Consider the following 57,671-nt stretch of genomic DNA (forward strand, 5'->3'; position numbering starts at 1 on the left):
CCGGTCACCGCGATCGCGGGGTTGTTCGTCATGCGGAGGACAGTGCCGCCGCACCGGATCACGACGGTTTCACCGCGGTTTCAGCGCCTCCCGGGCAGTCGTCGTATTCCCCCGGATCGAGGTCGCAAGAGTTTCGTGAAGCGAAATGGGACGTCGTCGACTCCCCCTCGACCATGCGGCCGATCCGGCTACTCCGACATTGGCACATCGACCGATATCGCGACTCCCGGAAGGGAGTTCGCCCGCGTTTCACCCCTCCGGTCGCGGCAGTGTTTACCGCTACGGTTGGCGACCAGGAGTGGCTCCCTGTGGTTATGTTGGAGGGTGATCGTGCACCGCTGGCGTGAGCGGGCCGATTGCCGCAGGTCGGAGGACGAGGGGTGTGGTGATCCGATGTCGGCGGTCGAATGCGCGGCGGACGCCATTCCCCGTCCGGTGGAATGGTGCGGTCCAAGTGGGCGCCGCGAGTGCGATCGGAATCCGCGACAACGCGCAATCCTCCCCGTGGCCCGGCCCGCCGGCCGCAGCGGGCGGAAGCGGTGACGGCTGCCCCCGTGCCCGTCCGGGTGGAACTGCTGGGCGCGGTCCGGGCCTGGCGCAACGGGGTCGAGGTCGAACTGGGCACCGCACGGCAGCGCGCGGTGTTCGCCCTGCTCGCCCTCCGGGCCGGGCAGGCCGTGTCCAAGGACGAGCTGATCGACGGTGTGTGGGGCGACTCGCCGCCCGCGACGGCCGGCGCCGGCCTCTACACCTACATCTCCGGCCTGCGCCGGGCCTTGGAGCCGGAGCGGCCCAAGCGGTCCGCCGGGGTGGTGCTCACCTCCGCCGGGTCCGGGTACTGCCTGCGCGTGCCGGTGGACGGCGTGGACGTCCACCGGTTCGAACGCCACCGCGAACGGGCCAGGGAGCTGGCCGACCGCGAACCGGCGCTGGCGTTGGCCGAGTTGGAGCAGGCGCACGCGTTGTGGCGGGGTGAGGCGCTGTCCGGGGTGCCCGGCCCGTTCGCCGAGTCGCAGCGGTCGCGGCTGCACGAGCTGCGGTTGGCCACCGCGGAACGGCGGGCCGAGCTGGCGCTGGTCGTCGGGCGGCACGAGGACGTGATCGCGGACCTCGCGGCGCTGACCCGCGAGCACCCGGTGCGGGAGGGCCTGCGCGCCCTGCTCATGACCGCGCTGCACCGGGCCGGGCGGCAGGCGGAGGCGTTGGAGGTCTACCACGACGCACGGCGGGTGCTCGTGGAGGAACTGGGCATCGAGCCGGGCTCCGCGCTGCGGCAGGCGCACCGAATCGTGTTGGAGGACAAGGCCGACGACGTCCCCGCGCCGCGGGTCGGCGCCTCGCCGATGATCGAGCCCGCCGTGTTCGTCGGGCGCGAGGAGGAGGCGGACGTGCTGCGCGCGGCCGTCTCCGCCCTGGCCGCCGGTCGGGGCGGCGCGGTCTGGGTCGGTGGCGAACCGGGGATCGGCAAGTCAACCCTGCTGGCCACCGGCCTGTCCCGGGCGGCCGAGGCCGGGTGCCGGGTGGCGTGGGCGGCCGGCGACGAGTTCGGGCCGCGCACCCCGCTGCGGGTGCTGCTCGACTGCCTCGACGTCACCGAGTCCTCCGGTGATCCGCGCCGCGCCGCGTTGGCGCAGGCGCTTCGCCGCCCCGCCGACGCGTCCGACGACCCCGTGCCGCTGGTGATCGAGCGGATGCTCGGCCTGGTCGACGAGCTGTGCGACGAGGCTCCGCTGGTGATCGTGGTCGACGACCTCCAGTGGGTGGACGAGGCCAGCGTCCTGCTGTGGCACCGACTCCTGCGGGTGGTGCGCCAGTGGCCCCTGCTGCTGGTCGCCGCCGGTCGGCCGGTGCCGCGGCGCGCCGACGTGGACCAGGTGCGCCGCGCGGTCGTCGGTTCCGGCGGCCGGGTCGTCGAACTCGGCAGGCTGTCGGACGAGTCGGTCACCGCGTTGCTCACCGCGCGCTTCGGCGCGCCTCCCGGCCGGAGCCTGCGCGCGCTCGCCGACCTGGCCGCCGGGAACCCGCTCTACGCCAAGGACCTCGTCGACGTCGTGCTGCGCGAGCGCGCGGTCCGGGTGGTCGGCGGCCTGGCCGAAGCGGTCGCGGGCGCCGATCAGGAGTTACCCCGCCCGCTGGTGTCGGTGATGGCCCGCAGGCTCGGCTTCCTGTCCGCGAGCACGACGGACGTGCTGCGCTCGGCGGCGTTGTTGGGCGACGAGTTCGCCCTCGGCGACGTCGCGACCGTGACGGGTCGCGGGCTGGGGAGCCTCGTCGCCGCGGTGGAGGAGGCGACGGCCGCCGGCGTGCTGGACGACGGCGGGTCGAAGCTGGCGTTCCGCCACCGGCTGGTCCGGCAGGCGCTCTACCTCTCCGTGCCCGCCGGCGTCCGGACCGCGCTGCACCGCCAGGCCGCCGACGCGCTGGCCGAGGCAGGCGCCCCGGTCGAACTGGTCGTCGGACAGCTGGCCGCCGCGCCGGGCACCGTGGACGAGTGGGCCGCGGACTGGCTGGTCGCGCACGCGGTCGTGCTCGTGAGCAGGGCGCCGGGCCCGGCCGTCGAGTTGCTCCGCGCGGTGATCTCTGAGTCCACTGTGGACGGTGAACGCCGCGAGCGGCTGGCCGCCCTGTTGGCCACCTTGATGTTCTGGCTCGGCCGATCGCCCCAGGCGGCGGCGCGGTACGTGCTGGCCCGCACCAGGGACGCCGACCGGGCCGCCGGGATGCGCTGGATCCTCGCCTACACCCGGTACCGGGACGGGCAGGTGGCGGAAGCCGTCGACGCGTTGCGGGCGGCGGTGGCGGACGACGCGGTGCCGCCGTTGTGGCGCGCGCGGCTCGAGTCGTTGCTGGCGGTCGTGCAGCGGGAAGGCCTCAACGACGTCGCCGCCGCCGAGGAGACGGCGAACCGCGCGTTGCGACGCGGCGAGGACGTGGGCGACGACCTGGCCGCGGCCCACGCGCTGCAAGGGCTGTGGCAGGTCAGCACGGTCCGCCGCGACCACGCGCAGGCGCTGGAGCGGGTCGACCGCGCGCTGGCCCTGACCGACGGTCACCGGGACCTCGGCACGCTGCGGCTCGGCTTGCTGGACGACAAGGCGTTCACGCTGCAGAGCCTGGACCGGCTCGACGAGGCCGACGACGTGCTGCGCGCGGCCCGCGACCTGGCCCGGTCCGGTGGGATGGGCCCGCACGTCACCACCGCCGTGCAGGACTACTGGCGTGGCCGGTGGGACCGGGCGCTGGCCGAGGCGGACGCCCTGCGCGACGAACCGGGCGGCACGGCCGGCGGGCTGGGCGAACGCGGGCCGCACCTGCTCGTGCACGGTGTCGCCGCCCTGATCGCCGCCCGACGCGGCCGGACCCCGGTGGCGGAGAACCACCTCCGTGCCGCCGCCGGCCTGCCACCCGTCACCCCGTCCGAACGGGAGAACGGCGACTTCCTGCTGGTCGCACGGGCGGTGCTGGCCGAGCGCGCGGAACGGCTCGACGAGGCCTTCGCCGCCGTGGAGCCACTGCTGACCTCCAACCCCGCGCACCTGCCCCGGCGGCACCAGTGGCTGCCCGACGTGGCGCGGCTCGCCGTCCGGACCGGGCGGTCGGACATCGCCGAGCGCGCGCTGGCCGCGTGCGTCGAAGAAGCAGCGCTGGAACGGGCTCCCGGTCGGGCGTCCACCGCCGAAGCCCGCTGTCGAGGGCTGGTGGAGGGCGATCCGGAGCCGGTGCTCGCCGCGGCGGCGCGGTACCGGGCCGTGGGACGCCCGGTGGAGCTGGCGGAAGCGTTGGAGGACGCGGCGGTGCTGCTCGCGGCACGGGGTGACCGCGCGGCGGCCGAAGCGGCGTTCCGCGAGGCGCTGGCGGGCTACGAAAGGCTGGGCGCGGTGCACGACGTGCGACGGGCGCGGGTCCGGATGCGTGGTGAGGAACAGGAGTCCGGATGGGTCGGTGCCGGCTGAGGGACTGCGGTCGGGCGGGGCGGTCGGTGGGGTGAAGGTCGACGTGCGGCGGTGCGCGGGCGGGGTGTCGGACGAGAGGTGGTCTGCGGGATGACGGGCGCGTTGCGGGTCGAACTGCTGGGTACGGTGCGCGCCTGGTGGGGTGAGCGGGAGGTCGACCTGGGCTCCTCGCGGCCACGTGCGCTGTTCGCGATGTTGGCGCTGCGCTCCGGTGGCGTGGGCCGTGACGAGCTGGTGGCGGGCGTCTGGGGCGCCGACGCGCCGCCGACGGCCGAAGGCAGCGTCCACACCTACGTGTCGACGCTGCGCAAGGCGCTGGAACCGGACCGGCCGCGTGGCGTCCCGGCGCGGTCGCTGCTGTCGGTCGGCTCCGGCTACCGGCTGCTGGTGGACGGCGGGCTGGACGTGGCGGCGTTCGAGTCGTCGCGGGACCAGGCCCGGCGGCAGCTCGCCGACGGCGACCCCGGCGCCGCCCGGCGTTCGCTGGACGAGGCGTTGGCGTTGTGGCGCGGCGAGGCCCTGGCGGGGCTGACCGGTCCGTTCGCCGAGGCGCAGCGGCGCAGACTCGGCGAGGCGCGGACCACCGCGCGGGAACTTCGCGCCGAGGCCGCGCTCGCCTCCGGCGCGCACGCCGAGGTCGTCGCCGAGCTGGTCGACCTCGTGGCCGAGGAACCGTTGCGGGAACGGGCGCGTGAGCTGCTGATGCTCGCCCTGCACCGGTCCGGGCGCAGCGCGGAGGCGCTCGAGGTGTTCCGGGACGCGCGCCGGGTCCTCGTGGCGGAGCTGGAGGTCGAGCCGGGACGGCGGCTGCGCGCCGCCCACGAGCACATCCTCAGCGGCACGGACCGGGAGCCGGTGACCGCCGTGCGACGACCGTCCTTCGTGGAGCCCGTCGACCCGCCGCCCGACGCGGGCCTCGTGGGCCGGGACGTGGAGCTGGCGGCGGTGCGCCGGGTGGTCGACGACGTCACCACCGGCGCGGGCCGACTGCTGTGGATCGAAGGCGAGATGGGCATCGGCAAGTCGGCGCTGCTGGCCGCGGTGCTGGCGCAGGCCACCCGCTCCGGGCACCAGGTCGCCCACGCCGTGGCCGACGAGCTGGGCAGCCGGTTCCCGCTGCGGCTCGCGCTGGACTGCCTGCGCGTCGAGACGCGTTCGCCCGACCCCAGGCGGGCGGCGACCGCGCGGGCGTTGCGCCAGGAGCGGCCCGCCGGGTCGATCTTCGCCGACTCCGACCCGGTGTTCGGCGCGGTCGACCGGCTGGTGGCCCTGGTGGAACAGCTGTGCGCGGACGGCCCGCTGGTGTTCGCGCTCGACGACCTCCAGTGGTCGGACGAGACCAGCACCCAGGTGTGGCACCGGCTGACGACCGTGGCCCGCCGGCTGCCGCTGCTGCTCGTCGGCGCGGCCAGGCCGGTGCCGTACCGGGCCGAGGTCGCGCGACTGCGCCGGGACGTCGAGTCGGGTGGTGGCGCGGTGCTCGACCTGGCGCCGTTGGCCGACACCGAGGTGGCCGGTCTCGTCGGACGCCTGGTCGGCGCGTCGCCCGGACCGGGACTGCGCCGGATCGCCGCCCGTGCCGGCGGCAACCCGCTGTACCTGCGTGAGGTCGCCGACGCGCTCGTCCGCGAACGGGTCGTCGAGGTCGACACCGGGGTGGCGGACGTCGCCGCGCACGCGTTGGACCGGGTGCCGGTGTCGTTGGTGTCCGCCGTGACCGGCCGGCTCGACTTCCTGTCCGATCCGACCCGCGAGGTGCTGCGGTGGTCCGCGCTGCTCGGCGGTGAGTTCGCGGTCGGCGACCTGTCGGTGGTGCTCGGCACGCCCGTGTTCGACCTCGCCGGCCGGCTGGAGGAGGCCGTCGCGGCGGGCGTGCTGCGTGACGCCGGTCCGCGGATGGCGTTCCGGCACCCGCTCATCCGGCAGGCCCTGTACGAGGGGACGCCCGCCGCCCTGCGCACGGCGTTGCACCAGCAGGCCGCGCAAGCGCTCGCGGCGTCCGGCGCGCCCGTGGACCACGTGGCCGAGCAGCTGCTGGCCGCGTCCGGCGACGTCGGTTCGTGGGTGGTGGACTGGCTGGTCGCGCAGGCGCCCGCGCTGGTCTACCGCGCGCCGTTGGTGGCGGTCGAGCTCTTGCAGCGCTGCCTCGGGTCGTCGGTCGCGCGGGACGAGCGTGACGCGACGTTGATGGCGCACCTCAGCAGCGCGTTGTTCAGGATCGGGCGGGACGCGGAGGCGGAGGAGCACGCGCGCCGGGCGTTGCCGCGGTTGCGGTCGCCGGACCTGATCGCGGAGGTGCGCTGGACGTTGGCGTACATGCCCTACCGGGGTGCGCGGGCGGAGGAGGCGGTGACGGCGTCGCGGGAGGCGTTGGCCGATCCCGTGCTGTCGGACATGTGGCGCGCGCGGCTGTTGTCGTTGCTGGCCTTGGTGCAGCGGGCGGGCGTCGGTGAGCTGGACGGCGCCGAGACCAGCGCGCGGGCGGCCATCGAGGCGGGTGAGCGTGCCGCCGACCCGTTCGCCATCGGTCAGGCGCTGGAGGTGTTGTGGCAGGTCGAGGCGGTGCGCCGGGACTACCCGCGGGCCGTCGCGTACCTGGACCAGGCGCTGGACGTGGTCGGCACCGACGTCAGCCTCACCGACCTGCGGTTGTTGTTGCTGGACAACCGCATCTTCACGCTGCAGTGCCTGGACCGGTTGGACGAGGCGACGTCGAGTCTGCGGACGGCGTTCGAGCTGGCCGGTCGCGGGACGCCGGTGGCGGGGCTGCACCTGGCCGCCGCCGTTCACCAGTTCTGGCTCGGTGGCTGGGACGAGGCGGTGGGGCGGCTGGAGGCGGTCGTCGGCGATCCCGAGTTCACCGGGTTCGGCCTGCGCGAGGGTGGGCCGGTGCTGCTGCACGGCGTGGTCGCGCTGATCGCCGCGCACCGGGACGACGGCGCGCGGCTCGACACCCACCTGACCACGGGGCTGACGTTGCCCCTGGTGACGGAGGCGTATCGGGAGAACTGCGACTTCCTCGTCGCCGCGCAGGCGATGGCGGCGGCGCGCGAGGGTGATCACGCGGGTGCGGTCGCGGTGCTCGGCACGATCCTCGACACCCGGTACGCCGACATGATGCTGCGGCACCAGTGGCTGCCCGAGCTGGTGCGCGAGGCGTTGGCGTGCGGTGATCACGCGACGGCCCGGGCGGCCGTCGACGCGTGCGAGGCCGAGGCCGGTCGGGAGACCAAGGCGGCCCGTGCCGCTGCGGCGGCACGGCGGTGTCGGAGCGTGCTGGCGTCTGACCCGGAGGGCCTGGTGCCCGTCATCGGTCACTACCGCGCGGTGGGCCGGACGTTCGAGCTGGCGCAGACCCTGGAGGACCAGGCCGTGCTGCTTGCCCGGCGCGGTGAGGCCGCGGAGGCTGCGGGCGTCGTCGGCGAGGCGATCGACCTCTACCGCGGTTTCGGCGCGCGGTGGGACGTGAGGCGGGCCGCCGCACGGGTGGCGGAGGCAGGCTGAGCAGGCGGGTCGGGTAGGGCTGGCTCGAGTCGGCGGACGGGCTCGGTCGGCGAGATCGGCTGTATCGCGGAAGCGGGCTGACAGGAGGGCTGGCGGCGCGCAGGGCAGCGCTGGCGGCGAGTCGCAGGGCGCGGTCGCAGGGCACGGCTGGCGGGTCGTCGGGCGCTGGGGCAGCGGCTGGGTGTGGGTCGTTGGGCGAGGGCCGGTAAGTCGCGGCGAGGGCTGGTCGGGCGCGGACGTGGGCTGGTGGGTCGTTGGGTGGGGGTTGGTCGGTCGCGGGGTTGGGCTGAGGAGGCGCGGCGGTGGGCTGGGCAGATCGTTCCGGGCCTTCGCGCCACACCTTCTTTTCCCGGCAACAAATCTACCGTTTCCATTCATCCCCGAGGCCTGTGCCACTTTTGGGTGATCTCGGAAGCGAGCGAGATGGGGGCGAACGAGTGGGATGGGCGAGGGGGGATGGGTTAGGTCTCGGTGGTGGTGGGCTCGTCGGGTGACGTGTTGTTCTCCTCGTGCGAGGGTGCGTTGATGACGCCGTCCGACGACATCACCCACCGCGCCTCGCCATGCGGTCGGACCGGGTGGGGAGTGCGGGCCTTCGACCGGATGCCCCGCAGCGCCAGGTCCACCACGTGCCGAAGCGCGGCCGGGTCCTTCCTCGTCACGTCCTTCCTCACCGCGGGCTGAGCCTCCGACATGTCAGATCATCCCCTTCCGAAGGGCGTAGGCGACCGCGTGCGGCCGGTTGCGCAGGTTGAGCCGGGTGGTGATCCCGTAGAACACGTTCTTGATGGTCCGCTCCGAGTACGACAGCCGGCCCGCGATCTCGGCCGTGTCCAACCCGTCGGCCATCAACCGCAGCACGTCCGTCTCCCGCGCGGACAGCCGGTCGCGCCCCCCTTCCGGCTCCAGCACCTGTCGCTGCAACCGCTGCACGTGCCGCAGCAGCTCGGCCACCATGTTCGGCGGCATCGCACCGCCACCGGCCGCCGCGGTCAGGACGCTGCGCAGCACCAGCTGGTCGGTCACCGCGGCACGCGGCAGGATCGCCACGATCCGGCACTCCACGGCCGTGAGCACGTCGGACTCACCGACCTCGTCGACGATCAGCACCACCGGCGCACCGACGTGCGCGGCGGCCCGGCGCAGCCGCGCCACCACCTCGGGCCCCAACCGGTCGACCGCCATGACGACCACGTCCGGCTTCACGTGGACGCTGCTGTCCAGCACTTCCAGGTCGGGCCTCGAACCGAGGTAGGTGATGAGGCCCGTCATGCTCAGGTGATCCGCCGCTTGGACGACGACCCGGATTCGCTCCACCGCTGCCTCCCGCAGTCTCGGATTGCACCACCGAGTCTGCGAGCCGCAGCTTCACGCGGTCTCAAGCGCGTCTAAAAGGATTCTTCACGCCCGCTGGACGACGTCTGGACGGTGTGAAGAGACGCGCCCCGAACTGTGAAGAGACGCGCTCCGAACTCAACACCGGCGGACGTCCGCCGGTCAAGAGGTGACCGATGAACCGCTCAACCCGATCGGATCGACCTCGACCCAGTGCTCGTGCACGGACCGCAGGATGTCGGCCAGGTCGTGCGCCGGCCGCCAGCCCGGGTAGTCACGGCGGAACTTGCGGGTGTCGGTGATCCAGCACCGCACGTCCGCGAACCGGTGCTCGGGCACGTACTCGAACCGCACCTCCTGCCCGGTCAGGTACTCGTACCGCGCGATCAGCTCCAGGATCGACGTGCTCCGCTCCCGCCCGCCACCCGCGTGGTAGACCTCGCCGGGACGGGGGTCCAGGTAGAAGTGCCAGAACATCTCCACCAGGTCACGCGCGTCCAGCACGTCGCGCACCTGCTTGCCGCCGTGCCCGATCACCGGGAACGTCGCACCGCGCACGGCGCTGCGCACCAGGTGCGACAGGAAGCCGCTCTGCTCGACCCCCGCCTGCCGGGCGCCGGTCACGCTGCCGCACCGGAACACGCCGACCCGCAGCCCCAGCAGGCCCGCGTACGACTGCGCGGCGAGGTCGGCGGCCAGCTTCGACACCGCGGAGAACGTCCGGTTCCCGCCCAGCCGGATCGACTCGTCGACGCCGTGCTCGTGGTAGGGGTGCGCCGGGTCGATCTCCCACCTCGTGTCGGTCTCCACCAACGGCAGGGAGTCCGACAGGTCGCCGTACACCTTCGTGGTGGACGTCAGCACGACCACCGCCGAGGGGCAGTGCCGCCGCACCGCTTCCAGCACGGTCATCGTGCCGACCGCGTTGACCTCCAGGTCCGCCACGGGCCGGTCGGCCGCCCACACGTCGCTCGGCTGCCCGGCCGTGTGCACGACCAGCCGCACGTCCGTGCCGTACTCGCCGAACAACGTGCCGAGCGCGCTCCCGTCGCGCACGTCCACCCGGTGGTGCCGGTAGTTCGGGATGCGCTCGACGTCGGCCAGGTTGTCCGCGACGGAGCCGGCCGGGCCGAACAGCTGCCGCCGCATCCCGTTGTCCACGCCCACGACCACGTCGAACCTCGACGCGAGCGCCCGCACGGCCTCACCACCGACCAGGCCCGCCGATCCGGTGACCACTACCACGTCCACGTGCCGCTCCTTTCCTGAAGTCTGCATTGGACACTCAGGGCCGGCGGAAGAACTCCACCTCGCCCAACGCGATGTGGCGCCCCTGCGCCTGACCCGCCGCGGCCCGCACCACCAGCCGGATCCGCACGACGCCGCTCACCGCCGTGTCGACGCGCTGCGGACCGACCCGGTCGGCCAACGGCAGCGGGACGGTGCGGCTGCCCCCGTCCGCCGTGATGACCACCATGTCCATCGCGGCGACCCTCGCCTGCCCGGTGAACGCGCGTTCCTCCACGCCGGCGCCCGTGTGCACGACCACCGACAACAGCCGGTACGGGGTCGCGAAGCCGAACTCCACCGCGTCGCCCACGGCCGTCGCGCCCCAGTACCGGTTCGACAGGCCGTCCACGGCCGCCGCCGCGGGGTGACCGGGAACCTCGGCGGTGGCGGTGGTGCTGGTCGGCCCGATCGCGACCGGGGCGGACGTCTTGTCGCGCACGTCCTCGATCAGCGCCAATGCCGTCGGGTAGAACACGATCGCGGCCAGGAGCAGCACCGCGCCCGCGGCGAACGCGACGAGCCGGCGCAACCACCGCGAGGTGTCGCCGCGCCACCGCCACCGCCGTCGTGCCTGCCGCCCCCGCGCCTCGCCCACGCCGGGCCGCAACGGGGTGGCGCACCGACGGCAGAACCGGCGTCCCGGTGGGTTCGCGACCCCGCACGCCGGGCACGGCGGTCCGACGACCACCTCGTCGTCCAGCGCGCTGGGCAGCGGACGTCGCGCTTCCGGCCTGCCCGGCAGCACCGGCCCAGGACGCTCCTCGGCCTCGTCCTGCGACGCCTGCGGCGCCTGCGGTTCCGCGGCCCAACCGAGGTAGGTGCCGCAGTTGCCGCAGAAGTCGTCCGCGTCGCGCACCGGCGCGCCGCACTGCGTGCACAGGCGCATGTCAGTCCCCGTTCCCGCTCAGCACTTCGACGGCGCAGGTCACGTGCAGCGGGCACACCGCGTCGACCAGCGCCACCACCCGCTCCCGGTCGACCGCGCCGGACCGGCCCGGCCGCACCCGCACCCGCACGACGTCCGACCCGCGGGGCAGGGCGGTGCCGGGCCGGGTGGACCACGTCGCGCCGGGGCCGTCGACCACCTCCGCCCGCACGCCGAGGCACAGCTCCAACCGCGCGACGAGACCACGTGCGGTGCCGCGCAGGCGGTGCAGTTCGACGGCGCGCCGCACCGCCTCCCGGCGCAGCGGCTCCGGCCACGCCGGGTCGAGGTCCGCCGCCACCCAGGACGACAGCCACGCCACGAAGTCCGCGGGCGCGAGGTCCGGGTCGAAGTGCTCCGCCAGGTTGTCGAGGGTCGACAGGATCGCGGACAGCACCGCGTCCAGGCCCGAGGTGAACCGCTGGGCGAAGTCGTCGGCCGCGTACAGCGAGGGCAGCATCGCGCCCAGCGGGTACCGGCTGGGCAGTTCCGGGAGCGCGACGCGGCTCACGACCCCACCACCACGATCTGGTGCTGGTAGGAGAACACCAGCGCGTTCGGCGCGACCTCGACCCGGTCCACCGGCGCGCCACGCGCACCGGTGATCGGATCGGCCGGGAACAGCCGGATCTCCTCCACCAGCCGCACCCCGCCGACGCCTTGGAGCACCGCGAAGACCTCGCCGTACTGCACCGGCCTGCCGAACTCCCACCCCGCGCCCCCCGTGCCGCCGCGCAGCGGGTTGAGGTAGCGGTAGAGCGCGTCCAGCGCGTCCTCACGCACCCGGTTGCCCTCCGCCGCCACCACCCGCGCGACCACCGTGATGCCCTGGTAGCGGGGCGGTTCCACGACCAGCCGGGTGCCGAGCAGCCGCCGTTCGTCCAACCGCCGCGCCACCGCCGACACCACGTCCTCGGTCGGCACCAGCTGCTCGAACCGCAGCCGGTCGCCCTCGTCGGCCACGGCGTCGGGCACCACCAGCACCCGCGCCGCGCCCGGACCGTCGGGCAGGCACCGCACCCTGGCCAGCGACGGCGCGGCCAGCTTGGCGATGTGCTCGTGGTCGGCGGCCGTCACCGCGCGTTCCTGCACCCGGAGCTGGTGCGGCGCGCGCACCTTCGCCTCGGCCACGGTCTCGCCGTCGACGCCCCCACGCGCGGCCTCGCGGTTCTCCACCGCCGCCACGTACGGCACCGAGCTGCGCAGCGCGGAGATCGCGCCGCGCGCCACGTTGCCCGCCCGTCCGCCACCCGTGCGGTAACGGGGCACCTGCACCACCGAACCCTTCGGCGGCACGGCCCCGTAGCGGCGCAACGTCCCGTCCGCCTCGCGGACCGCGGGCGGGAACCGGAACTCGCCGCGCACGGCGTCCAGCACCACGTGCCGGTCCTCCGGCGTCGACTCGCCGAAGTGGTCCACCGCGGTCCAGTCCTGCCAGCCGTCACCCGCCGACACCCGCACCACCACCGGGTCGCCGTCGAGCAGCACGGGCGCGCGCGGCACGGTGAACCGCTGCCCCGGCACGCCCGCCGTCTCGCCCAGCAGCACGTCGGTCTCGGTCTCGGCGTGCTCGGCCGCGGTGGTGCCGCCGATGGTGAACGCCTCGGCCTCGCGCACGGTCGGCGACTCCGAGTAGAACGGCTGCTCCCGCACCGGCTCGGTGACGCGGCAGCGCAGCCACCCCGCGCGATGGCCCGCCACCACGGACTCGGTGTGCCCGGCGGGCACGTGCAGCACGACCTCACCGGGCCGGTTCAGGCCGCCGGTGCTGTCCTCGTCCACCTCGCACGGCTGCCAGTCCTGCCCGTTCCACGCCTCCCACACCAGGGGCGGCTGCCGAGGGTCGACGCCGATGCCCTCGACCCGGCTGTCCAGCCGCAGCACCACCACGCAGCGCGGCACGGCGGCCGACAGCCCGAACAGCGTCGCGTCGCCGGGCGTCGGCGTGGCCTGGAAGCACCGCACGTCCTGGCCGGCCTCCAGGTCCTTGGTCCGGTCGGTGTGCTCACCCGACGCCGCCCTGGTCACCAGCCGCCGGACCGAGCACGGCACCACGGCCAACTCGTCGGTGGTGGCGAACACGACCGCCTCGGAGCTCTCCGATCGCGCCGTGGCGACCTCGGTGCCGACCGGCAGCACGACGGGTTGCGGCTGCGGCGCGGACAGCCAGAACGTGACGTCGGCGCGCGCGGCGGTCGGCGGGAACAGCGTGACGCCGAGCAGGTCCAGGAACGCCAGGTGGTTGCGCTCGGGCACCCGGTTGAGCCGGTAGACGAGCTGGTCGACCATCTGCGCGAAGGTCTCGATGAGGGTGACGCCCGGGTCGGACACGTTGTGGTCCGTCCACTCCGGACAGCTCTGCTGGACGTACCGCTTGGCCTCGTCCACGAGCTGCTGGAAGCGCCGGTCGTCCAGGTTGGGTGCGGGCAGCGCCATCTACTCCGCGCTCCCTTCGGCCGGGATGGTGTAGAAGGGGAAGACCAGGTTGCGCTGGTCGTTGGTGGACCGGATGGTGTAGCGCACGTCGATGTAGAGCGTGCCGACCTCGACGGCGTCGAACGCGACCACCACGTCGTCGACCTCGATGCGCGGTTCCCAGCGGTCCAGCGCGGCGCGCACCTCGCGGGCGACGTGGCCCGCCGTGGCGCCGTCCGCCGAGGCGAACACGTGCTCGTGGATGCCGCAGCCGAACTCCGGGCGCATGGGCCGCTCGCCCGGCGCCGTGCCGAGCACGAGCCGGATGGCCTCGGTGATCTCCTGCTCGCGCTCGACCATCCCGATGCCGCCGGTCGGCCCGGTCCGCAGCGGGAAGCCCCAGCCGCGTCCGATGAAGCTCTCGCTCATCACCTGCCCCCGATGAGCACGGTCGGCGCGCCGGTGAGGACGTTCGCCTGGCAGGTGGTGCTGTCGCCGACCCGTGCCGCGACCACGCCGCCGATGAGCACCTGGCCGCCGACGCGGGGTTTGACGACGTTCGCGGGCCCCAGGACAGCGTCCTTCGGGATGACGCAGACGTGCAGGCTGCCGCCGACGGCGGCGGGCTTGCCCTCGATCAGGACGGTGGCCACCTCGGCGGCCACCGCGGGCGGCGGGGTGCCGACGGCGCCGCCGTGCGACGTCTTGTCGCCCAGCCGGGCGGCGGGGAACATGGTGATCTCCTTCGGGTCAGTTGATCCGGACGATCGCGCCCTTGAGCACGGCCTGGACGCGGCCTTCGACGGAGGCGTCGGCGCCGCCCCGCACGGACGCCGAGGTGGTCGCCTCGACGGACACCGTCTTGCCCTTCAGCACCAGGTCGCCGAGCCCGGCGTCGACGGTGATCCCACGGGCGTCCATGCTGATCGAGCCGAGCACCCGGAGACCTCGCGGCGTGCTCACCCGGATGTCGATGCTGCCGGTCTTCTCGTCCAGCGTGATGTCGAGCCGCTTGTCGCCGGTCCGGAGCCGGACGCCGGCGGCGGTGAGGCCGTCCAGCAGCTCCAGCCGGTTGCCCGTGCGGGACACCAGGGACCGCCTGTTCACCCGGCCGCTCGTGCGGTCCACCAGCGGCACGTCGTGCGGCGAGGGCTGGTCGACGCCGTTGTAGAGCCCGCCGAGCACGTACGGCCGGTCCAGGCTGCCCTGCTCGAATCCGACCAGCACCTCGTCGTTGACCTCGGGGCTGAACACGCCGCCGCCGCGGACACCGCCCCACTGCACGGTGCGGACCCAGTCGGTGACGTAGTTGTCGTCCAGCCAGGGGAACTTCAGCCGAACCCAGCCCCGCTGGTCCCGGCCGACCTCCTTGATGTCGGTGACGATCCCGGTGGCCAGACCGGGCATCCGCGGCGAGCGGCCGGGCGCGTTGCCGCCCAGCGCCAACCCGGCCAGCGACCGGTCCGGCGAACTGCTGACCGTGACGATGCTGCGGTAGCCGTGCTCGGGCTCCAGCACGTGCCGCACCGAAGTGGCTGTGTAGCGCCCGCTGAACGCCGGCCCCGCGTCGGCCAACGCGATCGGCACGCCCGCGCGCAGCTGCGGATGGCCCTTGGCGACCGCCTCGATCTCCGCGTGCCCGGCGCTGACCGACTCGGCGAGCGACCGTGCCGCGGTGTCCGTCTCGGCCTGCGTGCTGTACGGCGTGTCCGCCACCAGCGTGGTGGTCCTCCTGCCGGCCACGGACTCGCCGAAGCCGGGCAGCACGGTCTTGCTCCGGATGGCCGGCTCGACCGACACGAACGCCTTCTTCGTGGCCACGTCCCAGGCGCGCACCTCGACCTTCTCCACCTGGTCGGCGCCGGTCAGGGAGGCGCGCAGGGCCAGCAGGTCGCCGTGCCGGAGCACGAGCGGGCTGTTGTCGGTGAGCGCGGGCGCGCCGGACGCGGGTTTGGGCTTGAGCAGCTCCAGCGTGCCCTTGTCGTCCACCTGGACGGTCACGCCGTGCTCGTGGGCGAGCTGCTGGAGGAACTCCCAGTCCGACACGTTCGCCTGGCTGAGCTGCGTGTACCTGACGGGGGAGAGCTCGACGCGGCCGACGGTGAGCCCGGCGTTGCGGGCGACCTGCCGCACCACGGTGGCGGCCGGGACGTTGTGGAACGCCTCCACCCGGCGACCCCGGAACAGCCGGTGGGCCTTGCTCATCGCGCGGATGACCGTGAACGAGCCGGTCGAGTCGCCGTCGGTCTCCAGCCCGGTGACCTCGCCGCCGAACAGCTGGACCCGCGCCTTGCTCTCGACCGTCATGACGGACACCGTCAGCGGTGTGCCGATCTTGATCTTGCTGTCGGTCAGCAGCTCGTGGTTGCCGTCGCGGTAGGTCAGGACGGCGAGGTCCGGCAGGCCGACGTTCTCGTCGACCACGCAGCTGACCAGCCTCTTGTCCCACGTGCTCGACAGCGAGGCCGCCGTCACGATCGGGTCGGCGGCGAACGAGCGGAACGACTTGCCCGCGGGCGGTGTCATCGGGCCTCCTCCATCGCCGGCACCAGCAGTTCCGCGCCCGGCACGAGCAGCATCGGGTCGTCGACGTCGTTCGCCTCGGCGATGACCCGCCAAGCGGTCGCGTCGCCGTACTCGCGCCAGGCGAGCTGCGGCAGGCTGTCGCCGGCCACCACGCGGTGCGTGCGGCGGGCCTCGCGCGACCCGGACGTCGGGTTCTGGCCGGGCGTGTCGCTGCCGGCCTCCTCGATCGACAGCGAGCACTTCGCGCGCAGCGGCCGGCCGTCGACGTCGAACAGCGAGTAGTCCACCGACAGGTTCGACAGCACGCCGTCGAACGACGTGGTCTTGGACGTGCCCCACTCGAAGCGGACCCACGGGCTCGCGGGCTTCTTGGTGGCCAGGCTCTTCTTGGTCGGCACGCAGGCGGTGAGCAGCTGCTCCACCCTCGTCTCGACCGAGTTGTCGTGCGTGGCGGTGGCATCGAGGAACACGTCGACCGACAGGTTCCGCGGTCCGCTGCCGACGAACTCCGGCATCGACGTCTCGTCCGCCAGTCGGGACGGGTTGCGGCGCCACTCGGTGTTCTTGCTCAGCGCCAGCGTGTTCGGGTTGAACTGGAACTTCACCGTGGCCAGCTTGGCGCCCGGCTTCGCGCCGGCCCGCACGGGCGGCTCCATGATCACGAGCTGGGCGCGGGTGAGGCTCGCTCCCGGTTTGCCTGCCATGTCAACCTCTCAGGAAGCGTCGATGCCTTCGTGGGCGAACTCCAAGGTCTCCACGGCGGCCTGGGAGCTCGACGGGTCGAACGACGGGCCCTGCCAGCGGACCGGGACGATGCCCTGCACCTGCCAGCCCGCGATCCGGGTGCCGTCCGGGGTGAGGGCGACGATCTCGCCGTCCTTGCGCTCGACCTTCTTGATGACCTCGTTGAGCCACTTGACGACCTTGGCGGTGTCGGAGGTGACCGGGCGGGTCATGGTGATGTTGGACCAGGTGATGCGGGTGGGCAGCTGCCAGGCGAAGCCGTTGTTGCCGCCCTCGGCGAACTGCTCCACCTCCATCTGCGCGCCCATGCCGTCGCAGGTGTGGAAGGCGCCGAGGTCGTTGCCCGCTATGGAGAGCCGGAAGAAGACGCTGGTGGCGAAGAGGGTGTCGGACATCGGTGCCTCCTGGTTGGTGGACCCGGGTCGGCTTGGTCAGCGGCGGCGGTCGTGCAGCAGGCCGGCGCGCTCGCGACCGTGGCGCAGCTCGGCGCGCAGGAGCCTGCCGACCGGTTCGAGCAGCCGGCGGGCCAGGTCGTCGAGGTCGGGGTGGGTCGGTCCGGGCCGTTCGGCCGCGAATTTCGGGTTCGTGGTGCGTTCGGGGGCGCGTTGGACGGGTGCGGGCGTCGTGGTGGCGCGGATCGTCGGCGCCGCTTGGACCGGCTTCGGCGGTGTCGGCGGCTTCGGCGTGGTGACGGGCGGGTGGGTGATCGGCTGGTGCGCGGCGGCGGCCAGGTCGGCCGGTGGCGTCGGGCGGACGACGGCGCGCCGGCCGTCCTCAGCCGGTTCCGCACCGGGTGGCACCGGGTCCGGATGCCTGCGCGCGTCCCCCTTGATCAGCGCGCGTTGGACATCGGGCCCGGTTCTCCCGTTGCCGGAGAGCCGGCGTGCCGCCGAACCCCCGGACGTCCACCGGAGCGGGACCGCCCGGTTCGCCGTAGTCGGCGGGAGGTCGGGGGTGGCGGGGGAGATCAGTGGCCGGTGGGGGAGCAAGGGCGTGGTGGTGATGTGGCGCTGCACGGTCGGACGGGTCAGCGGGACGACCGGCAGCGGTGCCCGATCGGGTGGCCGTGATGTGCTGGTCGGGACCGTGCGGTCGGGTTGGTGGTCCGGGTTGCCGGCGGTTCGTCGGTGCGGTGCGGCAGCCGGCCGGTCCGAGGTGGGCGCGGTGGGTGTCGTTCGGCGCTGCACCACGTCGCCGGTCGCCGGTCGCGCTGGTTCGCGGGTCGGCTGGGCGGCGGTGTCGTGAGGTAGGACGGCGTCGGCGGGTATCCGCGCCAGTGGCTCACCCAGGGCCGGTCCTGTTCTCGTGTTGGTGCGGGCGGCCGGGCCGTGTGGGCGCCCCGGTCCGGTTTCCGGCTTGCGCTGCACCACGGCACCGGCCGGTATCCGGGCGATCGGCTCGCCCAACGTCGCCGCCGTCCGTGACGCACGCTGCGACGCGGGTGCGGAGGCGATCGGTCCGGTTGGCAGTGGTGAGGTGGTCGACCTGCGTGCCACCGGGGTGACCGGCTGGCCTGGCGCCGGTGGTGCGATCGGTGACTCGGCGGTGGGTCGCGGTCCGAGCGGTGGCAGCGGTTCGGCCCGTGGCACGGTTCGACCGAGCAGCGGCTTCGGTTCGGCCGGCGGGCCGGGAGTCGGCCCGGCGGTGTGTGGCGTGGTCGGCCCGGGTGTTGCGGGTGCCGCTCCGGTGGCGACCCGGCGCTGCACCGCCGGTGTGCTCGTCGTCCGGGCGACCGGGATCGGCCGCAGCGGCGTCACCTCCCGACGTGCCAGGGTCAGCGGGGTGCCGAGCGGGCGCGGGGAGACCGGGCCGGCTGGTGATCGCTGCGCGCTGGTTGGCTCCGAGGCTGCTTGGGCGACCGGTGACCGCCGCGCGATCGTCGGCCGCTGGGCCACCGGGGCCGTGGAGGCACCCTGGGTCGTCTGGACCGCTTGGCTGGTTTGGTCGGTTCGGACCGGTTGGGCAGCTTCGCGGGCTTGGGCGGCCGGAGTGGCTGTGGCGACCGGGGACACCGGGGTGACCGGTGATCGCTGCGCGACGGTTGGTTCCCGGGCGGGTCGGGCGGCGGGTGTGGTTGGTGCGACTTGGGCGGCAGGGTCAGAGGCCGGGGTGGTAGGGGCGATCGGGGTGGCGAGTGATCGCTGCACGATCGTTCGCTCCGGGGCGACCGGGGCGACCGGGGCGACCGGGGCGACCGGAGTGGCCGGGGCGACCGGAGTGGCCGGGGCGACCCGAGCAGTCGGGGCCGCCGGGCCTGCCGGAGCGACTCGAGCGGTTGGTGCGGTCGGGGTGGCCCGAGCGGCCGGGGTGCCGGTTGATCGCTGCGCGACTGTTGGCTCCGGAGCCATCGGAGCCATCGGAGCCATCGGGGTCGGAGGGCTCGGAGGGCTCGGAGGGTTCGGAGGAGCGAGCTGGGCGACTGGGGTGGTCGGTGGGTTCTGCGTGACCGTTGTCTTCGAGGTGGCCGGTGACCGCTGTGCCACCGTCGGCTTCTGGTCGACCTGACCGACCTGGTCGACCTGACCGACCTGACCGACCTGACCGGCCGGGGCGGTAGGGCTGGCGGCCGGGGCGATGATCGCGTCGGCGGTGCTGGTGGTGGGGGAGTGGGAAGCCTGGGCGGTAAGAGCGTCGCGTGGGGCGACTGTGAGCTGGTCCGTCCCGGCGTAACCGCCGGCCTCGCCGGTAGGTCGCGCCAAGCCGTGCATGACACCGACCGGAGCGCCGGGCAGGACCGCGTGGCCGAGGTCGCCGCTGAACGTGTGGTCCTGCCAAGCCGCCAGGCCGTCCCGGAACCGCAGCCCGTCACCCACCGCGATGCCCTTGCGCTGGATCACCCCCTCCACCGGTCGGGTCGCACGCCAGCCGCCGTCCGAATCGGGCCCCGGAGCCGAAACCCCAGCCGATACCGGAGCCGAAACCGCAGCCGGCGCCACGGCCTTGCGGCGGAACCTGTCCCAGAAGCCCATCAGGTCACCCCCCTTCGTTCACCCTCGTGTTGATCCGTGCGATCTCCCGGACCCACCGCCTGCGCTCGTGGTGCTCCAGGTCGAGGATCCGGTCTCGTTCCCAGTGGAAGTGGTAGGCCACGTACGCGACCTCCTCGTGCAGCCGGTCGGCCGCGTACGTCACGATTCCCCCAGGCGACCACCGGCCAGGTCGACCTCGAACCCGCTGCCGCACGACGGGCACGTCACCCCGGCGCGCGTGTGCCCCTCGCTGTTGATCCGCCGGTAGAAGTCCTGGAGGAACGCGATGTCGGTGGCGTACATCCGTTCCACCACACCGACGTTCACCTCGTCCACCGTGCCCAGTTCGGTGATCACCATGCTGAGCAGCAGCACGCTGAGGTAGCCCGGGTTCTCCTTGACCCGCAGGTCGATCTGCGGACGCAGCTCGTCGCGGGCCGTCGCCAGCCGCATCCGCCCGTTGCGGTGCACCGAACCCTCCGCGTCCACGTAGCCGCGCGGCAGCTCGAACTCGAACTCGGTGCGCAGCGCCGGTTCCCGCGCCACGACGGGGTGCGCGACGTCCGCTGGCTCGGCCAGCTCGTCCAGCGAGTCCAGCCCGATCACCCGACGCCTCATCAGTCCTCCAGGGTGATGTCCTCGAAGGTGATGGTCACCTTCTCCAACGCGGCACTGGACTCGCCCGCCTTGAGCGACGGGCCCTCCCAGCGGCTGACCCACCCGTTGACCAGGTTCAGCCGCCGCTCGGTCTCGCCCTTGCTGTTCATGATCTCGATGGTGATGTTCTGGCGCGCCGTCTCGACGTCACCCTTGTTCACCGTCTCCTTGAGCCACTTGGTGAACTCCTTGCTCTTGTCCATCCCCCTGGTGACCGTGATCTCGCCGCCCTTGCGGGCGCCGGGCTGCTTGCGCAGCAACGGCTTGCCCTGCGGGGTCACCTGCGAGATCTCGACCACGTCCTCCTCGATCGTCACCCCGCTGACCTCCTGCAAGGACTCGACCATGTACGCGCCGAGCTGGAGGCCGAAGATGTGGGTGGAGAGTGCGTCGCCGTCTGCCATGACTGGTGCTGCCTTTCGGGATCCGCGCGGGGCTATTCGCTGACGAGGCTGGTGTTGTCGGAGAACTGGGCGAGGCGGAAGACCACGAACTCGGCGGGCTTGACCGGCGCCACGCCGATCTCGCACACCACCTGGCCGAGGTCGACCGACTCCGGCGGGTTGTTGTCGCGGTCGCACTTGACGTAGAACGCCTCGTCCGGCGTGCGGCCGAACAGCGCGCCCTGACGCCACTGCTCGGTGAGGAACGCGGTGATGTTGCGCCGGATACCGGCCCACAGCCGGTCGTCGTTGGGCTCGAACACCACCCACTGCGTGCCCAGGAGGATGGACTCCTCCAAGTAGTTGAACAGCCGCCGCACGTTCAGGTAGCGCCAAGCCGGGTCGGACGACAGCGTGCGGGCTCCCCAGATGCGGATGCCGCGGCCGGGGAACGTGCGCACGCAGTTCACGCCGACCGGGTTGAGCAGGTCCTGCTCGCCCTTGCTGAGCGAGACCTCCAGGTCGACCGCGCCGCGGATGACCTCGTTGGCCGGCGCCTTGTGCACACCGCGTTCGGCGTCGCTGCGCGCCCACACGCCGGCGACGTGACCGGACGGCGGCACGAACGTGTTGCGGCCGCTCGCCGGGTCGAAGACCTTGATCCACGGGTAGTACAGGGTCGCGTAACGGGAGTCGTGGTTCGCCTCCTCCATCCGCCACTTGTGCACCCGCTGCGGCGACATCCCGGGCGGCGCGTCCAGCACCGCGACCCGGTCGCCCATCTGCTCGCAGTGCGAGATGACCGCCGCCTGCACGGTCTGCACGCCCTCCAGGTCGATCAGGCCACGCCGGTAGGCGCTCATCAGGTCGGGCACCGCCACCATCGTGACCTCGTCGACGTTCTCCAGGCCGCCGAACCCGGTGCGCGCCGCGGCGTCGCCGACGTACTCCTGCGCGTCGAGCTTCACGGGCGCGGCGGCCTTCGCGGCGGGCAGCGGGACCGACTGCTTGTCCGGCCTGGTCAGCGCCGTGCCGGACTGCTCGGTGACCTCGATCAGCTTCGAGCGCTCGGCGACCTGGGTCACCACGTAGTTCTTGAGGTTCTTGCGGGTCGACACGTCGAAGGTCTCCACGACCTTGTCGCCCTGGCGGACCAGCAGCTTGAAGCGGTCCTCCGGCGGGTTCTCGCCGTCGGCGTCGGAGACCTCGACGGAGACGTCCGGGCCGGCGGCGGGCAGGGCGGAGATCCGCAGCCCGCCCAGCGTCACGGGCACCGGCGCGGCGGGCACGTCCTCGCCGTTGGCGGCGGCACCGCCCACCCGCACCACGTACGCCGCTCCACCCCCGTTGGCGAAGTAGCCGTAGACGGCGTGCGGGAGGTAGGCGTCCTCGGTGAAGCCGCCGAAGTCGCGCACGTACTGGTTCCAGTTGGTGACCAGGGTCGGCTGGTGGAAGGGGCCCTGTTCGGCGAAGCCGACGAAGGCGGCCACCGCGGTGCCGACTCCCTCGATCGGGCGGGCACCGGTCTGGACCTCCTCCACGTACACGCCGGGCGAGAGGTACTGCGGCATGGTCGCTCCTTGTCTGCTCTTCCGCTCTGGCACCACAAGCCTCGCCCGCGCCCGACCGCGGCGGCAGGACCGGCGGGCCCCGGTCGGGGGCACTCCCGGTGCACCAACAGGCAACCGGCCCTCCGGGACGCGCAGGAGGACAGCCGCAGTCCGGGCACGCCGAAGAACACCGGCCACGCGGGCACGCCGAAGAACACCGGTCGTCCGGGCAGGCCGGAGAACGCCCGCGGCGCGCGGGCGTTCTCCGGCGTGGTCATCCGTGCTGGTCGGTCTCCGGCCACGAGCCGAACTCGCCGGGCAGCACGAGCCGGCCGAGCTTGCGGTACTCCTGCCGCACGGCGGCCAGCACGTCGGTCATCCGCACCGGCCGCTCGGCGGCGGCGGCCAGGTAGGCGGCGGTCACCGCGCACGCCCGGATCGACCCGCCGGCCAGCTCGAACCGCTCGGCGCAGAACGCCAGGTCGAGGTCGTCCGCCCGGGGCAGCCGCGAGCCGAGGCAGCGGTCCCACAACGCGAGCCGCTGCGTCGCGTCGGGCACCGGGAAGTCGGCGATCACGTCGATCCGCCGCGTGAACGCCTCGTCCACGTTGGACCGCAGGTTGGTGGTGAGCACCGCGATGCCGTCGAAGGACTCCATCCGCTGCAACAGGTACGCCGACTCCGTGTTGGCGTGCTTGTCGTGCGCGTCCTTGACCTCCGAACGCTTGGCGAACACGGCGTCCGCCTCGTCGAACAGCAGCACGCCGTGCACGCCCGCGGCCTCGGTGAAGATCCGCTCCAGGTTCTTCTCCGTCTCGCCGACGTACTTGTCCACCACCGACGACAGGTCGACCACGTAGAGGTCCATGCCGACCGCGCCGGCCACGACCTCGGCCGACATCGTCTTGCCCGTGCCCGACTCGCCCGCGAACAACGCCACCACCCCGCGCCCACGACCGCCGCCGGGCCGCATGCGCCACTGGCCGAGCACCCGTTCCCGGTGCCGTGCGCGCAGCACCAGCTCGTCCAGCTGCCGCCGGGTCGGTTCCGGCAGGACCAGGTCGTCCCAGTCGACGCCGGGGGTGATCCGCCTGGCCAACCGCTCCAACCCGGCGCCGTTCTGCGCCCGCACACCGGCCCGGACGTGCGCCAGGTCGACCGGCTGGTCCTCCAGCAGCGCCAGGCGTGCGGCGACGGTCACCGCGCGGTCCACCTCGTCGGTGCCCAGCCGGTACCCGGCCAGGTCGGCCACCAGCGCCGGATCGGCCGCCGTGCCGGTGACGTCGGCCAGCGCCCGCGCCCACCGCTCGGCCCGCCGGTCCGCGGGCGACGGCGGCACGGGCACCGACACCACCGGGTGCGCCGTCCAGCGCGGATCCCAGTGCCGCCTGCTGTGCAGGAACAGCGGCACGTCGCCGACCAGCGCGGTGAGGTCGCGGATCAGCCGGACGCGTTCCGGCAGCAGCGGTTCCAGCGGGCCGAGCACCAGCCCCGCGCCACGCAACCGGGCCTCCCGGACGACCTCCGCGAGCGGCGGGTGCGGCCGGTCGGCCAACGCCGCGACGTCCAGCACCACGGCGTCACGACCCGCGGCGGCCAGGGCGTCCACCGCGAGCCGGCCCGCGTCGCCGTCGGTGTCACGCAGGTGGACCGCCCGGATGCCGGCCAGCAGCCCGGCGGCGAGCCGGCCGGCCGACGGCTCCGGGTCGCGGCCCGCGGGCGCCACCCGGGCCGTGCCGCCGATCGCCGGGTCGGGCTCGTCGTCGCCGAGCAGGTGCGCGACCACCCGGTCGGGCACGCGCAACGACCGGGACAACGCGGGCAGCCCCTCGTCCCGCACGTCGACCAGACCGGTGGCGACCAGCGGCGCGGACGCGGCGAACCGGAACCGTCCCGCGCCGGCCGCCGGCAGCCCGCAGAGCTCGAGCGCCAGCCCCACGGTCGCGCGGCGGCGGGTGAGGTCGTCGTTGAGGTAGCCGTAGAGGCGTTCGAACCGGGCGTCCACGTCCGGCGCCAGGGCCACCAGCAGGAACTCGACGTCCACCGGTTCGAGGCCGAACCGCCGAGCCAGGGTCAGCAGCCGGGGGCCGGGCTCGGGCACCAGCGAGGCGAGCACGTCGAGGTCCGGGTCCGCCTCCGGCGGCGGCAGCGGGTCCGGGCGCCCGTCGAGGATGCGCCGGACCGCGTCGGCGGTCAGGTAGAGGCCGCGTTGCGGGTCGTCGGGCGAAGGGTCGTCCGCCGCCCGCAGGGCGACCGCCCGGCGCACCCGCCACTCGACGGCGCCCAGCCTCGCCCACAGGTAGGCCAGGTCCTGCGCCTCGGACGTCGTCGCCGTCCTGGTCGTCACGGTCATCGGTTCGCACCACCCTGTCGGTCGCGGCGTCGGGTTGCGGGCCTGCCGGGCGCCACGGCGGTCCGCGCGCGTGGGGGAGCCGCCGTCGTCATCGGATCGGGCCGCCGCGTCGCCGCCGGTCGGCGGGGCGGGCACGGGCGGGCGCGAAACCGCTGTCGCCGGCGACGTCGTCGTAACGCAGCCTGCGGGCGCCCTCGTCGGGGCCGTCGACCAGCACCAGGCCGCCGGCGGCCGGCGGGGCGAGCGGGGTCAGGACGCCGGCCACCGGCGCGGTCACCACCAGGTTGACGGCCGGTTTGAGGCGCCCGCCGAGCGCCGACCACACGTCCGTCGCCGCACGGCCCTCCGACACCGGGCCGCCCGACTCCAGCAGCACGCTCAGGTCGAGCTCGGCCAACGACCCGGTCAGCCACTCGGACGCCAGCCTGCTGTGGCCCGCCAGGCAGACCAACGCGCCCGACAGCAGCCGGTGCTCGTCCTGCGGCCGGTTCGTCCACGCCGTCACCAGGTAGGACAGCCGGAACCAGCGCGGTGGCCTGCGGTGCCCGACCAGCTCGTCGCCCTCGAACACCTCCAGGTCGCCCGCGCTGCGCCTGCTCTCGTCCTCGCGGATGTCGTAGAGGAACACGTTCACGGTCGGCGCGTTGCGCCGTGCCGTCCAGTCGGTGGTCGGCGCCTCGAACGCGAGCTCACCACCGCCACCGGGCACGCCGCCGGCCTGGAGCAGCCGGCGGATCCCTTCGTCGACCTCGTGGATCACGGCAACCTCCTCGTCGTCACCTGCGCCGCACCTCGTCGGGCGGCCCCACGGAGCCGGGCACGACGAGGAACTCGGTGGTGGCGGGCTCGAAACCGGCCCCGGCGGCGGTGATCGTCCGCCGCCCGGTCTGGTCCTTGGCGAGGACGAGCAGCTGCGCGGTGAACCCGCCGTCCGGGCGCGGGACGGTCGGCGTCGCCGCCGCGGTGATGCCGGGCGACCAGGACAGCCGCACCGGCACGCCCGGCGGGAAGTCCACGCCGCGCACCGACGTGACGAATCCGGGTTCGCCGATCGGCGGCACGGCCACGATCCGGGGCCGCAGCACGCGCATCGGCGCGGCGGCCACGTTGTCCGCCGGGTCGGCGTCGGTGCCGGTCGTGCGCAACGTCCCGCGCACGGTGGTCCGGAGCGGCGCGTTCGGCGCGAGGACGACCTGCACCACCTGCGACGCGCCCGGCGGCAGGTCCGGCAGCGCGCACCCGGTGTTCGCGCACCCCGGCGGCAGGGTCGCCACCGGCACCTGCGCGGGCAGCGCGAAGTCCAGCCGCAGCCCGGTGGCCAGGGCTCCGCCGCCGTTGCGCACCGTGTAGCTCACCGTCGCCCGTCCGCCCACATAGGACGGATCCGGCTGCACCACCACGGCCAGCGAAGGACCGGCCGGCGGCACGACGGGAGGCGGCGCGGGCGGCGGCGGTCCGGTCACCGGGTCGCGCACCGGGATCGCCGTCGCCGCGGCGTTGTCGGACGGCAGCACGTCGACCACGGCGCCCGCCACCGACCAGGTGACGCTCCGCCGTCCGGGCACCACGCCCACCACGTCGGCGACGACGTCCACGGACGCCCCGGGCTCCACCACACCGAGGTCGCACCTCAACCCGGCCAGGTCACACGTGCCGCGCGCGGGGCGCAGGGCCTCCAACCGCACGCCATCCGGGACGGCGGCGGTCAGCGCGGTGCCGGGCGACGTGGCCGGACCGCGGTTGACGACGGTCACCGTCACCGGCGTGGTCGTGCCGGTGTCCGCGTCCGGCGTGCTGTCCGGCGCCTGCACGGCCAGGTCGACCGTCTGCTGCCAGGTCGGCTCCTTCTGCCTGCCCGGCAGGTCGGCCGTGATCCGCCGCACCTCGCCCGTGCCGAGGTCGACCACGGCCAGCTCCTCCGGCGACCGGAGATCACCCACGCGGCGCGCGGTCAGCACCACGCGGTCGCCGTCGGGCGAGAACGACACGTCCCTGGGCTGGAACGGCCCCGACGGCGGCGCGGTCAGCGGTGTGGCGCACGTGGTCGCCCCCGACGGCAGCACCACGCGGCACCCGTCGTCCGCCAGCGACACCAGCAGCACGCCGTCGGCCTCGCGGTTGAACGCCAACGCGCGCCCGTCCGGGCTGAACACCGAGCTGTCGTCGGTCACCTCGCAGTCGAACCCGCAGACCGCCGCCGACACGTCCCGCTGTCGGTCCAGCGTCCCGGCACGGGCGGTCCACACGTGGTTGTCACGCACCTCGCCGGTGGGGCCGTCGAAGACCCGACCGCGCGTGAACGCCAGCGTCGTGCCGTCCGGCGACCACGAGGGCTGGGTGTCCTCCTGATCGGCGGCGGACGGCGGTGGCGTCAGCCGCCCCACCACGGCGCCGGTGGCGGCCTCGACCACCACGATCCGGCTCGCACCGCCGTCCGGCCGCACCCCGCCGGGCGTGCGGCGGGCGAACGCCAGGAACCGGCCGTCCGGCGACCAGACCGCGTCGAACTCCCAGTCCGCCGGCTGCCGGTCGGCGACCGGCAGCCGGCGCGGGTTGCCGCCGTCGGCGTCCACCAGCCACAGCCGCTGCACCCGCCGGCCGTCGGCGTCCTCGAACCGGCTCAGCGCGATGGTGCGGCCGTCGGGGGAGTAGGACTGCCGCTGCGTCCACGGGTCGTAGCCGGCACGCGGGCGGAACAGCAGGTTGGGGTCGTCGGCGACCCCGGGGTCCTCGCGCAGCACCGGCACGCCCAGGTCGCGCGGGTCCGAGCCGTCCGGTCGGACGTCCTGGAGCGTCGCGGTGAAGTGGGTCTCGGCGGTCGTGCGGGCCACGACCAGGTGCTCGCCGCGCGCGTCCACCAGCCACGTCGGCGAGGTGACCGCGCGGTTCTCCGCCAACAGCAGGCCGGGCGCGGTCGTGACGGGCAGGCCCGGGCCCGTGTCGACCTGGTACACCTTCTCCACGTTCGGGTCGGCCGGGCACGAGCAGACCTGGTCGGTGCTGAGGAACAGCAGCCCGGCGCCGTCCGGCTTCCACACGGGCCAGCGGCCACGCCACCCGGCCTGGTCGCCGCCCAGCACCGGCGCGCCGACCCGGCCACCGCCGAGCACTCGCGGCTGCGGGACGCCGCCGACGTCCAGGGTGTAGGCGATGCGGCCGTCACGCGGGTTCCAGTCCGGCTCGCCCGCGTCGCCGTCCGGCTCGTCGGTGAGCCGGGTGACCCGGCCGCCGCCCACCGGGACGCGGTAGATCTCCCGCTCGCCGTCGCGGTCGCCGGAGAACGCGACGCTCGCGCCGTCCGGTGCGAACGTCGGCCACGTCTCGTCGGACGGCGTGTCGGTCAGCCTGCGCAGCCCCGTGCCGTCCACGCCGACCAGCCACAGGTCGCGCTCGCCGTCCTCGCGCGAGTCGAACACCACCGTGCGCAGGTCGGGGGACAGCCGGGGGTGGCCGGCGTCGAGGCCCTCGGTGAGCCTGCGCACCGAGCCGTCGGCCGCGCGCAGGTACACCTGCGGCTCCGGCCCGTCGCGCAGGCTGGTGAACACCACCAGCCCGCCGCGCGCCGAGACGTGGTCGTCGTGGTGCGCGGGTCCGGCGCCGAACAGCGGCGCGGTCGGCCGCAGCTGATCGGGCACCGGACCGGTGACCGCGCCGAGGCTGCGGTGCCCGGTGCCCGCGTAGGCGATCCGGCCGGACACGGGGTCGTCCTGGAGCACCGCCGCCGACACCGACGTGGCGACGTCGTGCACCGCGACGACCGCGGCGCTCAGCGCCACCGCCGCGCCGATCGTGGCGAGGGGTCGGGTCGGCAACCAGCTCGACAAGGTCCCACCTCCGTCTGGGGCATGTTCCGGAATCGTCGGCCGGCGGACCGCGCGGCGCGGAGGTCCCGGCGGGCACGGTCGGGGCACGGCGCCGGGCCGTTCGGGCAACTCAGATCAGGCCGTGCCGCATCGCGTAGCCGACGGCGTGCGCGCGGTTGCGCAGCTGCAGCCGGGTGGTGACCTCGTGCAGGACGTTCTTCACCGTCCGCTCGGAGAACGACGTCTTGGAGGCGATCTCGGCGGTGTCGAAGCCCTCGGACACCAGCCGCAGCATGTCCGCCTCACGGGCGGTGAGCGTGGACAGCGACGGGCCGTTGGGGTCCAGCACGCTGCGCTGCAACCGGCCCACGTGGTCGAGCAGCGTGCCGAGCAGGTCGCCTGGCAGCACCGCTTCCCCCTTGACCAGCGCGGAAATCGTGCTCACGAGCCGGTCCTGGTGCGCCTCGGAGCGGCGGACCACCGCCGTCACGCCGCAGTCGATGGTGATCTGGAGGGCGTCCTGGTCGAAGCGCCCCACCACCAGGCCGACGCGCGTGGTGGCGGACTGCCTCAACCGGCGCAGCAACCGCGCCGTCTCCTCGTCCACCCCGTCCACCACCACGAGCGACACCACGGCGCGCGCTTCCTCGTCCGGCCGCACCACCTCGACCTCGGGCCGCGGCCGCAGCTGGTGCGTGATGCCCGCCTTCAGCACGGGGTCCTCGGCGTACACGGCCACCGGAATCCTGGTCATGGCAACCCTCCTGCGGAACAGCCGACCGCACGGTGTCGGCCCGTCGGGACCATCGTGTGCCGGGGGAGGGCTCCGGGGCACCGGCGCGGGCCCTTCGGTGCACGGGTTTGCCCGCACAGTGCCCTTTTCTCCCTGTCCGGGCGGGTGCGGCGTCCCTACCGTTCGTCGGGTGACCACAACGACCGAGTTCGGTCTCCCCACCGTGGTTGTCACGCCCGGTCAGGAGACCAGCACGACGATGACGGTGCGCAACGACAGCGACATAGTCGAGGCGTACGAGTTCGAGGTGGTGGGCGGGTGCGCCCCCTGGACCACCGTCGAACCGGCACGGCTGTCGCTGTACCCGGGGACCTCGGAGCAGGTCGCCATCGTGCTGCGCCCACCGCGATCACCCGAGGTGCGCGCGGGCGAGGTGCCGCTCGGTGTGCGGGTGCTGCCCGCCGAACGGCCGGAGTCGGCGGTCGTGACCGAGACGACCGTCATCATCGAACCGTTCGCGCAACAGCGGGCCCGGCTGATCCCCAAGCGCCGTCGAGCGTGGCGCAGCGCGCGCTACCGCGTCGAGGTGCAGAACAACGGCAACACGCCGACCGTCGTGACGCTCTCGCTGCCGGAAGCCGACGACCACCTGAAGATCGCCGTGTCCACCACGCCGTCCACTGTGGACCCCGGCGCGAAGGCCGAGCTGGAACTGCGCGCGCGGGTGGCGAAGCTGCTGTGGTTCGGCAAACCCGCGGTGTGGCCGGTGCGGCTGGACGCGGTGGCGCTGGCGGCGGACGAGCGGCACGAGCACGAGCTGGCCGGCGAACTGGTGCAACTGCCGATCCTGTCCAGGTGGCTGCTGTCGCTGCTGGGCGCCTTGTTGGCGCTGCTGCTGGCGTGGCTGCTGCTGGTGCGCCCGGCGGTGCTCAGCGCCGCACGGGAAGCGGCCGACGGGCGTGCCCAGGAGATCGCGCAGGCCGTCGAGCCGCAGGCGCCGGCCGAACAGCCCGGCGGCGCGCCGGAACAGCAGCCCGCCGGCGAGCAGGGGCAGGGGCAGGGGCAAGGCCAGGGACAAGGCCAGGGGCAGGGCCGCGGCACGAGCGGTGGCGCCGAGCAGAGCTCGGGCACCATCGAGGTCCGCGCGAACGCCGGTCAGCGCGCGACCGGCACCTACGTCGTGCCGGCGGGCAAGGTCTTCCACATCACCGACATCGTGCTGGCCAACCACCAGGGTGACGAGGGCGTGCTGACGATCGCGTTCGGGGAGCGCACGATCACCGTGATCGCGCTGGAGACGTTCCGCAACCAGGACTACCACTGGGTGACGCCGATCGACATCCCGGAGAACGGCACGGTGACCGCGACGGTCGACTGCGCCCGGCCCGGCACGCCGGCGAGCGGCCGGCAGGCCCCGAACTGCGCGCAGCTGCTCAACGTCAGCGGCGAGCTGGGCGACATCGCCGGCTGAACCCGACCTCGCGCCGCCGCGCCTGTGACCGCCGCGCACCCGTTGTGGTGCGCGGCGGACTCGTGCGCGGAGCACCCTTCCGCGCGGTTCACCGGGCGCGGCGGTTCCACTCGTCGAGCAGCGCGTCGATCCAGGCGAGCATCAGCCCGACCGCGGCGTGGTCGCCGTGGTCGCGGTAGTGGCGGAGGTCCTCGATGGCCGCGGCCAGCTCGAACCGCAGGTCGCACGACGAGATGTCGCTCTGCGTGGGGTTCACGGCTCACGCCGCGGCGCGTTGCGGGCGGCCATCCGGAACGCCTCGATGTACTTCGGCAGCTCGACCAGCGCGCGCTCCCACGTGCCCGCCATGATCTGCTCGGCGAACACCGTGTCGACCACGAGCCGGTCGACCTCCGGGTCGATGTCGTCGCCCGCCGCGCTGCGCAGCCGCCTCGACACCTCGGTCCGGTGCGCACGCGACCGGACGACCTCCAGGGTCCGCTCCAGGCTCGCGATGACCCGCGCGGCCTCCGCCGGCTCCACCACCAGCCACCCCTTGGCCGCCAGGTCGAGGAACAGGTCGCCCGCGAACCTCTCGGGCGTGGAACCGTCCGCCACGCGACCTCCGTCCTCGTGGGACCACATCGCCTCGCACCTCCGCACCGGCACCGGGGCCGGTACCGGTCCTCCGGAACCCCCGTCCGCCCGGCGGCAGGGAGCCGGCTTGAGCCCACCACGGGAAACCGGTGCGCCGGAAGTCCGCCGGGGCAGGTCTGCCCGTCCGTACCCGGGACGTGCCTCGCGATGGTCGACTCGGCGGCCCGCGTGCTCGGCCGAACGGGTGACAGGTCTGGACCTGAACCGACACAGCACGTCGGGACTCCACTGTGCACGTACGACGCGGTCCTGCTCGCGCGGCCCTCGGCTTGTCGCTGTGCGCCGAGATCGCGAGGTTCTGTGACGAAGTCGTCCACGCCGCCGACGAGCTTCGACCGGTCCAGTTCGCGGAGGTGGCCGTTGTCGACGACCCGGCGGCGAACGTGCCGTCCCTCCTTCGCACGTACGCCGCTCCGCAGGCGGACATCGGCTGCTGACGTCGGCCTGGTCGGACACCGCCTCCCGGGATCGTCAGGTGATCGGCAGGTCGGTCCGCGGCGCCATGGGGCATGATGGCGGTACGGTGCCGGGACCGCTCGGCGCACCCGGTTCCACCCCGACGTCGCCGCGCGGTGCGGCCCGATCGTGCCGCGATGACGAGCCGCTGTGCACTGAGGACAGCGCTCGTCGGACGAGGGGGTTGCCTTATCCGTCCTGTGTGGACCGATGTCGTCGTGGCCGGTGAACCGGAGGCCACGACGTGAGCTTCTGGGAGTTCGTCCTCGACCGGTGGAACCGACTGCTGGTCGAGGCCTTGCTGCACGTCAGCGCCGTGGTGCAGTGCGCGCTGCTGGCCGCGGTGATCGGTGTGGGCATCGGTGTCGCGGTGTACCGCAGCCCGCTCGGTTCGACCGCCGCGACGGCGTTGACCAGCGCGATCCTCACCATTCCGTCGTTCGCCCTGCTCGGCCTGCTGATCCCGGTGCTGGGGCTGGGCGTGCCGCCGACCGTGGTCGCGCTCGTGCTGTACGGGCTGCTGCCGGTCGTGCGCAACACGATCGTGGGACTCGGCGGCGTCGACCCGGCCGTGCGCGACGCGGCACGCGGCGTCGGGATGAGCAGGGTGGGCGTGCTGACCAGGGTCGAGCTGAGACTGGCCTGGCCCGCGATCCTGACCGGGACGCGGATCGCCACCCAGATGCTGATGGGCATCGCCGCGATCGCCGCCTACGTCCGCGGGCCCGGCCTCGGCGTGGAGATCTTCGCCGGCCTGACCAGGGCGGGCAGCGCGAACGCGACCAACCAGGCGGTGGCGGGCACGCTCGGCATCGTCGTCCTCGCGCTGGTCCTGGACGGGATCTTCGCGCTGATCGGCCGCTACACCGTTTCCAGGGGGATCCGTGGCCAGTGAGATCCGACTCGTCGACGTGACCAAGCGCTACGCCGGCGTGGAGGCGCCCGCGGTGGAGTCGGTCAGCATGACCATCCCGGCGGGGGAGACCGTGGTGCTGGTCGGTCCGTCCGGGTGCGGCAAGACCACCACGATGCGGATGATCAACCGGTTGATCGAGCCCACGTCGGGCCGGATCACCATCGACGGCGAGGACACCCTGTCGTTGAACCCCGACGAGCTGCGCCGCGGCATCGGGTACGCGATCCAGCAGGCGGGGCTGTTCCCGCACCTGACCGTCGGCCAGAACGTCGGCACGGTCCCCGGCCTGCTCGGCTGGCGCCGCACGAGGGTGTCCGACCGGGTGGACGAGATGCTGGACCTGGTCGGGCTCGACCCGGCCGAGTTCCGCGACCGCTACCCGCGGCAGCTCTCCGGCGGCCAGCAGCAGCGCGTCGGCGTCGCCCGCGCGCTCGCCGCGGACCCGCCCGTGCTGCTGATGGACGAGCCGTTCGGCGCGGTCGACCCGATCACGCGCGGCAACCTCCAGGACGAGCTGATGCGGCTGCAGTCCGAGCTGCGCAAGACGATCGTGTTCGTCACGCACGACTTCGACGAGGCGGTCAAGATCGGTGACCGGATCGCCGTGCTCGGCCCCCGGTCGCGCCTGCTCCAGTACGACACCCCCGAGGCGATCCTGGCCAACCCCGCCGACGACACGGTCGCCGGTTTCGTCGGCGCCGGCGCGTCGCTCAAGCAGCTCAGGCTGCGCCGGGTGCGCGAGGTCGAGCTGAGCCAGGCGGTGACCGCGTCGGTGACCGACCGACCCGCCGACGTCGTCCGCAGGCTCGCCGCGTCCGAGCACCGCCACGCGTTGCTGCTGGACGCCCGCAACCGGCCGGTGAGCTGGGTGCAGGGCCCGGGGCAACCGCGGCCCGTCGGCGACTCGGTGACGCTCCAGTCGACGCTCCAGGACGCTTTGGAGGCCATCCTCACCGAGGGCGGCGCGGCGGTCGTCACCGGCTCGCGCGGCGAGTACGTCGGGCTGGTCGAGATGGACGCGGTGATCGGCACGGTGCAGAAGCTGCGCGACGAGCACGCGGAGGCGGACGCGTGACGGCTGCGACCGAAGCCCGGACCGCTGCCACCACCACTTCGCCGCGGCGAGCCGAACGGCTCCGACTGCTCCTCCAGCCGGTCGTCGTGGTGGCGCTGGTCGGCGGCGTGCTGCTCTGGGCGTTCACCCGAGACCTCGACTCGATCGAGCGGCAGAGCCTCAACGCCTCCGCGCTGGCGTCCGCCACCTGGGACCACCTGGTGATCAGCCTGGTGGTGACCGGGCTCGTCCTCGTCGTGGCGGTGCCGCTCGGCATCGTGCTCACCCGCCGGTGGGCACGCCGCGCCGCGCCGTTGTTCCTCGGCATCGCCACGATCGGCCAGGCGTCGCCTGCGATCGGCATCCTGGTGCTGTTCTTCCTGGTCTCCGGTCTGGAAGGGCTGTGGGCGGCGGTGCTGCCCATCGCCTTCTACACGCTGCTGCCGGTGCTGCGGAACACCGTGGTCGGGCTCCAGGGCGTCGACCCGGCGCTGGTCGACGCCGGTCGCGGCATCGGCATGTCCGCCGCGACCGTGCTGCGGCGGATCGAACTGCCGCTGGCCGTGCCGCTGATCCTGGCCGGGCTGCGCACGGCGCTGGTGCACGCGGTCGGCGTGGCCACCCTGGCGGTGTTCGTCAACGGTGGCGGCCTCGGGTTGCTCATCGACACCGGCTACAAGCTGGCCAGGGTGCCCGTGCTGATCACCGGCGCGGTGCTGGCGGTCGGTCTCGCGCTGCTCGTGGACTGGCTGGGCGCGCTCGTCGAGACCTACCTGGGACCGAAGGGGTTGCGATGAGGCGGATCACGCGACTGGCGGTCGCGGCGGTGGCGCTGCTGACGTCCGGCTGCGGGCTGGAGTCGTCGTTCGCGCTGCCGTTCGACGTGGGGCCGGGCTCGATCCGGCCGGTGCCCGAACTGGCCGGGGTCCAGATCGCGGTCGGTTCCAAGGACTTCACCGAGAACCAGGTCCTCGGCTACATCGCCGAGGTCGCCCTCGTCGCGGCGGGCGCCGAGGTGCGGGACATGACCAACATCCAGGGCTCGAACAGCTCCCGCCAGGCGTTGATCACCGGCGACATCGACCTGTCCTGGGACTACACCGGCACCGGGTGGATCAGCTACCTGGGCAACACCGACCCGATCCCGGACGAGCGGGCGCAGTACGAGGCGGTCCGCGACGCCGACCTGGCCCGCAACGGCCTGGTCTGGCTGGACCACTCGGCGATCGACAACACCTACGCCTTCGCCGTCACCGAGGAGTTCGCGCGCGCCAACGGCCTGCGGACCACGTCGGACATGGCCGCCCTGATCGGCCGCTCGCCGGACGAGGCCGTGTTCTGCCTGGAGACCGAGTTCGTCAGCCGCGACGACGGGTTCCCGGGTGTCGCGGAGGCCTACGGCTTCGACGCCGCTTCGGCGGAGGTCAAGACCTTCGGCACCGGCACGATCTACACCGCGACGTCCACGGGGCTGTGCAACTTCGGCGAGGTGTTCACCACCGACGGCCGCATCGTCGCGTTGAACCTGGTCGTGCTGGAGGACGACCGGAAGTTCTTCCCCCGGTACAACGCCGCGGTCGTGCTGCGCCAGGACTTCCACACCGCGCACCCGCAGGTCGGCGAGGTGCTGGCGCCCGTCGTGGCGAAGCTGGACAACGACACCGTGCGCGGGCTCAACGCGGAGGTGGACGTCGACGGCCGGGACCCGGCCGTCGTCGCCCGCGACTGGCTGGTGCGCGAGGGGTTCGTCTCGCTGCCCGCGTCCTGACGTCGTCTCAAGACCGCGCGTGCAGGAGTTCCAGGGCCTCGCGCGCGGTCAGGCAGCCCGCCGTGGTGAGTTCCAGGTTCGCCAGGGACGCGGTGTGGGCGGCGTCGTCGGCCGCGGTCACGCAGTCGCTGACCACGTGCACGGTGAAGCCGAGGTCGGTGCCGTGGCGCGCGGTCTGCTCGACGGTCAGGTTGGTGGCCACGCCGGTCAGGAACAGCGTGTCGACGCCCCGCTCGGACAACCGGGCGGCCAGGTCGTTGCCGGCGAAGCCGGAGAGCTTCTGGTTGTCGACCACGGTCGAGGTGCCGCCCGCCACCTCCGGGATCAACCGCGCGCCGGGCGCGTCCGGCCGGAACGACTCCTGCGCGTCGCCGACGGCCCGCATGAAGCCGGTGTTGCGCACCAACCCGCCCTCGCCCTCGGGAATGGTGAACCTGGTGAAGAACACCGGGACACCGGCGGCTTCGTGGAAACGCGCCGCCCGTTCGACGACGCCGCTGCGGGCCACGGGCTCGGCCAGCATCGGCCCGAAGAACCCCTCCGGCTTGATGACGTTGACCTGCCAGTGCAGCGCCAGCACCGCTGCTCGCTGTGGATCGAGGCTCATGGCACGATCCTGCCCCGCCCGCCGGCCCCGCGTTCCGGGGGGCTGCTTGCCGGTCGAGCGACCGTGCGCTGCCCTGCGGCGTGCCGGGGCCTCCACCGGATCGACCCTGAACGCACCGCGGAAGCGCGGGCGGCTCAGAGCACGGCGAGGCGGGAGAAGCCGGCCGAGCCGTGCCCGGCGTCGATCGCCCGTCGCACGGCGGCACGTCCGGCGCCGAGGACGCCGTCGTCCAGGCCGTTCGCCCGGACCGCCTCGATCACGTCGTCCAGGATCGCCGCCGCCGAGACGAGGGTGGAGGCGTCACCGGGGAAGTGGTCGGCGGTGACGTGCTCGGCGACCACGTCGATGAGCCCGGGGAGCAGTTCGGCCATCACCTTCGCGTGCCCGGCGAACTCGGCCGGGGTGATGTCCTCGGCGGCGGCCAACCGGAACGCGTGCACCACTCCGAACATCGACGTCCAGAACAGGTCCAGCAGCGACACGTTGAACCCGGCCGCCCGACCGGGATCCGCGCCGACGTGCGCCCCGTGCTCGCCGAGCGCGGACAACGTGCCCCGGTGCGCCCGGTAGACGTCCTCCGGCCCGCTGTAGAGCAGTGCCGCCTCAGGCCCGCCGACGACCCCGTTCAGCAGCACGCCGTCGAGGTAGTCGACGCCGTGCTCCGCCGCCCACGCGGCCATCTCGCGGGCCTGCGCCGGCGAGCCGCCGGTGAGGTTGACCAGGGCGCGGCCCTTCAGCGCGTCGGGTTCGAGCACCGCTCGCACGGCCTGGTAGTTCAGCACGCACACGACGACGAGGGGACTGGCGGTGATCGCCTCGGCGGCGGTGGCCGCCGTGGTGGCGTCGAGGTCGTTCCCCTTGCCCGGGGTGCGGTTCCACACGGTGGTGGGATGGCCGGCGGCGGCGAACGCGGTCGCCAGCGCCCGGCCCATCGGTCCGAGTCCGAGGACGGTGACGGGTGTCATGGCGGCTAAGCTAAACCTTGACATCGGCGTCAGAGTCAAGTCGGGAGCCGGGGTGCGGATCGGGGAGCTGTCGCGACGGACCGGCGTGAGCGAACGCGCGTTGCGGTACTACGAGGAACACGGCCTGCTGCGCCCGGAACGGCGGCCGAGCGGCTATCGCGTGTACCGCGACGAGGACGTGGCCGCGGTGCACCGGATCAGGGTCCTGCTCGCGGCCGGGTTGAGCATCGCGCAGATCGTGCAAGTGCTGCCGTGCGTGGTCGACGACGACGGCCGGTTGGCGCCCGACTGCCCCGAGCTGGTCGACGAGCTGGTCAAGCAGCGGGACCGGATCGGCGAGGCCATCGGCGAGCTCGAAGCGACCCGCGGCAACCTGGACGTGATCATCGCCGCCGAACGGCGGGCGGGCTGACGCCGGCAGCTCGTCAGCACCGCCGGGTCGCCGACTGGCCGAGGCCGACGACGTCGAGATCGCCCGCGCCCCGACCGACTCCTCACCGCAGAACCGGCTCGCCACGTCAGCGGGAATTCCGGTTCAATACCGCGATGCGCATCACCTCGGACACCGTCGCCGACGGCATCCGCGAACGACTCTTCACCATCGGGGAGATCCCCGGGGTGCTCTGGACGCCCGCGGAGGGCTTCGGTCCCCACCCGCTGGTCTTGATCGGGCACGGCGGCGGCCGGCACAAGAAGGGGTGGGAGGTCGTCTCCCGAGCTTTCCCCTACGTCACCTCGTGCGGCTTCGCGGTCGCCGCGATCGACGCGCCGGGTACCGGAGACAGGCCGCCGCACCCGGAGATCCGGCGGCTCCTCGCGGTCATCGAGGCACGGGAGGCCGCGGGCGAGCCCTTCGGACCGGCGTGGCCCGAGCTCAACGAAACGGTGGCGGCAGAACTCGTGCCCGACTGGCAGACCACCCTGGACGCACTCCAGGAACTGGACTCCGTCGGCGGAAGCCTGCCCGTCGGGTACTACGGCCTGTCCCAGGCCGGTGAGATGGGCATGCGCCTCGTCGCGGCCGAACCTCGGATCACGGCCGCGGTCCTCGGTCTCGTCGGGAGCGACCGGCTCATCGACACCGCGGCGAGGGTCACGATCCCGGTCGAGTTCGTGGTGCAGTGGGACGATGAAGGGAATCCGCGGGACTCCGCCATGAAGCTGTTCGACGCGCTCGGCTCCGCCCAGAAGACCCTGCACGCCAACCCCGGCGGCCATTTTCGAGTCCCGTCCTTCGAGATCGACAGCTCGATCCGGTTCTTCGCCCGGCACCTGGGCAGCTTCGGCAACGCGGGCAGCTCCTGACACCACCCTGGCCACAGCGCCGCCGACCACTCGGGACGAGTGGTCGGCGCGCGATGACCGGGACGACCAAGGACCGCGACCGCGACGGCACGCCCGAGCGCTACGGCATGGCGCTGCCCGACCACGACACCACGCCGACGTGGCCCGGTGGCGGCGACCTCCTCGAAGCCGACGGCCGGACGTCCGCGCTCACCCGTCCCGGGTCGATCGCCGCCGTGCGGACGTGGGTCGAGTTGCTGCGGGAGGAGAAGGTCTCACCGGTCGGCCTGTCGGGGGAGGAGACCGAGGCGTCGTTCCGCGACGGCAAGGCCGCGATGATGATCACCGGTCCGTGGTCGGCGACCGGCTTCCAGGCAGCCGGCCTCGACTTCGACGTGGCGCCGGTGCCGCCGGGCCCGGTCCGCCAGGCCACGTTCGGCGCGACGACGTCGTTGGCGCTCAACGCGCGGCTCACGCCCGCCATGAAGCAGGCCGCCCACGAGTTCCTGTCCTACTGGGTCAGCGAGCGGGCGCAGGAGCGGTGGAGGGAGGGCTCGGGCTACCCGTCGATCCGGCTGGACCGGAACTCGGCGCCGGGCAACCCCTTCGTGACCGAGTTCGCCGACGACGCGCGGATCGCCCGACCCCTGATGCCGGGGACCGCGGCAGACGGCCTGACCGCCGCCGGGCGTCGCACCGACGAGATCCTCACCGGGTGACGGTCCGCCCCGCCCGAGTGGCGCCGCTGCGCCGCCACAGCACGCCGACGCCCAAGGCCGCCAGCACTCCCAGCACGCCGCCGGCCGCGACGACCTGGTGCGGCGGCACGTGCTCGGCGGCGAGCCCGGCGGCGGCGACCCCGAGCCCTTGGGCGATCTTGAGCGCGGTCACCGCCAAGCCGTAGACCTGACCCCGGGCCTCGTCCGGTGTCCACAGGGCGAACGTCGGCGAGGCGATGGCGTGGTAGCTCGACGCGGCGCCGGACGCCACGAACAGCAGCACCAGGACCGGCAGGCCCGGGTGCAGGAAGCAGGCGACCAGCGGCGCGCTGGTGGCCACCGCCAGCACGGGCAGGGCGCGCAGCTGGGCGGCTTCCGGGCGGGTGGCCACGACCAGGCTCGCCAGCGCGCAGCCGGCCGGGTAGGCGGCGAACAGCAGCCCGGCCGCGACCGGCCCGCCGCCGAACTGGTCGGCCAGCGGCACGGCCAGCGCCTCACCGCTGATGTAGAACGCGGACAGCGACGCGAAGCAGATCAACGCGAGGAGCCTGCGGTCGCGCCACACCAGGGTCGCGCCGGCCGTCATCGCCCGCCACCACCCGGGCCGCTCCGCGCCGTTGCCACCGGGCGCGGGCCGACCTCTCACCCACCGGGCCACGGCGGCGGCCGACACCGCGAACGACACGGCGTCCAGCAGCAGCACACCGCCCGTGCCCACGGCGATGACCAGGACACCGCCGGCGGCGAACCCGGCGACCTGGGCGGCCTGGCTCACGGTGGACAGCGCGGCGGCGCCCGCGCGGAACGCGGGACCGGGCAGGACGTGCGGCAAGAGCGCCGTCCGGGCCGGCACCGCGGGCGCGCCGGCCAACTGCAGCAGCACCAGCAGCCCGCACACCACCGGCCACGGCAGGACCGGCACGGCCATCAACGCGACCAGCGCGGCCCGCACCAGGTCGGAGCACACCATCACGGCGCGCCGCGGGTACCGGTCGGCCAAGCCGGCTAACAGGGGACCGCCGATCAGGTCGGGCAGGAACGTCAACGCGTAGGTGATCGCCGCCCACGCGGGCGAGCCGGTGTCGCGGAACACCAGCACCGTGAGCGCGACCCGGGCGAACTGGTCGCCGATGGTGGAGACGGTGTGCGCGGCGAACAGCGCCCGGAACTCGGTGGAGGCGAACACCTCGCGGTACCGGGCCCGCCCGGCGTCCTGGTCGACCATCCGGGGTCAGCCGACGGTCCCGGACGGCGCGGTCTCCACCCGGTCCCGACCGTTGTTCTTCGCGCGGTACAGGGCGGTGTCGGCGGCCAGCAGCAACTCGTCCACGGTGCGGCCGTGCACGGGGAACACCGCCACGCCCAGCGACGCGGTGATCCGCAGCGCCCCGTCGACACCGACAGCCGCGCCGGGCACGTCGGTCAACGGCTCGCGGACCGCGGCGCGGATCCGCTCGGCGACCTGCCGGGCGTCGGCCGGGTCGGTCCCGGGCAGCAGCACCACGAACTCCTCACCGCCCCACCGGCCGACCAGGTCGCCGTCGCGGACCTGGCGGCGCAGCTCGGTGGCCACGGCGCGCAGCGCGTGGTCGCCGGCCAGGTGCCCGCGGGTGTTGTTGATGTCGCTGAAGTGGTCCAGGTCGAGCAGCAGCACGGCCATCGGCGCGCCGGTCGCCGCGGAGCGGGACAGCTCGGCGGCGGCCCGCTCGGTCCAGGCCACCGAGGTCAGCGTGCCGGTCTTGCCGTCGACCCGGGCGGCGGTGCGGTAGACCGGCAGCAGCAGCCCCAGGTGCATCCCGAGCATGGTCACCACCAGCACCGGCACCACCCACGGCGCCGTCACCAGCACCACGGCCAAGCCGGTGCCCAGCCCGATCGACGCGGCGATGACCAGCTGCTGGCTCAACGGCCCCAGCACGTCGCGGCCCGGCCGGACCGGAGTGGACAGCAGGATCGCGCCCACCACCAGCGCGAGGTTGACCAGCCAGTACGCGACACCGGCCGCCACCAGGGCGCCCAGGTCGACCGGGCCGGTGAGCTGCGCGGCGTGCGGCAGCGCGGGATCGGGGTGCACCGCCAGCAGGATCGCGCCCGCCGAGAAGCAGGCGAGCAGCACCGTGGCGGCGGAGAAGACCTTGCGGTGCAGCGGGCTGCGCCGGTAGATCCGCACCCACCCGTAGCCGTAGCTCACCGCGACCAGCCCGGCCAGCAGCGGCGGCGGCAGCACCAGCACGCCCGCGAACAGCCAGATCGACTGCGGGTGCGCGTACGGGCTGCCCTCGGACGCCACCTCGCGCACCCGTTCCAGCCCGCGCGCCGCCTCGAAGTGCACCACGGCCGCGCCGGCCAGCACCGCGAACCACACCCAGTGGCGGCCCGTCACCGGCGTCAGCGTCACCACGGACGCCACCGCGACCACTGCCACGGCCTCGACGCCCAGCACGTACGCCAACACGGCACGCGGCAGCCGCCACAGCGACCAATCGCGCAACCACCCCAGAGGGGATGCGCGCTGTCGTCGACTGCCAGCGACCATATGGGTGTCACCGCCTCACTACCAGGTGATGACACCGTAACCAAGCCCTCACACAGAGTCGAGCACCCCGGGAGAGCACATGAGCACCGTCACGATCACCACCGGCAACGGCCGCCCCAACGACTGGCGCACCGGCCGGCCGAACGACTGGCGCCGCTGAACACCGCCGGCCCGGCCGCCGCCCCCCGCACGTGCGGCCGGGCCGCCCACTCCCGCGTCAACCGCCCTCGTCCACGACCACCGGCCCGACCTGCGGCGTTCCGGTCGGCACGGGGTCGACGCGGACCTCGGCGCCCTGCCACCGCGAGCGCAGCCTCCGGTCGTGACTGGCGAGCACGATCGCGCCAGGCCCCGGCCCCAGCGCGTCCTCCAGTTCGTCACAGAGCGTAGGGGAAAGGTGGTTCGTGGGTTCGTCGAGCAGCAGCAGCCCGGGCGGGTCGGCCACGACCAGCGCCAGCCCGAGCCGCCGCCGCTGACCCACGGACAGCTCGCCGACGGGCTTGTCCACGTCCCACTCGTGCAGCAGCCCCAGCGAGACCAGCGGAACGGACTCGGCCCGCGCCGTGCCGAGCACCGCTTCGTACGTCTCCCGCGCGGTGCGCCCGGGCCGGTCGAACCGGGTGTCCTGGCCGAGCAGGCCGACCCGGAGCCCGGGACGTCGCCGCACACCGCCCGGTTCGAGCAGGCCTGCCAGCACGAGCAGCAGGGTGGACTTGCCCGCGCCGTTCGGGCCGGTGACCAGCAGCCGCCCGGTGGCGGGCACGTCGAGTCGGGCGACCGCGAGCCGTCCTGGCACGCGCACGTCGCGCAGGGACACCAGCACGTCGTCGGGCGCCTCGTCGGCGAGCGCGTCCGCGAGGACGTCCGGGTGGAAGCGCAGCGGCCTCGGCGGCGCGGGGACCTGCCGTCGTTCCAGCTCTTCGAGCCGGCGCGTGGTGTTGCGCACCCGGCGCGCGATCTGGTTCTGCACCCGGCCGGCCCGGTGCCCGTAGCCCATCTTCTCGTTGTCGCGCGGGGCGCGGTTCGGCGCGACCTGGTGCGTCGTCACGCCGAGCGCGGCGCGCAGGGCGGCGAGCGCTTCCTGCTCCGCGGTGTAGCGCTCCTGCCACCGCGCCCGTTGGGCACGTTTCTCGGTCAGGTAGGCGGTGTAGTTGCCGCCGTAGCGCACCGGGCCGTCCGGCGCGGGATCGAGGTCGATCACGTCCGTGCACACCGCGTCGAGGAACGCCCGGTCGTGGCTCGCCACCACGACGGCGCCCGGCAGGCCGCGCAACTGCTCCTCCAGGAAGCCCGCCGCGTCGTCGTCCAGGTGGTTGGTCGGCTCGTCCAGCAGGAGCGCGGACGGCCTGCGGACCACCAGCGCCGCCAGCGCCAGCCGCGCGCGTTGGCCACCGGAGAGCGAGACCAGGGCGCGGTCGTGCGCGACGTCGTCCAGGCCGAGCCCGGTGAGCACGATCTTCGCCCGCCGGTCGGCATCCCACGCCTCGTGCCGCTGCGCGTGGTCGAGGCGCTCGGCGTAGGCGGTGAGGAGGTCCGCGTCGTCCGGGGACCCGGCGAGCAGGCCGGCGAGCCGGTCGAGCTCGGCGAGGTCCTCACGCGCGCCGGCCAGCGCGTCGTCGAGCACGTCGGCGACGGTGGCCTCCGGGGCGAACGACATCTCCTGGTGCAGGTGGCCGAGGTCGGCCGGCCGCTCGACGCGGCCCCGGTCCGGGTGGTCCACGCCCGCGAGCAACCGCAGCAGCGTGGACTTGCCGGCGCCGTTCTCGCCGATCAGGCCGATCCGGCGGCCCGGCGCCGCGGTGAGCGAGACACCGTCGAGGACGCGCCGGCCACCGAGGACGCGCACGAGGTCGTGAGCGAGCAGTGCTGCTTCGACCACGGTTCAGCCCGCCGTCGGCTCGTCGAGCAGCCGGCCGCCGGCCAGTCGGAGCCGGCGGCCGATCCCGATCTCGGCCAGGAACCGCTCGTCGTGGCTGACGACGACGAACGCGCCCTGGTAGGCGTTGAGCGCGCGTTCCAGCTGCCCGGTGCTGATCAGGTCGAGGTTGTTCGTCGGTTCGTCCAGCAGCAGCAGTTGCGGCGCCGGCTCGGCGAACAGGACGCAGGCCAGCGTGGCGCGCAGCCGTTCGCCGCCGGAGAGGACGCCGACCGGGAGGTGCGCCCGGGAGCCCCGGAACAGGAAGCGCGCGAGCAGGTTCATCCGCTCCGCCGGCGGCATCGCCGGTGCGGACGCGGCCAGGTTCTCGGCCACCGTGAGCGCGCCGTCCAGCAGGTCGAGGCGCTGCGACAGGTAGGCGATGCGACCGTCGGCCCGCTTCACGTCGCCACCGTCGGGCTCCAGGTCGCCGTGGATCATCCGCAGCAGGGTGGACTTGCCGACGCCGTTGCCGCCGGTGAGCGCGATCCGCTCGGGCCCCCGGATGGCCAGGTCGACGCCCTCGCCCGCGAACAGCTCCCGTTCGCCGTAGCCCGCGCGCAGGCGTTCTCCCAGGAAGAGCGTGCGTCCGGCGGGCACCGCGGTCCGGGGCAGCTCCAGGGAGATCTTCTGCTCGTCCCGCAACGCCCGCTCGGCCTCGTCCAACCTGGCCTTGGCCGCGTCGACCCGCGCCGCGTGCGTCCCGCTCGCCTTGCCCGCCGACTCCTGCGCGTTGCGCTTCATGGTGCCGGCGAAGATCCTGGGCAGCCCCGCGTTGCCGAGGTTGCGCGCGGCGTTGCTCGATCGGCGCGCGGCGCGTTCGCGCGCCTGCTGCATCTCCCGCTTCTCGCGCTTGAGCTCCTGCTCGACGTTGCGGATGTTCTTCTCGGCGACGTCCCGCGCGGCGTCGACCGCCCGCTCGTACTCGGTGAAGTTGCCGCCGTAGTAGCGGACCTCGCCGCCGTCGATCTCGGCGATCCGGTCCACGCGGTCGAGCAGGGCGCGGTCGTGGCTGACCACGAGGAGGCAGCCGTGCCAGTCGTCCAGCACGTCGTAGAGCTTGTGTCGCGCGTCGAGGTCCAGGTTGTTGGTCGGCTCGTCCAGCAGCAGCACGTCCGGCCGCTTGAGCAGCTGCGCGGCCAAGCCGAGGGACACGACCTGGCCGCCGCTGAGCGTGTGCAGGCGGCGGTCGAGGGCGAGGTCGTCGAGACCGAGCCGGTCCAGCTGGGCGCGGGTGCGCTCTTCCACGTCCCAGTCGTTCCCGATGGTGGTGAAGTGCTCTTCGGCGACGTCGCCGGACTCGACGGCCGCCAAGGCGCGCAGGACCGGTGCGACACCGAGGACCTCGGCGACGGTCGGCTCGCCGGTCAGCGGCAGGTCCTGGGGCAGGTAGCCGAGCACGCCGTCGACGACGACGCTGCCCGCCGACGGCCGCAGCTCGCCCGCGATCAGCTTGAGCAGGGTCGTCTTGCCCGCGCCGTTGGGCGCGACGAGACCGGTGCGGCCGGTCGGGACGGTGCAGGACAGGCCGTCGAAGACGGGGGTGTCGTCGGGCCAGGAGAAGGACAGGCCGGACACGACGACGCAGGTTTCGGACATGGGTGTGAGACCTCGGATGTGACGCGGGCAACGCACTGCCCAAGAGGAAAGGTGGACGACTGGGACGGCCACGGCGCAGATGCCGGTGGCCGATCACATCCGGGGCTCACCCGGAGATGTCGTCTTCACCAATCACGTCGAGTCTCCTTCACACGGCTCTCCATCCGCACGATAGCAAACCCCGCCGACCGCCGCCGAGAACCGGCCGGGAGGCGAGGCCCTGCCCACAGATCAAGACCGGGTGACCGGCGGCGGAACCCGGTGGTCATCGGCCGCGTCCGACGGGTCATGGCAATCGGCCGAATGGCGACCCGGATCTCAGCGGTGCTCGCGCTCGTCGTCACGCTGGTGGCGGTCGACCCCGCGATGTCCGGTGCGTGCGCCTGCGGGGCGTTCGTCGCGAACGACAAGCTGCGCGCGCAGCAGGAGACCGCGCTGGTGGAGCTGACCGGCCGCACCGAGTCGATCACGCTCTCGGTGCGGGCGCGGTCCGAGGCGACCCGGGCGGCGTTCCTGATGCCTGTGCCCGCGCGCGCCCGGTTCGAGGTGGCCGAGGGCGAGCTGTTCACCGAGCTCGACCGGATCAGCCGCCCGGACGTCGAGGTGCGGCGCGTGGTCGTCGACGGCAACGGCGCGGGCGCGCCACCGCAGTCCGAACGCGGCGCCACCGTCGTGGACCACGTCGAGATCGGCCCCTACGAGGTCGCCCAGCTCGCCGGCACCGACGCCACCGCTGTGACGGAGTGGCTGGGCGCCAACGACTTCACCCTGCCCGCCGCCCTCGGAGGCGCGCTCGGGCCGTACCTCGCGGAGGGCTGGCTCGTCGTCGCGGTGCGCCTCGCGCCGACCTCCGGCAGTCTCGCCGACGGCCTGCCGCCGATGCGGCTGGCGTTCGAGACCGACACGCCGGTCTACCCGATGCGGCTGTCCGCCACGGCCGAGGGCAGGCAGCCGCTGCGCCTGTACGTGCTGGCCGACCACCGGGTGGACGTCACCAACCCGGCGCCCGAGGGCGGCGCGCCCGACCTGACGTTCGCGGGCGAGGTGCGGCCCGACCCGCAGTACCCGACGTTGTCCGCGATGCTGACCGGCCCGCGCTTCCTGACCCGCTACGACGCGGAGTTCAGGCCGGCGCACATCACCGACGACATCCGCTTCACCCGTTCGGCGACCGACGAGCCCCACCGCGCGGTCGTGGTCGTCGACGAGTACGTCCGCTCGTCGTGGCCGATGCCCGCGTTGCCGTTGACCCTCCTCGGCTTGGCGCTGGTCGTCGGCGCGGTGGTGCTCGTGCGGCGTCGCCGGTCGGTCAGGGCGTGACGGCGGGCTCGCGGTCCGGCGGTCACTCGAACGGGCAGCCGGGATTCGGCGCGTCCACCGCGAGCGGGCTGCCCGCCGGATTCACGTACAACACCTCCAGCACCAGCGGTTCCGACTCCAGGTTCCGTCCGATGTGGACGTAGCCGGGCCCGCTCTCCTCGGCGATCGCCTCACCGCCGCGGTACACGCCGTCCACCGAGCAGTCGGCGCGGTAGTGGGTCAAGGTGCCCGCCTTGACGAGCCCGAACACCGAGCCGGGGTGGTAGTGCCAGCCCGTCGCGCCACCGGGCGCGATGGTGACCTCCCGGACGACGTACTCCGTGTCACCGACCACGCGTTGGAACAGCGTGACCCCGCTGACCCCGGTACCCGGTGTGGCGGAGGCCGCGGGCGCCACTCCGATGCCCAACACCACCGCCAAGCAGATCCCCACCACGTTGCGCATGCCTCCAGCATCCCCCTGGCCGCCGGCCCTTCGGCGTTGATCACCCGGACGGACGATGGGCGGCCCTCGTGCGGACCTCGTCGTTCCACAGGGTGGGCCGGCGAACCCCGTCCCCCGGCGGGAACCCGTAGGTCCGCACCGAGCGGAGACGTTCGGACGTCCGCACGCACCGTGGCCGCGCTATGGCCGTGCCGGCGAACGCGGAGCAGGCTTCGGACGCCGCTACGTCCTGGGGGGGGACACCGCACGTGTCGTTCGCGCCCTCCCACGTCCGCGGTACGCCATTCCCCTATGTCGAAAGGACACGGCAGTGCCGTCTTCATCGCTCTCACCACGCGGGTCGCGCCGTTCGCCGCTGCGCCGGATCGCCGTCGCGGTGCTGGCCGCCGGCGCGCTCCTGGTGCCCGCCGTGCCCGCGTCGGCCTCGGCGGCGGACGAGCCGGCCGCGGTCGCCCAGCCGACGCCCGACTCGCCGATCAGCGGCAGAACGGTGCCCGCGCTGCGCGGTGACGCGGCCAGAGCCGCGGCCGGCGCGACGCTCGGCGCGCAGGTCCTCGAGCGGGGCGAGGCGTTCCAGGCGAGGCACGACCAGCGCCGGGCCGGTGCCGACGCGGTGACGCTCCCGCCGTGGAGCGGCTCCCTGCACTCGGTCTGGGGCGCGTTCCCGACCGTGGTCTCCGACGGCGCGCAGGCGACCCACACCATCAACCCCGGCATCAGCATCCCGCCGGGCAACCCCGACGTGGTGTACGCGCCGACGCTCGTGCCGAGCGGGAAGACCTGCATCGAGGTCACCACGTTCTACTGGCAGGGCGGCAACGGCGTCGGCGCGTGGGACTGGTGCGCGGCCTCGCCCGGCTTCGCCGCCGTGGCCTGGATCGACTCGACCTTCCTGAGCACCTACACCACGACGTTCCAGGGCCTGCCCGCGTACACCGTGCTGGACGTGCAGACCAACGCCGTGACCAACTCCTGGACGGCCTACCTGTACAACTACACCACCTCGACCTGGGACGCGTTGTTCACCAGCGCCGACCCGATCAAGCTCGTCGACCCGCACGGCGGCTGGAGCATGTTCGAGGTCTACACCGAGTACAACGCGGCCACCGGCGAGGGCTACTACTGCACGGAGACCTACGGCACCCAGTTCCACGCGGCCAACCTCCAGATCAAGGTCAACGGCACGTGGACGGCGCTGACGACGGGCAACTCGTCGGTGACGCCGCCGGGCAGCGTGTCCAGCACCGACTTCGGCTGCTACGGGCTGTCGTTCACCCTGCAGACGGCGAACAGCCACTGGCAGGTGTCGCACTGACCCACCCGGGCCCGCCACCGCGGCGGCCCTGACCGCGGTGGCGGGCGGTCCTGTGCCGCCCGCCACCGCCGGCGGGCGAGCGCCACCCACACGTGCGACTTCCAGGACATAAGCCTCCCCGAGGCGCAGGGCCCTCAGGGACGAGCCGTTCGCCGGAGGGAGCGCGATGACCGGCCTCTTTCGGGCCCGCCGGTCCGGGCCGGGGTTCGTTCGACGACTTCCTGGCGCAGTTCTTCGGCGCCGGGTCGATGGGGCGCGGCGGTCCTACCCGGTCGACATCACCAGCCTGATGAGCGACCAGGCCGGGGAGCTGGTGTCCGACGCGGTCCGGCAGACCGGCCAGTGGGGACGCGCCGACGTGGGCACCGAGCAGCTGCTGTGGGCGGCCACCCGGCAGAGCGGCACCAGGGCGCTCCTGGCACGCGCCGGCGCCGACCCGGACGAGCTGGCCGGCCGGATCGGGCGGCAGTCGACGGCCGGTGAACCGCGTCAGGGCCCGGTGCGGCTGACGCCGGCCGCCAAGCGCGCCCTGCTCGACGCGCACCAGGTGTCGCGGGGCCTCGGTTCCTCCTGCACATCGGCCCGGAGCACCTGCTGCCGGCGCTGGCGGCCAACCCGGAGTCCGGCGCCGGCCGCATCCCGCGCGAGGCGCGGGTGACCCCGGAGACGCCGGCGGGACGGGACGAACCAGCACGTGACCGCGGCTCCCGGCCGTCGTCCGGCGCGCCGTCGGCCACCGCGACGCTGGAGCGGCGCACCGCCTCGGCCACCGCCTCCACCGCCTCGTCCTAGGTCGACAACCGGCTTTCCCGCGTGCTGCTCGACGGCAGCCTCACCCCGGGCACCCGCGTGCGCGTCGACGCGGGCGACGACCAGCTCGCCATCACGACCGCCGACGCCGCGTGAGCCGAGCGGGGCAGCGCCGACGTGGCGGCGAACGCGGACCTGCCGGTCCTCCAGCCGGGCCTAGGAAGGCTTGCGCGCGCCCTTGCACGCCTCGATGCGGGCTTGGAGGAAGCCGAGGCGGGAGTTGGGGAAGTAGTTCTGCCACGGCTCCCCGTCGGCGTGCGGGCCGAGGACGCGGAACTGGTCGACCGCCTCGTCGTGGCGCTTGTCGACCATGAGGGCGGCGATGGCGAGACCGCGGTCGGAGCGCTGCGCCTTCGTGGCTGCTCCTTCACCGGCCAGGCGCGGCAGCAGGACGGCCAGCGCGTCGCGCACCATCGGCGAGCGCCACACCTCCGGGTCGTCCTCGACGCCTTCGAGGGCGGCGATGAGCGGCAACGCGGCCAGGGTCGGCGACGCGTTCATCGCGCGGGTGGCGAAGTCGCACATCAGCTCGTGCGACCCGCTCCACTTGCGGCACCAGTACTGCAGGGCCTGCACGTGTCCGGGCCGGTGGTGCGGCGCGCGGGCGACGAGCTCCTCCCACACCCGGCCGAACCGGTCGTGGTCGTAGGACAGGCCGCGGGCCACCGTCACCAGCGTCGTCCACGGCGTGGGGTCCTCCGGCAGGGCGTCGGCCGCGTGGTGGGCCGCGACCTGCGCCCTGGACAACACTCGGTGGAACCCCTCGAACCGGGCCCGGCTGGTCTGCGCGGCGCGTGCCGTGCCACGCGCCTCCCACGCCACGTGCACCAACGACTGCGCGTGCAGCACGGCGAGATCGCCGTTGTCGGGATCGACCTCGTGCCACTCCTGGAGGAAGGAGCCGTTGCGGACGGCGCAGTCGGCCAGCGCCCGCACGACCTCCTCGCGGCGCTCCCAGTGGCCCCAGGTGGACGACAGCAGCCGCGCGGCGGGCTCCCACCGGCCCTCGGTCGCGGCGGTGGTCGCGGCGCCCAGCTCCGGGTCGGCCGGTCCCCGCACGACCACCTCGACGTCCGGCACGAGTCCCCAGCGGGTGACGTCGACGCGTCCCGTGAGCCGCGCCGCGACCCACTCGTCGGGGAGGTCCTCGACCTCGACGCCGCGTCGCTTGGCCTCCCGCATGAGCGAGATGACGGCGAGGAGCTTCCCGGGCTGCTTCAGCAGGGACAGGACCACGTGGTGCTCTCCTGGGTCGTACCGGCCTGGGCGGGACACGCCTTCGGCGGTGGTCGGTGTGTTTCGCGCGCCGGAGCCGTTGGCGGCAGCTCTCGTTCGACGCGGTCGGTGCTGCCCGTCGGTCTTCCCCCGGACGGTTCCCCCCCGGACTCTCGAAGCGCGGCCGAAGGCGGCGCGCCGGACGCTACCGGCATGATCTACCTGCACGAAGACGGCGATCTGAGATCAAGGACACACCCGTTCGTGTAACGCCGGCGCGTCGTGGCGTGATCGTCGCCCGACACTTCCGGAGTGGGTGATCCGTGGCTAAGGTTCACCGGCTCGGGCCGATCACGGCCTGGTTCTCAGGGGGCTTGGGACATGTTCGGTGCCACTTCGGCGCGCTCGCGGCACGAAGGTCCGAGACGGTCGCCGGCCCTGTTGGCGACGGCCGTGGTGATGGCGTCGCTCGTCGTCGGCCTCACCTCCGACCGCGTGTCGTCGGACCGGACGCCGCCGGTGGCGCAGGACCAGCCGATCCCGCACGCGGACTTCCCGCTCACCGCGCACCCCGCGAACGCCGAACCGGTCGACACCGGTCTGCCCGACGCCGCCTGGCCGGCGCCCGGCAAGGCCACCGTCACCGCGGGCGCGTCGGCGCGGCCGGCGGGCGACCTGCCCGTGACGCTGGCCTCCGAGCAGGACGGGCGTTCGTTCGCGGTCGAGGTGCACGACCAGGAGAGCACGCAACGCGTCGGCGTCACGGGTGTGCTGTTCACCGTCACGCCGGAGGACTCCGGTGAGGCCGAGGTGTCGGTCGGGGTGGACTACTCCGCGTTCGCCAACGCGGCCGGCGCGGACTTCGGCTCCCGGTCGCGGATCGTGCGGCTGCCCGTGTGCGCGCTGACCACGCCCGACGCGGCCGAGTGCCAGGTCCAGGACCCCCTGAGGTCGAGCAACGACCCTCAGGCTCGCGCGGTCACCGCACGGACCAGCGCGGTCGGGCCGACGGTGTTCGCCGTGACCGCGACGGGCAGGGGACCGAGGGGCACCTTCGAAGCCGGCACGCTCCCGCCGTCGAGCGGGTGGTCGGGGTCGGGCGGTGCGGGCGGCTTCGACTGGAGCTACCCCGTCGTGGTGCCGCCGCCGTCGTCGGGCTCCGCGGTCGCGCCGAAGGTCGTGTTGTCGTACAGCTCGTCCAGTGTGGACGGTCGCACGGTCGCGACGAACAACCAGTCGTCGTGGATCGGCCAGGGCTGGGACTACTCGCCGGGCGCGATCGAGCGCACGTACCGCACGTGCGCCGAGGACGGGACGCTGCCCGGGGCGCAGCGGACCGGTGATCTGTGCTGGGCGGGTCAGGTCGTCACGATGGTGCTGGACGGCAAGTCGACCGAGCTGGTCCGCGACGACGCCACCGGCACGTGGCGTGCCGCGACCGACGACGGCGCCCGGGTCGAGCTGCTCACCGGCGCGGTCAACGGCGTGCACGACGGCGAGTACTGGAAGGTCACGTCGACCGCCGGCGTCGGCTACTACTTCGGCCGCAACCGCGGGCCCGGCTACACCGACCAGGAACAGACGAACTCCGCCTGGGCCGTCCCCGTCCACGGTCCCCGCCAAGGCGACCCGTGCCACGACGCCGGTGGCTTCGCCCGGTCGTCGTGCGCGCAGGCGTGGCGGTGGAACCTGGACTTCGTCGAGGACCCGCACGGCAACGTCACGTCCTACTACTACGCGCCGGAGACCAACCACTACGGCGCGAACAACGGCACGGCGGGCGTCTCCTACACGCGCGGCGGGACGCTCAAGCGCATCGACTACGGCTTGCGCAACGCCAACGGCAGCGTCTACGGGGTCGTGGCGCCGAACCAGGTGGTGTTCGACGTCGCCGAGCGCTGCGCGCCGGACGCCGGCTTCGACTGCGACCCGGCCAGGTTCACCCCGGGCAACGCCAAGCACTGGCCGGACGTGCCGCAGGACCAGCACTGCGAACCGGGCGCGGTCTGCAACAACCACGCGCCGTCGTTCTGGTCCACGAAGCGGTTGACCACGATCACGACGCGGTACGACCGGGGAGCCGGGCCGGTGGCGGTCGACCGGTACCAGCTCGGCCAGGTGTTCAAGAACATCGCGCACAAGGAACTGTGGCTCCAGTCGATCACCCGCACCGGGTTCGCCCAGGACGGCACGTCGGTCACCGTGCCGGCGGTGTCGTTCTCGGGCAAGTCGTTCGACAACCGCGTGCACGACTACCGCGAGCTGCCGGCGCTCGCGCACTGGCGGGTCACCACCATCGCGACCGAGACCGGCGCGCTGATCGACGTCGGCTACAGCGCACCCGACTGCGGCGCGTCCGACGTGCCGACCGACCTGGCGGACAACGACCGCCGCTGCTACCCGGTGCGCTGGACGTCGTCGGGCGACGGGGAGCCGACGCTGGACTTCTTCCACAAGTACGTCGTGGACCGGGTGGAGGTCCGGGACCGCAACGGGATCTCGCCGACGCGGGTCACGGCGTACGCCTACCTCGGCGCGCCCGCGTGGCACCACGACGCGGAGGTCGTGAAGCCCGGACACCGCACGTACGGCCAGTTCCGCGGGTACGGCAAGGTCGAGGTGCGCACCGGCGACAGCCGGCACGGCGTCGACGGCGTCCACGACAAGCCGACGCTGACCCGCACGACGTACTTCCGCGGCATGGACGGCGACGTGCTGCCGCGCGACGGCCGTCGATCGGTCGAGGTGGGCAACTCGCTCGGCGAGGAGACCGCCGACCACGACCGGTTCGCCGGCATGGCCTTCGAGCAGGAGGTCTTCGACGGCGACGGCGGAAGCCGGATGTCCACCTCCATCACCGAACCGCGGGTCCTCGGCGGCACGGCGACCCGGCAACGCGTGAACCTGCCCGCGCTGGTGGCCGAGATCGTCGGAGTCTCGCGCACCCGGACCGTCACCGACCTCGCGGCGGGCGGCACCCGCACGGTGACCGGAACCCACCGCCACGACGCGCTCGGCAGGCTGGTGGCGAAGACCGAGTCCGGCGACGGGGTGCCCGACCTCTGCACGACCACGACCTACGCCGACAACACCACCACGTGGGTCCGTGACCGAGTCGCCGAATCCACCGTCTCCCAGCAGGCGTGCCCGCCCCACGGGACACCGCAGACCTCCGTCCTGAGGTCGACCCGCACCTACTACGACGGGCAGAGCACGCTCTCCGCCGTCACCGCAGGCGTCGTCACCCGCCTTGACGCCGCGACGGCCGACACCGGGGGCCGGTTGGCCTACGAGACCACCGCGACGGCGAAGTCCGACCCCGCCGGCCGGTCCGTCGAGGCGACCGACGCCCTCGGCCGCACGACCCGCACCGCCTACACGCCCGCCGACGGCGGCGTCCTCACCAAGACCGTCACCACCAACGCCAAGAACCAGACCAGCACGGTCGAGTTCGACCCCGCGCGCGGCAACCCCGTCGTCAGCCTCGACGTCGGATCACGGCGCACCGACCTCGCTTACGACCCGCTGGGCAGGCTGACCGCCGTCTGGAAGCCCGGTCGGCGCAAGGGCTCCGAGCCCGCCGGCGTGACCTACGACTACCTGCTGCGCACCGACGGTCCGCTCGCGGTCACCACCAAGACGCTCGTGGACTACGGGAGCGGCGCCAACTACGTGGCCAAGGTCGAACTGCACGACGCCTTCGGCCGCCTCCGCCAAACCCAGGCCGACGCGTTCGACGGGGGCCGCGTCGTCACGGACCGGTTCCACGACTCGCACGGCCGGGTGCGGCACACCGACGGCGGCTACGTCACCACCGGCGTGCCGGGCACGACGCTGATCTCGGTCGATCCCCGGTCGGTCACCAGCCGCACGGTCACCGACCACGACGGCGCGGGTCGGCCGGTGCTGGAGACGGCTTACAAGGGGGCCACCCCGACGTGGACGACCAAGACGGTCCACGGGGGCGACCGCGTGACGGTCATCCCGCCCCGGGGCGGCATCACGACCACGGTCATCAGCGACGTGCGAGGCCGTGAGACCGAAGTCCGCGAGTACACCGCAGCACCGGCCGTCAACGGCAACGTCGTGTCCGGCGGCGCCTACCAGGCCACCACGACCGAGCACACGGCGTTGGGGCAGCTCCGGAAGCTCACCGACCCGGCCGGCAACCAGTGGAGCCGCGCCTACGACCTGCTCGGCCGCCGGACGAGCCAGACCGACCCCGACGCCGGCACCACCTCCACCACGTACGACCTCGCCGGGCAGATCGTCTCCACGACCGACGCCGAGGGCAAGACCCTGGCGCACGAGTACGACGAGCTCGGGCGCAAGACCGCCCGGCACGCCGTCTCGGCCGACGGGAAGACCCTCCTGGCGTCCTGGCGGTACGACGGCGCGCCGCACGGCGTCGGCCTGCCCTGGTCCTCGACCCGTCACACGCCCGAGGGCGACTACGTCTCCGGCGTCAGCCACTACAACGGACAGGGCCTGGCCGGCAAGACGTTCGTCCAGGTCCCGGCCGTGGAGACCGGTCTCAACGCGCTGTACACCACCAGCTACGGCCACACGAGCACCGGCTTGCGGACAACCGTCCAGCACGCCGTCGCGGCCGGCGGCTTCCCCAACGGCGAGATCGTCTCCACCACGTACAACCGCTACGGCAAGCCGCTGATGACCGCGGGCTACAACGCCTACGTCACGGACTCGACCTACACGCCGTACGGCGAGGCCCGCCGGTTCACCCTGGGCCCGTCGAACAACACGGCCGGCCTCACCTACGACTACGACGCGCAGACCCGACGCCTCACGCAGGCGACCATGTCCGCGCAGGCAGTCGACCCGCAGGTCGATCACGTCAGCTACACCTACGACCCCGCCGGCAACGTCACCAAGTCCGTCAACACCCAGGGCACCGCGGGCCGCGCGCCCGTCCGCACCCAGTGCTACACCTACGACGCCCTGCGCCGCCTGGACAACGCCTGGACCGCCACCGACGACTGCGCCAACGCCCCGTCGACCACGGCGGGCAGCGCCAACGTCGGCGGCCCCACCCCGTACTGGACGACGTGGACCTTCGACCCCGCCGGCCTGCGCGCCGCGCAGACCCGGCACGCCCTGCCCGGCACGACCGGCGACACCACCACGACCTACCGCCACCCGACCGGCGGCAGCCCCCAACCCCACACGCTCACCAGCGCCACCACCACCGGTCCCGCCGGCCAGACGTCGTCGACCTACGACTACGACAAGGCGGGCAACACCACCAGACGCTCCCTGCCCACCGGCGAACACATCCTCAAGTGGGACCACGAGAACCGGCTCGACACGGTCACCTCACCCGGCGGCAGGACCAAGTACGTCCACGACGCCGACGGCAACCAGCTCATCCGCCGTGATCCGGACCGGACCACCCTCTACCTGCCCGGCCAGGAACTCGCCCGCGACAACACCACCGGCACGGTCATCGGCACCCGGTACTACACCCACGACGGCAGGACGATCGCCGTCCGCGTCGGCAACACCAACCCCACCTACCTCGTCTCCGACCTGCACGGCACCCCGACCGTCGCCATCGGGTCCGTCGGCTTCGCCGTCAGCCGCCGCACCCTGGACCCCTACGGCAACCCGCTCGACCCCGCCGAGGGCGTTCCCTGGCCCGACCGCCACGGCTTCCTGGACGAACCGCTCAGCGACACCACCGGCCTGACCGACCTCGGCGCCCGCGAGTACGACGCCACCACCGGCCGCTTCCTCAACGCCGACACCCGGCAGCGGACCGGCTACGGCTACGCCGACCACAACCCCACCAGCCCCACCCCGCAGCACGGCGTCTGCGCGGCACACGACCACGACACCTGCCGCGAACCTTCGGCGGACTCCTTCATCCCCGGCCCGGCGAAGCACGAGCGCGTCGAACAGCCCCGGTGGGCGGAGGACCGGACCACGGCCTTGTCCGGAACCTCCGCCGTCCCGCACACCGGCCGCTAGAGGAGGTCGAACGCGCTCGGCGAGCCGAGTCGGTGGTTCACCTCGTCCTGGGCCTTGAGGAGTTCGAACTCGGGCGCCCGGTACAGCTCGTGCACCACCGCGCGAGGCGCGCTCGACCCGGCTTCGTCCACCAGCGCGTTGACCGCCAGGCGGTGCTGTTCGCCGCTCGTCCTGAAGGCGTGACCCAGGAGTGGCTCACCACGGGTAGTGGTCGCCGTGATGCCTGTTGACGATGTCGCGAGAGGTGGGGAAGGCCTCGTGGACGGCGACGTTGAACGCGTGAGCCACCGCGGCGCCCAGAGCACCGCCGACGACGAGCCCGATCGCGACCAGCACCGGCGCGCCGAACAAGGTGCCGAGCCAGGCGCCCGCGCCGGCGCCCGTCGCAGAGGCAGTCAGCAGCACGAGGATCTCGGGTTGCCGGTCGGCGCCCAGGACGCCGAGGACGGCGAGGCCCGCGAGCGCGCCGGGCAGGACCAAGCCGACGAAGAAGCCCGCCAGCGGCGTGAACCGGGGGATGTCATGGGTGCTGACGAGCCAATACCCGGTCACCGCGCCGACCGCGCCGACCAAGCCGAAGGCCAGCATCACGACCGCCTCCGCGCGTGATGCCCGATCGAGGTCACGGGCGATGACGCCGACCAGGCCGCCGACGACGCACATCCCGCACAGGACTCCGGCGTAGGCGCCGACGAGGCCGCCCGTCCAGGACTCGACCCGCGCGCCGGCCACGGCTCCGACCACGCCACCCAGGACGACGCCGAGCGCGGTGCCGAGCCGCGCGATCATCGCGGGCCCAGCTTCAGCACGGCCTGGTCGCCCCGCACCACCCCGACCGTGAACGTCTGGCTGTTGAACATGCCCACCCAGCCCGGAGGACCCGCCAGCAGGCCGGTCATGCCGCTCGACGGATCGGGCCGCACACCGGCCTGACCGCCGCCGACCACGACCGTCAGCGGGCCGGCCGGCACGTGCAGCACGTCGCCGGTCTTGACCACGACCTCGCAGATGCCGTCCGCGCACGCGGCGAGGTCGGCGCCGTCGGCGGCGGTGGGCGGCGGGCCCGGGACCTCGGTCGTAGTGGTGGTCGTGGTCGTGGTCGGACGGGCGGTCGACGAAGTCGTCGTCGTGGTCGCGACCGACGACGGAGCCGCAGCGGGGGCCTGCACGGTCCCGCACGCGCCCAGCAGGACCACCGGCAGCGAAGCGAGAACCCGACGGGCGGTGAGAGCGATCATGCGCCGACCGTAGGCCGCCCGCCGCCGGTGCGGTCGCCGGCCGGCCGCTACCGGCCAAGACGCCCGCCACCTCGTACGCTGACCCGCGGACGAGCGGACCGGAGGGTGAGATGGCCGAGACGACGGTGGCCGAGGTGATGGCCGAGCTGTCCGCGCTCGAAGACCTGCGGGCACGCGAGGTGAACGAGAAGCACGGCGACGACCACGGCGTGAACCTCGGCAAGCTGCGCGCGATCGCCAAGCGGCTGAAGACCCAGCAGGAACTCGCGCGCCG

49 protein-coding genes (2 of these 49 only partly in view) are annotated in these 57,671 nt (G+C 73.5%); 15 read left to right on the forward strand and 34 right to left on the reverse strand.

The features are described 5' to 3' along the window. Positions 1 to 32, reverse strand: the 5' end (the start) of a protein-coding gene (locus AB0H12_RS29225) for an ATP-binding cassette domain-containing protein (protein ID WP_499627121.1). It extends 940 nt beyond the left edge of the window; 32 of the gene's 972 nt are visible here — the first part of the coding sequence; its start codon is at positions 30 to 32; its stop codon lies off the left edge, out of view. Between the two features lie 507 nt (positions 33 to 539). On the opposite strand from AB0H12_RS29225, the gene AB0H12_RS29230 reads away from it, so the two are divergent. Further along, entirely contained in the window at positions 540 to 3,953 is a 3,414-nt protein-coding gene (locus AB0H12_RS29230) for an ATP-binding protein (RefSeq protein WP_499627123.1), read from the forward strand. 90 nt (positions 3,954 to 4,043) lie between these two features. Continuing rightward, positions 4,044 to 7,457 (forward strand): ATP-binding protein, encoded by a 3,414-nt coding sequence (locus tag AB0H12_RS29235; RefSeq protein ID WP_499627124.1) that lies wholly within the window; start codon positions 4,044 to 4,046, stop codon positions 7,455 to 7,457. A 461-nt stretch (positions 7,458 to 7,918) separates the two neighbouring features. Here AB0H12_RS29235 and AB0H12_RS29240 read toward each other — a convergent pair whose 3' ends face one another. The 20 genes from AB0H12_RS29240 to AB0H12_RS29335 all read right to left on the reverse strand — a co-directional run bounded on the left by AB0H12_RS29240 (position 7,919) and on the right by AB0H12_RS29335 (position 29,161). After that, the gene (locus AB0H12_RS29240) at positions 7,919 to 8,119 is read right to left on the reverse strand and encodes a hypothetical protein (protein ID WP_499627125.1); all 201 of its coding nucleotides are present in this window, start codon (positions 8,117 to 8,119) and stop codon (positions 7,919 to 7,921) included. A 34-nt stretch (positions 8,120 to 8,153) separates the two neighbouring features. Continuing rightward, on the reverse strand, positions 8,154 to 8,774 hold the full coding sequence (locus AB0H12_RS29245) for a helix-turn-helix transcriptional regulator (protein WP_499627127.1): 621 nt from the start codon (positions 8,772 to 8,774) through the stop codon (positions 8,154 to 8,156). Positions 8,775 to 8,954: 180 nt separating this feature from the next. Further along, a complete protein-coding gene (locus AB0H12_RS29250; RefSeq protein ID WP_499627128.1) occupies positions 8,955 to 10,043 on the reverse strand; it encodes an NAD-dependent epimerase/dehydratase family protein in 1,089 nt (362 codons plus the stop codon). Positions 10,044 to 10,077: 34 nt separating this feature from the next. Continuing rightward, the gene (locus AB0H12_RS29255) at positions 10,078 to 10,968 is read right to left on the reverse strand and encodes a zinc ribbon domain-containing protein (protein ID WP_499627130.1); all 891 of its coding nucleotides are present in this window, start codon (positions 10,966 to 10,968) and stop codon (positions 10,078 to 10,080) included. A 1-nt stretch (position 10,969) separates the two neighbouring features. Further along, entirely contained in the window at positions 10,970 to 11,518 is a 549-nt protein-coding gene (locus tag AB0H12_RS29260) for a phage tail protein (RefSeq protein WP_499627132.1), read from the reverse strand. After that, complete coding sequence (locus AB0H12_RS29265) at positions 11,515 to 13,443, reverse strand: putative baseplate assembly protein (protein WP_499627134.1); 1,929 nt, start codon at positions 13,441 to 13,443, stop codon at positions 11,515 to 11,517. The genes AB0H12_RS29260 and AB0H12_RS29265 overlap by 4 nt, the downstream gene beginning before the upstream one ends. Continuing rightward, the gene (locus tag AB0H12_RS29270; protein WP_230568867.1) at positions 13,444 to 13,851 is read right to left on the reverse strand and encodes a GPW/gp25 family protein; all 408 of its coding nucleotides are present in this window, start codon (positions 13,849 to 13,851) and stop codon (positions 13,444 to 13,446) included. Then, positions 13,851 to 14,156, reverse strand: a complete 306-nt coding sequence (locus AB0H12_RS29275; protein WP_499627135.1) for a PAAR domain-containing protein — start codon at positions 14,154 to 14,156, stop codon at positions 13,851 to 13,853. The genes AB0H12_RS29270 and AB0H12_RS29275 overlap by 1 nt, the downstream gene beginning before the upstream one ends. A gap of 16 nt (positions 14,157 to 14,172) precedes the next feature. After that, entirely contained in the window at positions 14,173 to 15,948 is a 1,776-nt protein-coding gene (locus tag AB0H12_RS29280) for a VgrG-related protein (protein WP_499627137.1), read from the reverse strand. Continuing rightward, on the reverse strand, positions 15,945 to 16,652 hold the full coding sequence (locus AB0H12_RS29285; RefSeq protein ID WP_230568864.1) for a CIS tube protein: 708 nt from the start codon (positions 16,650 to 16,652) through the stop codon (positions 15,945 to 15,947). The genes AB0H12_RS29280 and AB0H12_RS29285 overlap by 4 nt, the downstream gene beginning before the upstream one ends. A 9-nt stretch (positions 16,653 to 16,661) precedes the next feature. After that, positions 16,662 to 17,087 carry a phage tail protein gene (locus AB0H12_RS29290; protein WP_230568863.1) on the reverse strand — a complete coding sequence of 142 codons (426 nt, stop codon included), beginning with the start codon at positions 17,085 to 17,087 and terminating at the stop codon, positions 16,662 to 16,664. A 36-nt stretch (positions 17,088 to 17,123) separates the two neighbouring features. Then, the gene (locus tag AB0H12_RS29295) at positions 17,124 to 17,708 is read right to left on the reverse strand and encodes a hypothetical protein (RefSeq protein ID WP_499627139.1); all 585 of its coding nucleotides are present in this window, start codon (positions 17,706 to 17,708) and stop codon (positions 17,124 to 17,126) included. Positions 17,709 to 19,665: 1,957 nt separating this feature from the next. Further along, positions 19,666 to 19,824, reverse strand: coding sequence for a DUF6760 family protein (locus AB0H12_RS29300; protein WP_230568861.1), 159 nt, complete (start codon positions 19,822 to 19,824; stop codon positions 19,666 to 19,668). Beyond that, positions 19,821 to 20,279, reverse strand: coding sequence for a hypothetical protein (locus AB0H12_RS29305; protein WP_499627141.1), 459 nt, complete (start codon positions 20,277 to 20,279; stop codon positions 19,821 to 19,823). The genes AB0H12_RS29300 and AB0H12_RS29305 overlap by 4 nt, the downstream gene beginning before the upstream one ends. Further along, positions 20,279 to 20,722: a phage tail protein gene (locus AB0H12_RS29310; RefSeq protein ID WP_053717825.1), complete on the reverse strand. Its 444-nt coding sequence runs from the start codon at positions 20,720 to 20,722 to the stop codon at positions 20,279 to 20,281. The genes AB0H12_RS29305 and AB0H12_RS29310 overlap by 1 nt, the downstream gene beginning before the upstream one ends. A gap of 32 nt (positions 20,723 to 20,754) precedes the next feature. Next, positions 20,755 to 22,272: a phage tail sheath family protein gene (locus tag AB0H12_RS29315; RefSeq protein ID WP_499627143.1), complete on the reverse strand. Its 1,518-nt coding sequence runs from the start codon at positions 22,270 to 22,272 to the stop codon at positions 20,755 to 20,757. Between the two features lie 253 nt (positions 22,273 to 22,525). Then, on the reverse strand, positions 22,526 to 24,604 hold the full coding sequence (locus AB0H12_RS29320; RefSeq protein ID WP_499627145.1) for an AAA family ATPase: 2,079 nt from the start codon (positions 24,602 to 24,604) through the stop codon (positions 22,526 to 22,528). An 88-nt stretch (positions 24,605 to 24,692) separates the two neighbouring features. Further along, a complete protein-coding gene (locus tag AB0H12_RS29325; RefSeq protein ID WP_499627146.1) occupies positions 24,693 to 25,364 on the reverse strand; it encodes a Pvc16 family protein in 672 nt (223 codons plus the stop codon). 16 nt (positions 25,365 to 25,380) lie between these two features. Beyond that, complete coding sequence (locus tag AB0H12_RS29330; protein ID WP_499627147.1) at positions 25,381 to 28,428, reverse strand: hypothetical protein; 3,048 nt, start codon at positions 28,426 to 28,428, stop codon at positions 25,381 to 25,383. Between the two features lie 109 nt (positions 28,429 to 28,537). Further along, entirely contained in the window at positions 28,538 to 29,161 is a 624-nt protein-coding gene (locus tag AB0H12_RS29335) for a helix-turn-helix transcriptional regulator (RefSeq protein WP_499627149.1), read from the reverse strand. 169 nt (positions 29,162 to 29,330) lie between these two features. On the opposite strand from AB0H12_RS29335, the gene AB0H12_RS29340 reads away from it, so the two are divergent. After that, on the forward strand, positions 29,331 to 30,611 hold the full coding sequence (locus tag AB0H12_RS29340; protein WP_499627150.1) for a COG1470 family protein: 1,281 nt from the start codon (positions 29,331 to 29,333) through the stop codon (positions 30,609 to 30,611). 88 nt (positions 30,612 to 30,699) lie between these two features. On the opposite strand, the gene AB0H12_RS29345 is transcribed toward AB0H12_RS29340, so the two are convergent. Together AB0H12_RS29345 and AB0H12_RS29350 are read right to left on the reverse strand one after the other, a co-directional pair. Beyond that, positions 30,700 to 30,867, reverse strand: a complete 168-nt coding sequence (locus AB0H12_RS29345) for a hypothetical protein (protein WP_499627152.1) — start codon at positions 30,865 to 30,867, stop codon at positions 30,700 to 30,702. After that, entirely contained in the window at positions 30,864 to 31,208 is a 345-nt protein-coding gene (locus tag AB0H12_RS29350) for a hypothetical protein (RefSeq protein ID WP_499627154.1), read from the reverse strand. The genes AB0H12_RS29345 and AB0H12_RS29350 overlap by 4 nt, the downstream gene beginning before the upstream one ends. Positions 31,209 to 31,947: 739 nt before the next feature. Between AB0H12_RS29350 and AB0H12_RS29355 the strand changes: the two genes are divergently transcribed. Genes AB0H12_RS29355 through AB0H12_RS29370 form a run of 4 tightly spaced genes read left to right on the forward strand, consistent with a single transcriptional unit; the run spans position 31,948 to position 35,441 of the window. Next, complete coding sequence (locus AB0H12_RS29355; RefSeq protein ID WP_499627155.1) at positions 31,948 to 32,598, forward strand: ABC transporter permease; 651 nt, start codon at positions 31,948 to 31,950, stop codon at positions 32,596 to 32,598. Further along, positions 32,588 to 33,694 carry an ABC transporter ATP-binding protein gene (locus tag AB0H12_RS29360; RefSeq protein WP_499627157.1) on the forward strand — a complete coding sequence of 369 codons (1,107 nt, stop codon included), beginning with the start codon at positions 32,588 to 32,590 and terminating at the stop codon, positions 33,692 to 33,694. The genes AB0H12_RS29355 and AB0H12_RS29360 overlap by 11 nt, the downstream gene beginning before the upstream one ends. Further along, positions 33,691 to 34,470 (forward strand): ABC transporter permease, encoded by a 780-nt coding sequence (locus AB0H12_RS29365; protein ID WP_499627158.1) that lies wholly within the window; start codon positions 33,691 to 33,693, stop codon positions 34,468 to 34,470. The genes AB0H12_RS29360 and AB0H12_RS29365 overlap by 4 nt, the downstream gene beginning before the upstream one ends. Continuing rightward, positions 34,467 to 35,441 (forward strand): glycine betaine ABC transporter substrate-binding protein, encoded by a 975-nt coding sequence (locus AB0H12_RS29370; protein ID WP_499627160.1) that lies wholly within the window; start codon positions 34,467 to 34,469, stop codon positions 35,439 to 35,441. The genes AB0H12_RS29365 and AB0H12_RS29370 overlap by 4 nt, the downstream gene beginning before the upstream one ends. A 7-nt stretch (positions 35,442 to 35,448) precedes the next feature. Here the strand turns inward: AB0H12_RS29370 and AB0H12_RS29375 are convergent, their stop codons facing one another. Both AB0H12_RS29375 and AB0H12_RS29380 read right to left on the reverse strand, forming a co-directional pair. After that, positions 35,449 to 36,048 carry a cysteine hydrolase family protein gene (locus AB0H12_RS29375; protein ID WP_499627162.1) on the reverse strand — a complete coding sequence of 200 codons (600 nt, stop codon included), beginning with the start codon at positions 36,046 to 36,048 and terminating at the stop codon, positions 35,449 to 35,451. A 134-nt stretch (positions 36,049 to 36,182) separates the two neighbouring features. Next, entirely contained in the window at positions 36,183 to 37,013 is an 831-nt protein-coding gene (locus tag AB0H12_RS29380) for an NAD(P)-dependent oxidoreductase (RefSeq protein ID WP_499627164.1), read from the reverse strand. 52 nt (positions 37,014 to 37,065) lie between these two features. Here AB0H12_RS29380 and AB0H12_RS29385 point away from each other — a divergent pair, with 52 nt between their 5' ends. From AB0H12_RS29385 to AB0H12_RS29395, 3 genes are all read left to right on the forward strand, one after another. After that, complete coding sequence (locus tag AB0H12_RS29385) at positions 37,066 to 37,425, forward strand: MerR family transcriptional regulator (RefSeq protein ID WP_499627165.1); 360 nt, start codon at positions 37,066 to 37,068, stop codon at positions 37,423 to 37,425. 134 nt (positions 37,426 to 37,559) lie between these two features. Continuing rightward, complete coding sequence (locus AB0H12_RS29390; RefSeq protein WP_499627167.1) at positions 37,560 to 38,318, forward strand: dienelactone hydrolase family protein; 759 nt, start codon at positions 37,560 to 37,562, stop codon at positions 38,316 to 38,318. A gap of 53 nt (positions 38,319 to 38,371) precedes the next feature. Then, on the forward strand, positions 38,372 to 39,016 hold the full coding sequence (locus AB0H12_RS29395; RefSeq protein WP_499627168.1) for an extracellular solute-binding protein: 645 nt from the start codon (positions 38,372 to 38,374) through the stop codon (positions 39,014 to 39,016). On the opposite strand, the gene AB0H12_RS29400 is transcribed toward AB0H12_RS29395, so the two are convergent. The 4 genes from AB0H12_RS29400 to abc-f all read right to left on the reverse strand — a co-directional run bounded on the left by AB0H12_RS29400 (position 39,006) and on the right by abc-f (position 45,066). Next, positions 39,006 to 40,241: an MFS transporter gene (locus AB0H12_RS29400; protein ID WP_499627170.1), complete on the reverse strand. Its 1,236-nt coding sequence runs from the start codon at positions 40,239 to 40,241 to the stop codon at positions 39,006 to 39,008. The two genes, AB0H12_RS29395 and AB0H12_RS29400, sit on opposite strands and share 11 nt — an antisense overlap. A gap of 6 nt (positions 40,242 to 40,247) precedes the next feature. Further along, positions 40,248 to 41,507, reverse strand: coding sequence for a GGDEF domain-containing protein (locus AB0H12_RS29405; protein WP_499627171.1), 1,260 nt, complete (start codon positions 41,505 to 41,507; stop codon positions 40,248 to 40,250). Between the two features lie 262 nt (positions 41,508 to 41,769). Then, positions 41,770 to 43,431: an ABC-F family ATP-binding cassette domain-containing protein gene (locus AB0H12_RS29410; RefSeq protein ID WP_499627173.1), complete on the reverse strand. Its 1,662-nt coding sequence runs from the start codon at positions 43,429 to 43,431 to the stop codon at positions 41,770 to 41,772. A 3-nt stretch (positions 43,432 to 43,434) separates the two neighbouring features. Beyond that, positions 43,435 to 45,066, reverse strand: coding sequence for a ribosomal protection-like ABC-F family protein (gene abc-f / locus AB0H12_RS29415; RefSeq protein WP_499627175.1), 1,632 nt, complete (start codon positions 45,064 to 45,066; stop codon positions 43,435 to 43,437). Between the two features lie 303 nt (positions 45,067 to 45,369). Between abc-f and AB0H12_RS29420 the strand changes: the two genes are divergently transcribed. Next, a complete protein-coding gene (locus AB0H12_RS29420; protein ID WP_499627177.1) occupies positions 45,370 to 46,386 on the forward strand; it encodes a DUF2330 domain-containing protein in 1,017 nt (338 codons plus the stop codon). A 22-nt stretch (positions 46,387 to 46,408) separates the two neighbouring features. Here the strand turns inward: AB0H12_RS29420 and AB0H12_RS29425 are convergent, their stop codons facing one another. Further along, positions 46,409 to 46,831, reverse strand: coding sequence for a cupin domain-containing protein (locus AB0H12_RS29425; RefSeq protein WP_499627179.1), 423 nt, complete (start codon positions 46,829 to 46,831; stop codon positions 46,409 to 46,411). Positions 46,832 to 47,141: 310 nt separating this feature from the next. On the opposite strand from AB0H12_RS29425, the gene AB0H12_RS29430 reads away from it, so the two are divergent. Next, the gene (locus AB0H12_RS29430) at positions 47,142 to 48,146 is read left to right on the forward strand and encodes a carbohydrate-binding protein (protein WP_499627181.1); all 1,005 of its coding nucleotides are present in this window, start codon (positions 47,142 to 47,144) and stop codon (positions 48,144 to 48,146) included. Positions 48,147 to 48,435: 289 nt separating this feature from the next. Then, positions 48,436 to 48,804, forward strand: a complete 369-nt coding sequence (locus AB0H12_RS29435; RefSeq protein ID WP_499627182.1) for a Clp protease N-terminal domain-containing protein — start codon at positions 48,436 to 48,438, stop codon at positions 48,802 to 48,804. Between the two features lie 308 nt (positions 48,805 to 49,112). On the opposite strand, the gene AB0H12_RS29440 is transcribed toward AB0H12_RS29435, so the two are convergent. After that, on the reverse strand, positions 49,113 to 50,192 hold the full coding sequence (locus AB0H12_RS29440) for a DUF4034 domain-containing protein (protein ID WP_499627184.1): 1,080 nt from the start codon (positions 50,190 to 50,192) through the stop codon (positions 49,113 to 49,115). 438 nt (positions 50,193 to 50,630) lie between these two features. Between AB0H12_RS29440 and AB0H12_RS29445 the strand changes: the two genes are divergently transcribed. Further along, positions 50,631 to 56,159 carry an RHS repeat-associated core domain-containing protein gene (locus tag AB0H12_RS29445; RefSeq protein WP_499627185.1) on the forward strand — a complete coding sequence of 1,843 codons (5,529 nt, stop codon included), beginning with the start codon at positions 50,631 to 50,633 and terminating at the stop codon, positions 56,157 to 56,159. Here AB0H12_RS29445 and AB0H12_RS29450 read toward each other — a convergent pair. The 3 genes from AB0H12_RS29450 to AB0H12_RS29460 form a co-directional block, all read right to left on the reverse strand. Beyond that, the gene (locus AB0H12_RS29450; RefSeq protein ID WP_499627186.1) at positions 56,156 to 56,290 is read right to left on the reverse strand and encodes a hypothetical protein; all 135 of its coding nucleotides are present in this window, start codon (positions 56,288 to 56,290) and stop codon (positions 56,156 to 56,158) included. The two genes, AB0H12_RS29445 and AB0H12_RS29450, sit on opposite strands and share 4 nt — an antisense overlap. A 64-nt stretch (positions 56,291 to 56,354) precedes the next feature. Continuing rightward, the gene (locus AB0H12_RS29455; RefSeq protein ID WP_499627188.1) at positions 56,355 to 56,948 is read right to left on the reverse strand and encodes a hypothetical protein; all 594 of its coding nucleotides are present in this window, start codon (positions 56,946 to 56,948) and stop codon (positions 56,355 to 56,357) included. Then, positions 56,945 to 57,397 (reverse strand): hypothetical protein, encoded by a 453-nt coding sequence (locus AB0H12_RS29460; protein ID WP_499627190.1) that lies wholly within the window; start codon positions 57,395 to 57,397, stop codon positions 56,945 to 56,947. Before AB0H12_RS29460 ends, AB0H12_RS29455 begins: the two co-directional genes overlap by 4 nt. A gap of 110 nt (positions 57,398 to 57,507) precedes the next feature. On the opposite strand from AB0H12_RS29460, the gene AB0H12_RS29465 reads away from it, so the two are divergent. After that, on the forward strand, positions 57,508 to 57,671 hold the start of the coding sequence (locus AB0H12_RS29465; protein ID WP_499627191.1) for a DNA alkylation repair protein. Its footprint extends 508 nt past the window's final position; 164 of the gene's 672 nt are visible here — the first part of the coding sequence; the start codon lies at positions 57,508 to 57,510; its stop codon lies beyond the right edge, outside the window.

This window comes from Actinosynnema sp. NPDC023794, assembly GCF_040639675.1.
Taxonomy (GTDB): domain Bacteria; phylum Actinomycetota; class Actinomycetes; order Mycobacteriales; family Pseudonocardiaceae; genus Actinosynnema; species Actinosynnema luteola.

Excerpts from the sequence above, each read along its gene's own strand:
- AB0H12_RS29235 (WP_499627124.1), top strand. The coding sequence starts at position 4,044 with ATGACGGGCGCGTTGCGGGTCGAACTGCTGGGTACGGTGCGCGCCTGG.
- AB0H12_RS29255 (WP_499627130.1), bottom strand. The coding sequence starts at position 10,968 with ATGCGCCTGTGCACGCAGTGCGGCGCGCCGGTGCGCGACGCGGACGAC.
- AB0H12_RS29265 (WP_499627134.1), bottom strand. The coding sequence starts at position 13,443 with ATGGCGCTGCCCGCACCCAACCTGGACGACCGGCGCTTCCAGCAGCTC.
- AB0H12_RS29270 (WP_230568867.1), bottom strand. The coding sequence starts at position 13,851 with ATGAGCGAGAGCTTCATCGGACGCGGCTGGGGCTTCCCGCTGCGGACC.
- AB0H12_RS29275 (WP_499627135.1), bottom strand. The coding sequence starts at position 14,156 with ATGTTCCCCGCCGCCCGGCTGGGCGACAAGACGTCGCACGGCGGCGCC.
- AB0H12_RS29280 (WP_499627137.1), bottom strand. The coding sequence starts at position 15,948 with ATGACACCGCCCGCGGGCAAGTCGTTCCGCTCGTTCGCCGCCGACCCG.
- AB0H12_RS29285 (WP_230568864.1), bottom strand. The coding sequence starts at position 16,652 with ATGGCAGGCAAACCGGGAGCGAGCCTCACCCGCGCCCAGCTCGTGATC.
- AB0H12_RS29290 (WP_230568863.1), bottom strand. The coding sequence starts at position 17,087 with ATGTCCGACACCCTCTTCGCCACCAGCGTCTTCTTCCGGCTCTCCATA.
- AB0H12_RS29305 (WP_499627141.1), bottom strand. The coding sequence starts at position 20,279 with ATGAGGCGTCGGGTGATCGGGCTGGACTCGCTGGACGAGCTGGCCGAG.
- AB0H12_RS29310 (WP_053717825.1), bottom strand. The coding sequence starts at position 20,722 with ATGGCAGACGGCGACGCACTCTCCACCCACATCTTCGGCCTCCAGCTC.
- AB0H12_RS29315 (WP_499627143.1), bottom strand. The coding sequence starts at position 22,272 with ATGCCGCAGTACCTCTCGCCCGGCGTGTACGTGGAGGAGGTCCAGACC.
- AB0H12_RS29320 (WP_499627145.1), bottom strand. The coding sequence starts at position 24,604 with ATGACCGTGACGACCAGGACGGCGACGACGTCCGAGGCGCAGGACCTG.
- AB0H12_RS29335 (WP_499627149.1), bottom strand. The coding sequence starts at position 29,161 with ATGACCAGGATTCCGGTGGCCGTGTACGCCGAGGACCCCGTGCTGAAG.
- AB0H12_RS29370 (WP_499627160.1), top strand. The coding sequence starts at position 34,467 with ATGAGGCGGATCACGCGACTGGCGGTCGCGGCGGTGGCGCTGCTGACG.
- AB0H12_RS29375 (WP_499627162.1), bottom strand. The coding sequence starts at position 36,048 with ATGAGCCTCGATCCACAGCGAGCAGCGGTGCTGGCGCTGCACTGGCAG.
- AB0H12_RS29380 (WP_499627164.1), bottom strand. The coding sequence starts at position 37,013 with ATGACACCCGTCACCGTCCTCGGACTCGGACCGATGGGCCGGGCGCTG.
- AB0H12_RS29390 (WP_499627167.1), top strand. The coding sequence starts at position 37,560 with ATGCGCATCACCTCGGACACCGTCGCCGACGGCATCCGCGAACGACTC.
- AB0H12_RS29395 (WP_499627168.1), top strand. The coding sequence starts at position 38,372 with ATGACCGGGACGACCAAGGACCGCGACCGCGACGGCACGCCCGAGCGC.
- AB0H12_RS29400 (WP_499627170.1), bottom strand. The coding sequence starts at position 40,241 with ATGGTCGACCAGGACGCCGGGCGGGCCCGGTACCGCGAGGTGTTCGCC.
- abc-f (WP_499627175.1), bottom strand. The coding sequence starts at position 45,066 with ATGTCCGAAACCTGCGTCGTCGTGTCCGGCCTGTCCTTCTCCTGGCCC.
- AB0H12_RS29420 (WP_499627177.1), top strand. The coding sequence starts at position 45,370 with ATGGCGACCCGGATCTCAGCGGTGCTCGCGCTCGTCGTCACGCTGGTG.
- AB0H12_RS29425 (WP_499627179.1), bottom strand. The coding sequence starts at position 46,831 with ATGCGCAACGTGGTGGGGATCTGCTTGGCGGTGGTGTTGGGCATCGGA.
- AB0H12_RS29435 (WP_499627182.1), top strand. The coding sequence starts at position 48,436 with ATGAGCGACCAGGCCGGGGAGCTGGTGTCCGACGCGGTCCGGCAGACC.
- AB0H12_RS29445 (WP_499627185.1), top strand. The coding sequence starts at position 50,631 with ATGGCGTCGCTCGTCGTCGGCCTCACCTCCGACCGCGTGTCGTCGGAC.
- AB0H12_RS29455 (WP_499627188.1), bottom strand. The coding sequence starts at position 56,948 with ATGATCGCGCGGCTCGGCACCGCGCTCGGCGTCGTCCTGGGTGGCGTG.
- AB0H12_RS29460 (WP_499627190.1), bottom strand. The coding sequence starts at position 57,397 with ATGATCGCTCTCACCGCCCGTCGGGTTCTCGCTTCGCTGCCGGTGGTC.